Origin of the sequence: Sorangium sp. KYC3313 (assembly GCF_052075895.1) — a bacterium.
GTDB classification, from domain to species: domain Bacteria; phylum Myxococcota_A; class Polyangia; order Polyangiales; family Polyangiaceae; genus Sorangium; species Sorangium cellulosum_B.
On record NZ_CP197255.1, the window covers coordinates 6781369 to 6839039 of the forward strand.

Consider the following 57671-nt stretch of genomic DNA (forward strand, 5'->3'; position numbering starts at 1 on the left):
AGGTTCAGCTGAGCGAGCGGGCGCGCGCCGACCGTGGGCCCGCCCTGCTTCTTGAAGAGCAGCTGCTCGCGCGCGATGTCGGCCTCGATGAGGTCCTGGTTGTCGTAGGCGAACGCGAGCGCGTCGAGCACGCGCGCGGGCCCGAGGTTCGGGTACCGCTTGAGCAGCGTCTCCACCGACGCGCCGCCGCGGTGCCACGCCCAGAGCCGCCGGACCGGGACGCGCGACCCGAGGACGTGGGGGCTCCCGGCGAGCACCTGGCTATCGCATCGCACGTGGGGGTGGGGGACGCGGATTCGCGGGAGCACCGGCGCGGCCATCGCGCGGAGGAGCCTAGTACCGGTCGCGATCGGATGGAAGGGCGCCGCGAGCCGGCGGGCACGCTCGGCGCGGGCGCCGGGCTGCGCGGGCGCTGAGCTGCGTGGGCGCGCGGGCGACCGCGCGGGCGTGCGGGCGGTGCGCGCCCGCGCGGTCGTCCCCGCGTGGCGCCCGCGTCGCGGGATCTCCGGCATCGTTCTCGCATCGTTCCGCCCGCGCCCGCGCGTGCTATCCGGACTACCCTACGCCGCGGAGGCGCGCGAGCATCGTGCCCGTCGCCGTCACCGACCGGAGCTCACCCACCATGACCCAAGCCGAGAAGAACCCGCTTCGCGAAGGGATGCCCGAGGAGCGCACCGCCTCGCCGGCCGCGCTCGTCATCTTTGGCGCCTCGGGCGACCTGACGCGGCGCAAGCTGCTGCCCGCGGTCTACAACCTGACGCTCAGCCGGCTCCTCACCGGGGGCTTCGCCGTCGTCGGCGTGGCGCGGCGCCCGAAGCCGGACTTCGCGAAGGAGATGCGCGAGGCCGTCGGGAAGCACTCGCGGCGCCCGCTCGAGGAGGCCACCTGGAGCGAGCTCGAGAAGGGCATCAGCTACGTCCAGGGGTCGTTCGACGAGGAGGAGACGTACACCCGGCTCGCCGCGGAGCTCGAGCGCCTCGACGCCGAGCGCGGCACCCGCAAGAACCGGGTCTTCTACCTGGCCGTCGCCCCCGACCAGTTCGCGCCCATCGTGCGCGGCCTGCGCGCGGCGAACCTCGTCGCGCCGCCGTCGCACGAGAAGGACGCGCCGTTCCAGCACGTCGTCGTCGAGAAGCCGTTCGGCGAGGATCTGGAGAGCGCCCGCGCCCTCAACCGCGACCTGCTCGCCCACCTCGCGGAGTCGCAGATCTACCGGATCGACCACTACCTCGGGAAGGAGACCGTCCAGAACCTCCTCGTCCTGCGGTTCGGCAACACGATCTTCGAGCCGCTCTGGTCGCGCCAGCACGTCGATCACGTGCAGATCACCGTGGCCGAGGAGATCGGCGTCGAGGGCCGCGGCAAGTTCTACGAGAAGGTCGGCATCACGCGGGACATCGTGCAGAACCACGCGCTCCAGCTGCTCACGCTGGTCGCGATGGAGCCGCCGTCGTCGTGGGACGCGGACGCGGTGCGCGACGAGAAGGTGAAGGTGCTCCGCTCGCTCCGGCCGATCGCGGGCCCGGACGCGCTGTCGTCGACGGTGCGCGGGCAGTATGCGCCCGGCATGGTGCGCGGCGAGAAGGTGCCCGGCTACACGGAAGAGCCGGACGTCGCGAAGGACTCGACGACGGAGACCTACGTCGCGATGAAGCTCCACCTGGACAGCTGGCGCTGGGGCGGGGTGCCGTTCTACCTGCGCGCCGGCAAGCGGCTGGCGAAGCGGGTGGCCGAGGTGGTGCTGCACTTCAAGCCGCTCCCGCACGGCCTGTTCAAGGGCGCCCCCGGCGCCACCGAGGAGCCGAACGCGCTCGTGATGCGCCTCCAGCCCGACGAGGGCATCTCGCTCCGCTTCGCGGCGAAGATCCCGGGCGGCGGCATCGCGATCCGCGGCGTCACGATGGATTTCCGGTACGGCGCCGCGTTCGGCTCCAGCACGCCCGAGGCGTACGAGCGGCTCCTGCTCGACGCGTTGCGCGGCGACGCCACGCTGTTCACGCGCGCCGACGAGGTCGAGGCGCAGTGGGGCTTCGTCGATCCGATCTTCGAGGGGTGGCGGACGCAGAGCGCGCCGATCGCGCGCTACGCCGCGGGCAGCTGGGGCCCGCCGGAGGCCGACGCCCTCGTGGAGCCGTCGTCGGAGGACGTACGCGCGGTGTGCGGTGCGGGCGACGGGGGGAAGGCCCCGGAGCGGGCGTGGAGGCGGCCGTGAGCCGCGTCGCCGACGTCATCAAGCGGGTCGAGTCGGAGCTCGCCGAGTTCTGGTCGGCGCCCGACGAGTCGCGGGCGGAGCCGGCCCCGAAGACGCGCGCGTCGACCCTCAATTTCGTGGCGGTGGGGAGCCGCGCCGAGGTCGAGCGCCTGAAGGAGCAGGCCGAGGACCTCGCCGAGACGCACGCGGGCCGCACCCTGCTCATCACGCTCGACGACCGGCTCGACCCGCTGAGCGTCCAGGCCGACTGGTCGGCCACGTGCCGCCGCGCGGGCGAGGTGCCGATCTGCTACGATCGGGTGGAGATCACGTTCGGGGTGGCCGCGGCCGAGCGCGTCGCCTCGGTCGTGAGCGCGCTCACGATCTCGGACGTGGCCGTGATCGTCGAGCTCGCGCCTGGTGCGCCGAACGTGCTCGGCGACGCGCTCGCGCCGATCTGCGATCGGCTGGTGTTCGACTCGGCCGAGACGTGCATCGAGCGCATCGCGGAGGTCGCGCGCGAGACGAGGGCGCCGCTCGCGGACCGGGCGTTCGTGCGGACGTTCTCGTTCCGCGAGCTCGTGGCCCGGTTCTTCGACGACATGCCGGAGGCGTGCCGGGCGATCCGGCGGGTGGAGATCGCGCGCAGCGCGGGGGCGAAGCCGGATCCGGCGGCGCTGTTCCTCGGCTGGATGGGCTCGCGGCTCGGCTGGACGTTCGAGTCGCGGGGGCCCGCGCCGTCCAGCGGCGGCGTGGTCGGCCGCGCCCGCGGCGCGGACGGGGCGCCGATCGAGATCGCGCTGGTCGACGGGCCGCCGGCGGACGCGCAGGCGTGGCGGCGGCTCGACGGCGTGCGCCTGTGGACGTCGCTGCGCGGCGAGCCGCTGACGCTCGGCTGCGTGCGGCTCGACAAGGCGCCCGGCACGGTGCGGTGGACCCTGGAGGGGGCGCGGTCGGCAGAGCACCTGCACCCGCTCGGCTACCGGGACGAGACGTGGGTGCTGGCGAAGACGATCGACTCGCTGGAGGGCGATCGGCTGCTGCGCGAGGCGGTGCTCGCCGCGGCGAAGTGGAGCGCCCTTTGACGAGGGCCGAGAGGAGGACCGAGATGAACGGTGGTGAGGAGACCCTCGTCGCGGCGGACGCGGCGGAGCTGTCGCGGCTCGGGGCGGAGCTCATCGCGCGCGCCATCGCGGCGGCGGTCGACGCGCGCGGCGTCGCGCGCATCGCGCTGTCGGGCGGGAGCACGCCGTCGGAGGCGTACCAGCGGCTCGCGGCGCTGTCGCTCCCGTGGGCGCAGACCGAGTGGTTCTGGGTGGACGAGCGCGCGGTCGCGCCCGATCACCCCCGCTCGAACTACGGCGCCGCGCGCCGGGATCTGGCGGCGGCCCCCATCCCGGAGGAGCGCTTCTTCCGCATGGAGGGCGAGTCGCCGGACCTCGCCGGGGCGGCAGCGGGGTACGAGCGGCTCCTGCGGGCGCGGTTCGGGGTCGCGTCGGCCGTCTCCTTCGACGTGATGACGCTCGGGATCGGCGACGACGCGCACACGGCCTCGCTGTTCCCCGGGACGGGGGCGGCGGGCATCGAGGACCGCCTGGTCGCCGCGATCCCGGCGCAGCCGGACAAGGGGCTGGAGCCGCGGCTCACGCTGACGGCGCCGGTGATCCAGGAGGCGCGGCTGAAGCTGCTCCTGGCCCGCGGGGCGGGAAAGCGCGGGGTCGTGGCGCAGGCGAAGCGGCCCGGGCCGGCCGACGAGGTGCCGGCCCGGGTCGTGCGCGGCGGGCCCGGGCGGCTCGTCTGGCTGCTCGACGCCGCCGCGGCGCAGGCCGGGTGAACGTCACGTCACGACGGGGATCGCGCACTGCGCGCGCAGGAACTCGGCGAGCGCCTCGGTCTTCATGAAGCCGCGGTCGCTCCCGTCACGCAGCCGGACGGTGGCGCCCTTCGCCTCCACCTCCTTGTCCCCGATGACCAGCATATGGGGGATCTTCTCGACCTGCGCTTCGCGGATCTTCGCGCCGAGCTTCTCCGAGCTCCGGACGAAGCTCGCCCGGATGCCGTGGGCGCGCAGCGCCTGGGTGACCTGCTCGGCGTGGTCGTTGTGCTTGTCCGACACCGTGACGACGCGCGCCTGCTCCGGTGAGAGCCACGCCGGCAGGGCGCCCGCGTGGTGCTCCAGGAGCACGCCGATGAACCGCTCGATCGAGCCGAGGAGCGCCCGGTGGAGCATGATCGGCTGCTCGAGCTCTCCCTTGGCGTTCACGAACCCGAGCGTGAAGCGCTCGGGGTTGTTGAAGTCGTACTGGAGCGTCGAGCACTGCCACCTGCGGTCGAGCGCATCGACCAGCTTGATGTCGATCTTCGGCCCGTAGAAGGCCCCGCCGCCGGGGTCCACCTGGTACTCGAGGCCGAGGGCCTTCAGGGCCCCCGCGAGGGTGCTCTCGGCCTTGGCCCAGTCCTCCAGGCCGCCGACGTACTTCTCCGGCCGCGTCGAGAGGTTGATGTCGAACTGCTCGAACCCGAACGTGCGGAGCATCTTCAGGATGAAGCGAAGCACGCGGTGGATCTCCTGCTCGACCTGGTCCGCGCGGCAGAACAGGTGCGCGTCGTCCTGGGTGAACCCTCGCACGCGCATCAGGCCGTGCATGACGCCCGCGGCCTCGTACCGGTACACGGTCCCGAGCTCCGCGAGGCGCATCGGGAACTCGCGGTAGCTCCGCGTCCGGCTCTTGACCATGAGGATGTGAAACGGGCAATTCATCGGCTTGCAGCAGTAGTCTTGGCCGTCGACCGACATGGGGGAGAACATCCCCTCCCGGTAGAAGTCCCAGTGGCCCGAGGTCTTCCACAGGTCCGCCTTGGCGATGTGCGGCGAGTAGACGATGTCGTAGCCCTCCTCGAGGTGCATCTTGCGCCACTGGTCCTCGATGATGGTGCGCAGGAGCCCGCCCTTCGGGAGCCACATGACGAGGCCGGCCCCGATCTCCTCGACGTAGTGCGGCTCGAAGTGCACCTCGACGTCGGCGTCCTTCCGGGCGCTCACCGCGGCCCTGAAGGCGCTCTTCGACTCCTGCGCCGCCGCGCCGCGGAGCCGGACGTGCAGGCGCGGGCGCGCCTCGTCGTCACCCGCGGACGCCTTCGGCGCCTCGCCGAACTTCACCGTTCGCCGGAGGGTCCGCCCGGGGAACGCCGAGGCCGCGGCGCCGAGGGTGTGCTCCACGAGCGCGCGGTCGAGGGGCGCCTCCGCGTCCACGCCGACGTAGAGGTCGATCTCGTCCTTCTCGGAGTACGCGTGGGTGTCGTAGCGCTCGGAGACGAGGTAGAGCTCGAGATCCCGCCCGAGCGTCCTGTGGTCGCGCTTCTTCGCCTCCTCCAGGCGGCGCACGTACTTGTCGAGGTCGTCCTTGTTGGGGAAGGCCACGCCGCGCACGCGCTGGAGCGACTGCTTCGTGGCGTCGGCGCGCCAGTAGGCCGCCGAGGACGACGTGATCTTGAACCCCTTGATGAACCCCGCGTGGGGCAGGTGCGGGCCGCGGCAGATATCCACGAACTCGCCGCAGCGGTAGATCGATATGCTGTCCTCGGGGATCCAGGACAGGATCTCCTCCTTGTATTCGTTCTTCTGCCCGAAACTCTCGAAGTAGGTCAGCGCGTTCTTCTTGTGGACGGAATGAAGCTCGAACTTGATCTTCTGCTCGATGAGCTTCTTCACCTCGGCCTCGATCATCTCCAGGTCGGAAGGGGTGAAGGTCCGACCGGCAACGTCGAAGTCGTAATAGAACTCGTCACCATGGTTCTTCGGGCCCATCGTGACCTTGGCGCCCGGGAACAGCCGCAGCACGGCTGTCGCCATGAGGTGCTCGGCCGAGTGGTTGATCGTGTCCCTGCCCTCGGGCGTATCGGCCTTCAGCAACTCCAGCTTCGCGCCGTCCCGGAGGGGCGCGCGGAGGTCCTGGATCTCCCCGTCGACGCGCGCGACGACGACCGCCTCGGCGAGCCTCGGCGAGATGGCCCGGGCGGCGTCGAACGCCGTGTTGCCATCCTCGAGCGCGAGGACCTTCCCATCAGGTAGAACGACCGAAGTTGCCATGACGTGACCTTCTTTTCTCTTTCCCCCGACTGTACGAGCGTCAGGTGTGTCGGTCTTAAAGCACCATGGCACCAACGTGTCAACGCCGCGAGGCCGCGCGCGGCCGCTCGATTCAAGCCTGAGGCCAAGCCAGAGGCCGAGCGCGAGGAGCTCGGCCGCTCCTGCTCGGAGCCTGCCTGCCACGACACGGGGCCGCGCGATACGGCCGCTTGTCACCTCTCGCCACCTCGGGGCGAACTGGCGCTCATCCGCCATGGACCGCCGGCGCCGACTCGATAGGAGGCATCGCGTCGCGCGCGCGACTCCAGCTCTCCGTCGTGGGCACGAGGACGCGGGGCGTCAGGACCTCCGGGCCGCCGCGCGGGCCCGGGGCTGCTCCGCGGCGGCGAGCTCTCTGGCGACGGCGAGCGCGCCCCGCACGCCGACCAGGGGATCGGTGATCACGGCGACGGGCACCCCCTCGAGGAGCGGCGTGAGGCGCCCCTTCTTCACGAAGGACTTCATGAACAGCTCGCGCCGCTGGGGGACGAGGTTCCTCGCGATGTTCCCGAGGACGTAGACCCCGCCGAGCGCGAGCTCGCGCAGGGCGAGGTTGCCGGCCTCGGCGCCGTAGATCTCGACGAACAGGTCGACCGCGCGCGCGGCGGGCCGGAACGCGCGGGCGAGCCCGAGCTCGGCGATCGCCGCGTTGCGGTCGCCCTCGGCGAGGCGGCGCTCGATCGCGCGCGGCACGCGGGCGGCGCGGGCGAAGAAGTCGAAGACGGCGCCGAGCCCGTCGCCCGAGAGGACCCGCTCGTAGCTCACGTGGTCCGGGTGGCGCTCGGCGAGGAACTGCCACAGCTCGGCCTCGACCGCGGAGCGCGCGGCAAAGTCGGCGTGACCTCCCTCGGTCGGGAGCGTGACGTGGCGGGCGCCATTCCAGAGGAGCCGGGCCTCGCCGAGCCCCGTGCCGGCGGCGATGACGGCCACGTTGTTCCCCTTCGGCCGCGGCCTGAGCTCGGTGAGCGGCTCGATGGACGCGCGGGCGACGTGCAGGCAGCCCGTGGCGCCGACGACGAGGTCGTTCACCAGGAGCACGCGGGCGATCTTGAGCCGGCGCGACAGCTCGCGCTCCGCGAGGCGCCAGGGCAGGTTCGTGACGGTGGCGACCTGGTCCTTGATGGGGCCCGCGACGCCGAGCACGGCGACGGCGGGGTGGGGGGCGTCGCTGCGCACGAGGAACGGGAGGGCGATCTCCTCGAAGCTCGCGTGCTCGCGGCTGCGGAAGACGGCCTCGGAGAGGGGCCGGCCGCCGGAGGCGCCGTGGAGCGCGAGCCGGGTGTTGGTACCTCCGATGTCGCCGACGAGCAGCGACAGGGCCACCGATCTGTTGGTCCTTGCCACGCGGGCGCCCTGCCAGCGCCGTGCCTCGGCGGCAAGGCGATCCATCATCGAGCGAGCGCGGGGATCGAGGATTCCGGGCGGACTCGAGCGGGCGTGATCGCCTGGAGGCGACGATGCACGGCTCGCCGGCTGCCTGCCGAGGCCGTTTCACGTCCTGCGCCGCTTGACCGGCGGCCTGCCTCCGGCCGAGAGTGCCTGCGTGCAGCGGCAGTTCTCCGCGCTCCTGGTCGCGCTTGCCGGCCTCCTCGCTCCCGCTGGCGCTGTTTTCGCCGGGCCGGCGCCGGCCGCGCCATCGCAGGCCGCGTTCGCGCCCTTGCAGGCGGCGTCCGCGCCCTTGCAGGCGGCGTCCGCGCCATCGCCGGCCGCGTCCGCGCCCTTGCAGGCGGCGTCCGCGCCCTTGCAGGCGGCGTCCGCGCCCTTGCAGGCGGCGTCTGCGCCGTCGCCGGCCGCGTCTGCGCCGTCGCCGGCCGCGTCCGTGCCCCCGCTGGCCGCGTCCGCGCCGTCGCCGGCCGCGTCCGCGCCGGACTCGGTCCAGCCGCCGCTCGTACAGGTCTTGCCATCGCCCGCGGAGGCTCCTCCGGCGTCTGCGCAGGTCGTGCTGGCGCCCGCTCCGGTCCCGCGGCCTCCCGCGCCGCGGCCTGCGCCGGTCGCGCCGGCATCCGCGTTGGTCGGGCCGCCGGCCCCCGCCCCGGACCAGGGCGAGCCTGTGGCTCCCGACCCGCCGCCGCCGCCCCCCGTGGTCGAGCAGCCCGAGGCGCGCGTCGAGCTGCTCGGCAGGACGGTCTTCGCCGTCCGCGTGCACCGGGGCAGCCTCTCTCCTCCGGAGCGCGCCCGTGAGGCGGCGCGCGTGCTGGAGCGCGCCGCCCAGGAGAAGGCGGTCCCCGAGGTCCGCGTCGACGAGCACGACGGCGTGGCGGTCGTCTACGTCGGCGATCGCCCGCTCGTCTACCTCGGCTCCGAGGACGCGGCGGCGGCGGGCCACACCACGGTCGCGGCCCACGCCGCCGCGGTCGCCGGCACGGTGCGCGACGTCCTCGCCAAGGAGCACAGCCGGAGCCGCCTCGCGACGAGCGTCTTCTCGTTCTCGCTGCTCGTCTTCTCGGGGCTGATCGCGCTGCTCCTGCTCCGCAAGGTCGGCGAGCTCGTCGAGCGAGGGCGCGCCTGGGTCGCCGAGCACCCGGAGAGGCTCCCGGCGCTGCGCGTCCGCGGCATCGAGATGCTCCGGCCCGCCGCGTCGCAGGGAGCGCTCTCGGTCGCGCTCGGCGCCGCCGGCGTCCTCGTCCGGCTGGGCATCGCCTACATCTGGATCCTCTTCGCGCTCTCCCTGTTCGCCTCCACGCGCGGCACCAGCGAGAAGCTCACCGGCTTCGTGCTCGCGCCCATGTCGGATCTCATGGGGCGCATCGCGCGGAGCGTCCCGGTGCTCGTGCTCGCGATCCTCGCGACGCTCGCGGTCATCGTCGTCATCCGCTTCGTGGGGCTGTTCTTCGGGAGCGTGGGCCGGGGTGAGACATCGCTCGGGTGGCTCCCGTCCGATCTCGCGGTCGCCACGGGCGTCCTTGTCCGCTTCGGCATCCTCGTGGCCGCGCTGCTCCTCGCGGCCCCGCTCATCACCGGCACCGACGAGGGGGCGCTCACGCGGATCGGCTTCGTCGTGCTCGCGGCGGCCGGGCTCGCCAGCACGCCGCTCATCGCGTCGGCGGCCGTCGGCCTCTCGGTCATCTACGGCCGGCGCCTGCGCGTCGGCGACATCGCCGAGGTCGGCGGCCGCGCCGGGCGGGTCCGCGAGCTGACGCTGTTCGAGGCGCGCCTCGAGGACGAGGACGGCTGCGTCGTGCGCGTGCCGCACCTGCTCAGCCTGTTCCACCCGACGCGCATCCGCGGCCGCCCTCCGGTCGTGGCCGTCGAGATCAGCGTCGACCCCGCCGCCGATCTCGATCGGGTGCGCGAGCTGCTCGTGAAGACGGGCTCGGGCCTCGGCAGCCGCGCCCGCGCCGCGCTCGTCGCGATCGACGAGGGGGGCGCCCATTTCCGGGCCACGATGGCCTGCGACGGCGACGACGTGCGCAGCCGATGGCTCACCGCGGTCGCGCAGGCCCTCGTCGCCGCGGACATCCAGCTCGGGCGCGCGCCGGCGTCCTCCGGCGGCGCGCGGCGCGCCGCGCCCGCGCCGGTCGATCGGAGCGCCGCTTCGTGAACGCCGTCTGGCTCCTGATGGGGCTCCTCGTGCTGTCGTACCTCGGCAGCTCGCTCGTCAGCGGCCGCGTGCTCCGGGGAATCGGCCTCCCTTCCGGCGCCGAGTACGTCGTGCTCGGCTTCGTGCTCGGGCCCTCGGCGCTCGGGCTGCTCGAGCCCTCGTCGCTCGCCGCGTTCGAGCCCGTGGCGGGCGTCGCGCTCGGCTGGCTCGCGGTGGTCGTCGGCCTCGACTTCGGCTTCGTCGGCAGCCGCCGCGTGCGGCCGTCCCGGATGGCGCTCTGCGTGCTCATGAGCCTCCTGACCGGCGGCGCGGTGGCCGCCGCCGTCTGGTTCGCGGCGGCCCACGGCGCTCCCTCGCTCGATCGCGGCGACCGCGTGCTGCTCGCGGCGGGCGTGGGCGCCGTCTCCGCCGAGACGACGCGGCACGCGGTGCTGTGGGTCACGCAGCGCTACAGCGCGAGCGGCAGGCTCTCGGACCTCATCGCCGACATCGCCGACTGCGACGATCTCGGCCCGCTGCTCATGATGGGCGGCGCGTTCGCGCTCGTCCCGCAGGCGACGGTCCAGTGGCCGATCCCGTTCTGGGGGTGGACGGTCGTCACGGCGCTCATCGGCGTGGTGCTCGGGCTCATCGCGGTCGTGCTCCTCGGGAGCGATTTCCGCCTGATCCAGAGCTGGGGCGTGCTGCTCGGGGCCTCGCTGCTGACGATGGGCACGAGCGCCCGGGTCGGCCTGTCGCCGCTGTTCGCGGCGTTCGCGATGGGCGTGACGATCGCCGCCTTGTCGCGGCACCGCGACGAGATCGTCGCCATGGTCGCGCCGACCGAGCGGCCGGTCATCCTGCCGGCGCTCCTGCTCGCGGGCGCGCACGTGAACCCGAAGGCGGCGCCGTTCCTGCCCTGGATCGTGGCGATCGCGCTCGGGGCGAGGCTCGCGGGCAAGCTCGCGACCGGGCTCGTCTTCCGCGTCGTGTCGCCCGAGGCGCGCGAGACGTCGCCGTGGCTCGGCCTCGGGCTGCTCTCGTCCGGCGCGGTGGCGATGAGCGTCGGTCTCGCCTTCGCGCTGCGCTTTCCGGGCCCGGTCGGGCACACCGTCCTCTTCGCCGCGGCAGCCGCGGCCGTGTTCGGCGAGCTCGTCGGGCCGCAGTCGCTGCGCGCCACGCTTCGCAAGGCCGGCGAGCTCGCCGCGCCGGATCGGGCGTCGCTCTACTTCGGCCGCAGCCCGGCTCGCGCCGGGGGCGACGCGGCGCCGGGCGAGGGAGGAGACAGGGGCGGCCCGCCGTCGCCCGCGGCGAATCGGGGCGACGGATGAGGAAAGGCGAGGGGTCACCGTGAGCGCCGCAGCACTCCCTGACGTTGGGCCTGCCGGTCCGGTCGCACCGGTCGAGCCGGCCACGCCGGTCGAGTCGGCCACGCCGGTCGAGTCGGCCATGCCGGTCGGGTCGGCCACGCCGGTCGAGCCGGTCACGCCCTCCGGGCAGCACGGCGCGTCCTCCGCGCGCCACCACGGGTCGGCTCCCAAGGGGCCGCTGAACCACCTCACGCACGCGGTCGCGCTCGTGATCCTGTTCGGGGTGCTCTACGCCACGACGCGCGCGGTCCCTCACGCGCACGGGCCCGCGGCGACGATCGCCTCGATCGGCTTCCTCCTGCTCGCGGGCACGCTCGCGAGCGAGCTCGTCGAGCCGCTCCGCCTGCCGCACCTGTCGGGCTACATCCTCGCGGGCATCGTCGCCGGCCCGCACGTCCTCAAGCTCGTCGACCACCACGCCGTGGAGGAGATCTCGCGGGTCAACACGCTTGCGCTGGCGCTCATCGCGCTCGCGGGCGGCGCCGAGCTGCGGATCGAGATCGTCAAGAAGAGCCTGAAGAGCCTCCTGCTGCACAACCTCGTCCAGACGGCGCTCGTCTTCGTGGTGATGACGGGCGTCTTCTACGCGGCGCGCTCGCTGGTGCCGTTCGCGGCCGAGCTCTCGACCACGGCGGCGTTCGGCGTGGCCATCCTGTGGGGCGTCATCGCGGTCACCCGCAGCCCCTCGGCCGTGCTCGGGATCCTCTCCCAGACGCGCGCGACCGGCCCCGTCGCGATGCACACGCTCGCGTTCGTGATGACGTCGGACATCATCGTCATCGTCGTGACGGCGGTCGCGCTCTCCACGGTGCGGCCGCTCATCGAGCCGGGCGCGACGATGTCGATGCACGAGATGGAGGTGCTCGGCCGCGAGATCCTGGGGAGCATCTCGATCGGCACGACGCTCGGCCTCGCGCTCGCGGCCTACATGCGGCTGATCGGCCGCCAGCTCATCCTGGTGTTCGTGGCGCTCGGCTTCGGCGCGACGGAGGTGCTGCGGTACCTCCGCTTCGACGCGCTGCTCGTGTTCGTGGTGGCCGGCTTCGTCGTCGCGAACCTGTCGAAGCAGGGCGAGAAGCTGGTGCACGCGGTCGAGGACGCCGCGAGCGTGGTGTTCGTGCTGTTCTTCGCGACGGCCGGCGCGCACCTCGACCTGCCCCTCTTGCGGCAGATGTGGCCTGTCGCCCTGCTCTTCGGCGCGTCGCGCGCCCTGGCGACGTGGGTCGCGAACCGCATCGGCAACCGGCTGGCGGACGATCCGCCGCTCCTGCGGCGGTGGTCGTGGTGCGGGCTGGTCTCGCAGGCCGGGCTGACGCTGGGGATCAGCGTGGCCATCGAGCGCGCGTTCCCGTCGATCGGCGCCGGTTTCGGCGCGCTCGTCATCGGTTGTGTCGCGCTGAACGAGGTGTTCGGCCCGATCCTCTTCAAGTACGCGCTCGACCGCGCCGGCGAGACGGCGGTCGAGGCCTCGCGCGGGTCGCTGCCGAACCTCGGGCGCCACGGGTGAGCCGCGGCCCTGTCACGGGGTGAACCGGAGCGAGTAGCTCACCACGGTGGGGCCTCGCCTCGGCTTCAGGAAGTCGATCCGCTCGAAGACGCCGACCACGCACTTCGTGAACGCCTGGCCCTTGAGCGCCGTCCGCGGCTTGCGCACCTCGGCCTTGCCGCCGTCCTTCTCGATGCGGAGATCGATGCCGAAGTCGCCGCCCTTGGTCGGGTCCTCGGCGAGCGCGAAGCAGCGGCGGAACTCGTCGAAGTGGGGCGCGACCGAGCGCTTGATCGGCTCCTTCGTGAAGTCGTCGTGCGGGCCGCCGCCGATGTGCATGCCGATGTTGGCGACCTTGACCTTCGGGAGCGGCCCGGCGTCGGCCGGCGCCGCGGCGCTTGCCGCCGGATCGGCCGTGGCGCTGGCGGCGGGCGCGGCGCTGGCGGCGGGCGCGGCGCTGGCGGTGAGCGCGGCGCTGGCGGCGGGCGCGGCGCTGGCGGCAGAGGCCGTGGCATCGGCGGCGGGGGCAGCGCTCGCGGCCGAGGCGGGCGGATCGGGGGGAGCTGACGGCGCGGCGGTCGTGGAAGGGGCCTGTGTCACTTCGACCGGGGGCGCGGTGCGGGGCGAGCAGCTGGCCAGGGCGGCAGCGAAGGCGAGGGGAGCGGAGAGCGCGAGTAGGGAGGGAGCGGGGCGGCGCATGATGGCGCGCGAATCTACACGGCGGTGCGCGCAGATCCAGGAAGCGGGGACGGCGCGAGCGCGGCCGAGGCAACGCGAGGAACGACGAACCGATCGCTTCGCGTGGAGAGCCGCCGTGATGCGCGCGAGGGGCTCCGTTGCCGGAGGGAAGGGGTCCGTCGCGCGCGCGAAGGCATCCGGCGCCGGCCGGAAGGCTTCCGACGCGCTCCGAAAGCTTCCGACGCGCTCCGAAAGCTTCCGACGCGGGGCGGGATGCGGAATTTGCCGGGAAATTCGTCTCCCGGCGGGCGCCGGATGGCGCCGGCGGTGCGGCGGGCGCCGCCAAGTCCGCGAAATCTCGTGCTCCGGAACGCGCCGGAAGCTTCCAGAGCGTGCCGGAAGCTTTCGGCGCGCGTCGGAAGGTCTCCGGCGCGCGCCGGAAGCCGTGGTTTGTGTGCTGGATTGCGTTCGCGTCCCGCGCCTAGGGCGCCGTCGCGTCCCGGCGCTTCTGCACGGCGTCGTTGTGGTCGTCCAGGCTCTCGCTGAACCGGTGGCGGCCGCCGCCCGCGGCCACGAAATAGAGGTACTTCGTCGCCGCGGGCGCCAGCACGGCCGCGATCGACGGCGCACCGGGGTTGGAGATCGGCCCGGGCGGCAGCCCCGGGTGCGCGTAGGTGCTGTAGCGGTTCTTCGGATCCCGCACCACGGCGGGCGTGGCCTTGCCGCTCCACCCGGCGCACGACGGCGCCTCCTCGGGCCAGGCGACGCAGCCGTAGAGCGCCGTCGCGTCGGACTGCAGCCTGCGAGAGCGGAAGCTCGGATCGAGGAGCCGGTTCAGGAACACGCTCGCGATGAGCGGCCGCTCCTCCTCGACGACCGCCTCCTTCTCGATGATGGAGGCCAGCGTGAGCACCTCGCGGCGACCCCAGCCGAGCGTCGCCCGGAGCGCCGCGAGCCCGTCCTTGCTCTGCGCCGCGAGCGCGCTCCACCGCCGGTCCGACTCGGCGACGAGGCGCCGCGCCACGTCGCGCGCGTCGGAGTCCAGCGCGAGCTCGTACGTCGCCGGGAAGAGGTACCCCTCCGCGCTCTCCGCGCCCACGGCGCCGCCGCGCTCGATGCCGAGCGCGTCGAGGAACGCGCCGTCGGCCGTGGCCGCGAGGAACGTCTTCCGGCCGGCGATGCGCAGCTTCTCCAGCCGGGCGGCGATGTCGAAGCGGCTGAAGCCCTCGGGGATCGTGAGCTTCGCCGTGGGGCGCCCCTCCGCGCGCGCGAGCAGCTGCCGCAGCTCCCGCGGCGTCGCGCCCTCGAAGAGCAGGTGAGGGCCCGGCACGAACGCCTCGGTGCCGCCGGTCGCGCCGAGGTAGAGCGCCATGGCGCGCTCGCTCTCGACGAGCCCCTCGGCCGCGAGCAGCGCGGCCGCCTCGCCCGCGTCGAGCCCGTCCGGCCAGTTGAGCTCCACGACCCGGCCCCGGTCCGGCGCCCTCGCGCGCCCGAAGCCGAACACCAGCGCGAGGAGCGCGGCGCACCCCGCCGCGATCACGCCCGCGAGCCCGAGGAGCAGCGCGCGCCCGCGCCTGGCCCGGGGCTGGGCAGGGCGCCGCGACGCCGGCGAGCGCTGCCCCGCGCCGCGCGCGCGCCGCGCGGGGGTCGCCTTCCGGGTCGACGGCGGCTCGCGCGGCGGCGAGCCCTGCGCGCCGTCGCCACCCGTCCGGCGGTTGCCGTCGCCACCCGTCCGGCGGTTTCCCGGCCGGCTCGCCCTAGGTCGAACGCCCACCGCTCGGAGTCAAAACCCGAAAGCCCGACGCGTGTCAACGCCCCGCGTCGCCGCGGGGCAGGGGCCTGAGCGCGCCGTCCGCGCCGTCCGCGCCGGGCGCCGCGCGTCAGCGCGCGAGATCGAAGGCCTCCGCCTCGTTGCGGCGGACGGCGCTCTTGCCCTGGCGGGACTGCGCCGGGGCGGGCCGCGGCGGCGCCGCCGCCGGGGCCTGCGCGAAGCCGCCCGGCTCCGCGGCGGTGGCGGGCGGCGGCGTGGCGAACGCCGGCGGCGTGGCGAAGTCCGTGCCCGCGCGCTCCAGCGCGGCGAGCTGGCCCTCGAAATCGGACGCCACGTCCTTCGCGCGGTTCGCCGGGGCGACGGCCTTCGCCTTGTCGGCCGCCTTCTTGAGCGACGCCTGCTGCGCGTTCAGCTTGCTGCGCGCCTCGTCGAGCCGCCCCTGCTCGAACAGGAAGTTGGCCTGCTTCAGCGCCGCCGCCGTCTCGCTGCGCTGCACGCGCCCCGCGACGAGCGCGTCGAGCTCGCTCGCGTCCGCGTCGCGGTCCGCGATCGCGACGCCGAGCTTGCCCGCGCACCGCGCGTCGGTCCTGGCGACGAGATCCCGGTAGGTGAGGCCCACGTCGGCGAGGGGGGAGTCGCCGCGCGCGTCGCCGACGAGGCCGCCGAGGCGCACCTTGAGCAGGACCGTCTTCACCTCCCCCGCCGCGAACGCGCCGAGCGGCACGATGACCTGATCGCCGGCCCGCCGGAACGAGCGATCGAAGACCCGGTCGAGCTCCACGCCGGGCGCGAGGTCGATCGCGAGCTCCGCGCCGCTCGCGACCGACGCCGTGAGCTGCTCGGCCTCCGCCTCGAAGATGCGCGCGAGCGCGGCGTCGTTCTCGACGAAGTAGTGCCGGCCGTTCGAGTCGAGCGCGATCGCCGACAGGATCTTCTCGTTGTAGTCGACGTCGACCCCGATGGTCGTGATGGCGATGCCGCGATCGCGCGCCCGCTGCGCCATCGCGCGGAAGCCGGGGACGTCGCGGACCCCGTGGTTGGCGTCGCCGTCGCTGAGGACGAGCATCCGGCTCACGCCGCCGCTCGTCTGACCGAGCAGCGAGAGGCCCTCCTCGATGCCGCACGAGATGCACGTGTCGCCGCCGAGCGAGATGCCGCGGACGCTCGCGAGGATGCGGCCGCGCGTGTCCGGCCCGACGGTGGTGGGCGGCACGACCACGCTGGTCCGCGTGTCGAAGGTGACCACCGACACGACGTCGCCGTCGTTCAGGCGGCTCACGGCCGTCGTCGCCGCCTGCACGGCGTTGGTGAGGCGGGTGCCCTTCATCGAGCCGGAGCGATCGATGACGAGCGAGAGGTTCGCCTGCGCCTGCGACCTCGCGGGCGCCCCGTCGCCGCGGACCTCGAACATCAGGAACGTCTCCTGCGCCGAGCGAGGCAGGCGGGCGTGACCGACGCGCCCCTCCAGCATCAGCCTCGATCCGGTGGTGAAGCGGCTCGGATCGATCGCCGCGACGGCGCCGCCCGTCACCTCGGGGACCTGGCGGGGCGGCTCGGTGATCACCTCCGGGACCGCCGTGACGGAGCTCCCGCCCCCGGACGGGGCCAGGGAGTAGACGGAGAGGCTCGTGAACATCATGCCGAGGGCGGAGAACAGGGCGACGTGGGTCGGCTTCATGGCTCCTCCAGAGAACGGCCTGGGCCCCCCGAGCTTACGATGGACTCACGGCGCGGGGACCGCGGGCGTGGTCCCTTGTACGTCGCCGAGCTCGGAACGATCTGACGGCTCCACGGTCGGCCGGACACCGGCGGCGCGGAGGGCGCTCCACGGCGGGATGCTCCCGATCAGGACGAGCACGGCGTCGCAGAGGTGCGCCCGGTCCCCCGAAGGCGACGCGAGGGTCGCCACGAGCGCGCCGCCCGGATCTGCGGCGAGGGCGGAGACGTCGGTCTCGAACAGGAGCGAGAGGCGAGACGCCGCTGCAAGCCTTCGTAACTCCTCGATGTTTCGGGTCTTCCCGCGGCGGAACCCGGCGCCCCGGTAGACGACGGTGACGTCGGTGGCCGGCTGGCGCGACAGCGCGATCGCGGCTTCCATGGCGACGTCGCCGAGGCCGACGATCAGCACGCGGCTGCCGGCGAGGCTCCGGGCGTCGGCGAGGTGGTAGTACACCCGACCTTCCACCTCGGCGGGTAGGTCGAACGGAAGCCGGCGCGGCGAGCCGCGCTGGCCGATGGCGAGCAGCACGCGCCGCGCATGGCGCTCGGTGCGCGGTCCGCCCTCGCGCGGCTCGGTGACGACGACGAAGCCGGCCGTGGCCTGCGCCTCGGCGGGCGCGTCTTTGCCGGCCGCCGCGCCGACGGCGGGCGCGCCGGCAGAGGCCGCGCGGGCGACCGACACCATGCGCGTGTCCTGCAGGATCGGGAGCCGCTCCTTGCGCACGATGCGGAGCCAGTGGGAGAGCAGCTCCTCCTTGGTCGACTCCTTCAGCCACAGCTTCCCGGTCATCGGCAGGTCGAGCGGCTGATCGAAGACCAGCTTGCCGCGCGGGAAGCTCTGGATGCTCTGCGCCACGCTGCCCTGCTCGATCACCTCGAACGAGAGCCCGAGCTCCCTGGCGCGCAGCGCGGCGCTGATCCCGGCGGGCCCTGCGCCCACGATGAGCAGATCGAGCTCCTGACCGCTCGCGCCGCGCGGGCCGGCCTGCCGCAGGTCCTCCGCGATGCGCGTCGCGGCGTGCGCGCCCTGGTGGATGGCGTTCTTGATGAGCGGGAGCCCGGTGACGTCGCCGGCGAGGTGCAGGCCCGGCACGTCGAGGCTGCCGAGGTCGTCGCCGAGGCGCGGGCGATCGGCGATCGGGGCGCCGCCCTCGATGGTGAGCGACCCGTTGGGGCAGCGCTGCTCGCACAGGGTGAGGCCGCAGCACGCCTCGGGGCGGGCCACGACCGCGACGTACTTCTCGACGGCGAGCACGTCGTACGGGCACGCGTCGACGCACGCGTAGCAGCCGAGGCAGGTGGTCGTGTCGATCCGGGGCAGGCGCACGCGCGCCGCGGGGCGGAGCATCGCGTCCTCGCCCCCGGCGTCGCGCGCCGCTCGCCGCGCGCGGCGCGCGCGCAGCGCGTGGCCGCCGCGGGCGCCCGCGAACGCGAGGGCGGCGGCGGCGAGGCCCGCGCCCATCCAGAGCAGGGCGGGCGCGCCGGGCGCGGCGCCGGCCTTCACGACGGGCAAGGCCGCGGCGGCGTCCCGCGCCGCGTCCCAGGCGAGGGCGCGGTCCTCGGTGTGCTGGCCGCCGCAGACGCCGGCGGGGCTCGTGCCGCCGCCTGCGCGGCCGGCGTTGCGGCCGGCGGGGCGTGGGTCGCCGCCTGCGCGGCCGGTCGCTGCGTCCTCGGGGAGGGCAGGGCGGTGCTCGTCGAAGCAGGTGATCGGACGGGCGTCGCCGAGCGGCGCCTGCGCCGCGACGAGGCAGCGCGCGATGGGATCCCGCGGCGCGGCGAGGTCGTGGCACGGCGCGCAGCTCCCCGCCGTGACGATCGCGACGGTGGCCGGCTGGCCCGGGCGGAAGGCCGACCTCGGGAGCTCGACCTCGGCGCCCGGCGCGAAGCGCACAGGCGGCCTCGCTGGATCGAACACGACGCCCTGATCGCCGCGGTGGATGGGGTGGCAGGTGGCGCAGCTCAGCGCGCCGCTCGCGAGCAGCTGCCCGTGGCTCCTGCGGGTGGAGCCGTGGGCGCCGTGGCACCCCACGCAGGCCTGATCGATGCGGGCCCCTGCCGCGGCGCCGCGCGAGGGCGCGGCTTCCCGGGTTTCTCGCGCCGCGGTGGCCTCCTGCGGCGCGGAGGGCGCCTGTTCGGCGTGGCACGACGCGCACGCGAGCTGCGCGCGCGCGTGGGGCAGCGAGAGCGGCCCCGGCGCCGCGTGCCCCCCCGGCGGCGGGAAGAGCAGCGCCGCGACGCCCGTCGCGACGGCGCCCGCGAGCGTGGCCGGCAGCACGCCCCGGAAGCGGGTGACGTCGGAGGTCGCCTCGGCGCGGCGCGCGGCGCGCCCCCGCACGACCTCCCGCGGCTGGGCGGCGCGCTGGCGCGGATCGGAGAGATCGGCGCGGTAGAGCGTCCTCGTGGGATCGGGCGGGCGCGCCGCGTCGTCCGCGTCGCCGGATGGCGGCGCCGCCGGACGGCGGCCTCCGCCGGTCGGGCTAGAGGAGCGTGACATTCAATCGATAGAAGAAGGTCGCGTCGGGGACGAGGGGCGCGGCGCGGAGCCTCACATAGTACGTGCCCGCGGCGAGGTCGGTGAGCGAGGCGTAGGAGCAATAGCCGACCCCTCCATCGTCGTCGGACGCGAGCACGGTGGTCCCGTCCTCCCCGAGGATCTCGATGTAGCTGTCGATCTGCCCCCTCAGACAAGCCTCGGTATTGTTATCGCCGACGTTCACGTACAGCGTCGAGCGAGGCCCCGGCACGCTCACGGCGATCACGTCGACGTCGCCTGCCGGCGAGATCTCCGCGAGCCATGAGGCGGCGTACGCGTCGGCCTGCGCGGGGGTGCCGTTCGGCTCCGTCTCGTCGAGCTCGAAGCGGCAGCCGGGGCTGCACCCGTCGAGAGCGTCCGTATTGCCGTCGTCGCACTGCTCCCCGGCGCTGATCGTGCCATCCCCGCACACCTCGTGGACGAGCGTCACGTCGAGGCGGTACGGGAACGTCTCCGACACGGCGCCGAGCAAGGATGAGACGCGAACATAGTAATCGCCCGCGGCGAGCGACGGCGCGACGGCACGGGCGCAAAGGCCGTTTTCCCCGCGGTCGCGTCGCACGATCAAGTTGCCGCTTGCATCGAAGATCTCGATGACGCTGTCGAGCCGGCCGCTCAGGCAGTCGGAGCTCGTGACGGCCGCGGTCTCCGCGGTGAGGACCGTCGGCCCGCTCGGCACGGTGACGCGCACGACATCGACGTCCGGGTCATCATTGATCGGGGGACCGATCGCGGCGAAGAACGGAATCTCATAGGTGTTGGCGGAGGCGATGTTGTTGTTGGGCTCCACCTCGGTCGCCTCGAGCTGGCAGCTATCGTTGCAGCCGTCGTCCGGTTGGCCGAGGGCGTTGTCGCACTCCTCGGTCGGATCCTGGATGCTGTCCCCGCAGGCGGTCTGTCGGCTTCGCACGCCGAGCTCGAACGCCCCTGCCTCGTCCGCGTCGGCTCCCGTGACGATCACATAGAAAGCTTCGCCCTCGCGAACCGGCACGGTCAGCCGGTTGTCGATCCCCGCGCCGACGCTGAGCATGCCGCATTCGACCCGGGTCGCGGGATCGTCGCAGGTGTTGCGCAGCTCGGCGACGAGCGGCGCGTCCGTGTGCGGGGTCAGCACCACGTCGAGGAACCCGGTGGTCGTCGCGGTGAACGTGTAGGCGACGCCCGGGCTTCCCAGCGAGCAGCTGCTGTGGACGGCAGCGTGGCCGCTTGTGTCGCCGGTCGCGGCCCCGGGATCCGCGAGCGCCACAGGCGCGGCGCACATGTCCGCGCAGGCCTCGTCGCACTCCGGATCGTCGCAGTCGACGGCGCCGTCGCCGTCGTTGTCTCGCCCGTCCTGGCACACCTCGACGCCCGAGCAGCCCGAGGCGTCGGGGGTGCAGTCGGCGCTGCACCGGACCTCGCCGGCATCGAAGCCGAGGCTCTGGCAGGTCGTGCCCCCGAGGTCGGTTCCGTCGCACGCCTCGCCCTGCTCCGCGACGCCGTTCCCGCAGTCGCCCGGTGGGGCGCCCCCGCTGCCCCCGCCACCGTCGCCGCCTCCAGCCGTGCCGGCCCCGCTCGAGAGCCCCGGGGGCCTCGGCCGCCCGGCCTCGTCATCGCCGCCGCACGCCGCGACCACCCCTGCCGCGCACAAGAGCGCAGCTGCCATGGTGCTTCGGTTCATTCGGTATCCGGACATGAATAGGTGATCTCCCAGTCCTGCACCTGAACGCCGCCTCCCCCGCTGCTCGTCGGATTGAGCCTCATCCGGACCTCCAGGTACTCCGTTCGAGCGTCCGGCAACTCTTGCAGCACGTCGAAGAGATCGACCGCGCACGGCGGCGCCGAGGTCTCATCGCAGATCCGGGTGTCGGTCGGCGTGGCGTGGGCGGTCGCGGCGGTCCTGACCGTCGCCGAGGCGAGGTCGGCGGGGTCATCCGCCGCTCTCACGAAGAACTCGACGCTCGAGTCGCCCGGGGTCGTCGTCCTGTACCTGAGGTATCCCCACTGGGTCTTGGTCCCCGGTGGGCAGACGCCGTGGTACTGCTCCCACGCCGTGGTCATGGCCGTGACGCTCGTCGTCGTGCACGGCACGACGGCCCGGACCTTCCCGCCCGGGTTCTCGCGGACGGTGGAGCAGGTCGTCGGACAGAGCTTCACGTGCGTGTTCCCGGAATCGAAGTACCAGCCCCCCGCGCCGCAGCTGCCGACCCCGGCCCGGGGCGTGAGCGTCGTCTCCACGCCGGCGGCGTTCTCGTAGACGACGGACACCGACGCTGGATCCGAGACGCCCGCGATGGGGACGGTGACGTCACAGGGCAGCGCCTCTCCGCGGATCGAGACGAGCGCATTGAGGAGGGTACCTTTCAGCGTCAAGCCAGCGCTCAGGTTGAACGCCTGTCCTCCGCCTTGGTCCGCGATGAGGTTGATGATCTCCGCGTTCGAGTTGCCGAAGCCCACAGCGTGCACGCGAACGCCGTGGTTCACGAAGGCGTTTCGCGCCAGGTTTCCGATCGCGTTGGGGACGGTGTTGCAGTCCGACGGGATGCCGTCGGTGACGAGCACGACCGCGACTTCCTCCTCAGGATGGGCGTTCTTGTAGGTGATCGCCCAGGACGTCGCGCCGTCGAGCGCCACGGACATCGGCGTGTCGCCGTTGGGCAGAACGACGCTGTTGATCGCGTTGACGAGCGCGTTCTCTTGCTGATCCCACGGCGCGGGGTCCTCGGTCAGCCGCCGGGCGGCCGTGCCATCGAACGGGACGAGCGGGTTCGCGCAGCCGCCTCCGCCGGTGGGGCAGGAGGAGCCGTCGCAGGTGCCCGGATTGTTGTGCGGCCAGAACCGGAACGCGACGCCTAGCCCGGCCGACGCCGGATCCTGGAAGAAGGCCTTGAGCGCGTCCGTAGCTGGATACCATCGATCGTTGATGGTGTCGTCGGACGTCGCGATGGTTGACCGCCGCATCGAGGTGGATCGATCGAGCGCCACGAACAGGGTGACCGGCCTGACCAGCGATACGCTCGCCGTCGCGATGCAGGCGGGCGACTCACACATGGCCGATTGATAGATGCTCCCGTTGTTGCCGCACCGGCACTCGGGGATGTGCATCGCGCCAGGGGGATTGACGATGAGCTCCACGCCGTCGGCGACACCGACGCAGCCCGCCACGCTGATGCACTCACCCGGGGCGATCGGCTCCGTCGTCGCGCAAGCGAGGGTGCCACCCGTCGGGTTGCACGCGTTCAGGACCCGGTTCGGGGCGGAGGACGGCAGCTGGTTTGCAGTGGAATCATACCGGTGGATGGCGATTCCCGCCGGGGCCGGCGTGGTGCCGCGGTTGCAGACCGGGATCGTCCCGCCGCAGGGCACGCCGATCGTGAGGTCCGGCAGGGAGCACGTCGGGTCCGTCTCGTTCGGCTGGTACGACTTGCAGAGGCCTTTTTGCGGGCAGGTCTCGCCGCAGACGCTCTCCACGAGGTCGACGCAGCTCTGTGTCCACCCGCCGTCCGGCCCCGTACTGCAGCAGTTGGGGGCCACATCGCAGATCTTCCCCACGCACTCGTTGCACCCCGACATGAGCCGTTCGCCGGTGTAACACTTGTCGTGCGCGCAGCCGGGATCGGTGTCGCAGGTGGAGCCGCACAACGACCCGGCCAGGGCAACGCAGCTCGCGTCCCATTTCGGCACGGTCGCGCTGCACGTCTTGCCACCGCACTCCGTGGCAACATAGCCCGCGCAGGTCGCGCTCCAGACCCCGGTGCAGCGGCCACCCGACAGCACGGTTCCCGTAGGACACATGCCGCTGCTGGGCCCCATGTTGGGCGGGTTGCAGCGGCCTGGGGCGACGCAGTTGCTGTACGGTCCGATGATGGCAGTGCACTCCATCGTCGTGGCGCACGTGATATCGCAACAGCGCGGATGGTTCGCGCAGATGGTCGCGATGCAGGCGTCGCCGCAGGTCGTGGTCATGTTGGTCGCGGCGCCGGGAGCCGCCACGCAGGCGTCATGCCCGCAGTCGGCCGGTACGGTCGTATAGGTGCAGCAGTTCGGGTTCGCGTCGCAGACCTTCTTGGCGCACCCGCTGCAATTCTCCAGCAGCGACACGCCGGTCCCGCACGGATCGTGAACGCACGCGCCCCGTGCGGGGTCGTCGCAGTACTGGTCGAACTGGCAGTCCTCGCTGGTCGTGCACGGCTGGTGCGTGCCCTCCCGCGCGACGTCCTCGGGCAGCTCGTTGATGTCGCCGACCGCCCACGTGTACGTCGGGCCGGTCCCCCCGAGGCTGATGGGCCCCCCGTCCGGCGTCTCCTCGAACGACTGGCACGTCGGATCGCACGGGTTGGTCGCACACAGTCCGCCGTCGGAGGCATCGGAGTTGGCGAGCGGGCGCGGATACCCGCCCTCACCGCTCCCCCGCGGCGCCGAGCCGAACGGCGACCTCCGCATCGTCATCGTCCCGTCGCAGCTGCCGTAGCGCCCGTCCTCGCAGCGCCGGATCCCGTCGAGGCACGTCAGCACACCTTCGTGCTCGCCGACGGTGACGTGACACTCCACCTCTTCGCCGTCGACGCACGGGTCGCCCGTCCCCGGCCCAGCGTCGGGCCAGTCCGTCCCCGGCTGCGGCGGCTCACCGGCGTTGTTGCCTCCACGGCACGATCCGGCGATGAGGGCCGACGCGGTGAGCAGCGTCACGAGCAGCAGCGCTCTCGGCGCCCACGCGCTGGGGGAGCCTGATCGGGAGAGCGCTCCCATCCACTTGGTCGAAGGACCAGCCATCGGCTTCTCTACCTTCCACTAGGGTGCTGTCGGGAAAATTGTACCTGGGTGCAGAAGGCAAAGTCCAGGCCTCTCGGCTGCGTGTTGCGTGATGCGCGAAAAGCGGTCGCGGCGCACACGCGCGGCGCACAAAGAAATGCCATGCCTCGCAACCATTTCATAGCGAGTCCGGGCCATCTCGGTGCGCCGTCGCGCCTCGCGGCGGCGATGTGGGGCGGCGTGCGCGCGCTCCCGGGCCGGCGCCCGCTCATCGAGGCACGCTCGCCGCCGTCATCGCGTGGAGCACGAGCAGCGCCGCGGCGACGCCGAAGGTGATGATGTGCGCCGGCAGCCCGCCGCGGAGCGCGGCGAGGAGCGCGCGCTGGGCCGGGAGCGCGCGCAGCTCCACGGCGAGGCGGATGAGCTCCGCCAGGCCGGCGAGCCGCTCGGCCCCGCGCCCTTCGAGGACCGCGTCGATGCGGGCGCGCAGCGCGCGCTCCTCCTCGGGAAGTCCGCGCCCCGACGCGAGCAGCGCGAGCGGGCCGAGGGGGCTCTGCAGGTAGGGCACGAGGATCTTCTCGACGATCTTCTTGACCAGGTCGCTGCGCCCGCTCACCTCGCGGTAGAAGCGGTCGAGCAGCTCGCGCCGGGCGGCGCTGAAATCCTCGGGGAGCGCCGCGGTGCGCTCGATCCGGGCGAGGCGCCGCGGCGCGAGCCGGTACGCGATCGCCGTGAAGGCGCCGGCCGCCGCGGTGGCCCAGAACACGAGGTGAAGCGCCGCGCCCAGCGTCGGGCGCCCGGACCGGGGCCACGGCGCGTGCGCGAGCGCGAGGCCGGCCGTGACGAGGCCGATCGCGAGGTGCCCGGCCAGCTGCGGGCGGAGCCGGCTCTTCACGGGCGCGGCATCGCCGCCCTCCACGGCCGTGTCGCCGCGCCGCCTGGGCCGCATCCACGCCCATCGCCCCGCGCGCTTGGGGACCGCGTAGAGCAGCAGCAGCGCCATGCCGACCGCGGCGGCGACGCCCGCCGAGAAGGCGGCGCCCTCGCCCGGGCGCGCGCCGCCGCGCGCGTGCGCCGAGAGCCCCGCCGCGCCGAGCCCGGCCGCCGCGAGCGCGCTGCCCGCGACGAGCGCCGCGCCGCTCCGTGGCGCGGAGGCGCGCTCCTGCTCGCGCCGCGCCCCGCCGAGCAGGTCGCGCACGTCGGCGATCTCCTCCGCCGGGTTGACGCGGAAGATCGAGCCCGTGGGGCAGGCCTTCACGCACGCGGGGCCGTCGTGATCGCGGCAGAGATCGCACTTCACGGCGATGTCCGCGAAGCCCGCGCCTCCCGGGCGCGGCGCGGCCGCGGGGCGCGGCGCCATCGCGATGTTCTCCCACGGGCACGCCTTCGCGCAGGCGCCGCAGCCGGTGCAGAGCGCGTCCCGGATGAACACCTCTCCCCCGGTGTCCTTGCCGATGGCGCCGGTGGGGCACTCGATCATGCAGGCGGGGCTCTCGCAGTGCTGGCAGGAGTTCGGCAAGAGCAGGCTGCGCGGCGCCTCCTTCTGCGCGGCCTGCTCCGCGTCGTCCACCCGCGCGCGCACCTTGTCTCCGCGGCGCACCAGCCGTGAGACCCCGTGCACGTCGGCGCACGACCACGCGCAGTGTCCGCAGCGCGCGCACGTCTCGAGATCGATGACCAGGAGCGACCGCGCGGCCTGAAGCCGATAGAGGTCCCTGAAGAGGTGCGCCGTGTGATTGCGCGCATGGCCGGCGATGACCGCCTCCTGCCTTTCGTGGTGCTCGCCGGTGATGCGCCGGAGTCGGGGGATCAGATCAGGGTGCTTCCGCGCGAGCGCGGCGAACGTCTTCGACGGTACGGCCAGGAGCGCCGTGGCGCCGCTGGCCACGGCGCTCGCCGCCCGGCAGCGGCCGCCGTCGAGCTCGACGTCTCCAAAGAAATCACCTCGGGTGAGGTATGCGCGCACATGAATCCGATCTCCATCCTCGGTTTGAATTTGCACCATCCCCTCGGCGATGAGCCAGAGCTCGGCGGCCGGATCGCCTGTGCGATAAATGGTCTGACCGCGCTCGAAGCGCCGATGACTCACTGCGTCAAGTAGAATTTCGACGTCGTCGGAGTCCAGGTCACGCGTGAAGGCGAGGGTGCCGAGGAGGTCGCGTGTCGCGCTCCTCCGCAGCGCGCGCTCGAGCCTCTCGGCGATCTCGGCCTTGCCGGAGCGACCGGCGGCGCGCCGGAACAGGTGGACCGGGATCTCGGCGAGCACGCTGGGGGCGAGCGCGACTGCGGTGGTCCTGCGCGACATCCCCACGACCGCCTCCTCGCCGACGACGTCGCCCGTGGCGGCGGTGCGCACCTCGGTATCGCGATCGTCTCCGCGGCGCGTCGCGCGCAGGGCGACGCGCCCGGACGCGACCACGAAGAAGGCGTCGCCGGCGTCGCCCGCGCGATAGGCGACCTCGTCCGGCGAGAGGGAGCGGAGCCGCCCCGCCCCGGCGATCTCACGCCGGGCGCGCTCGTCGAGCCCTCGCAGCAAGGGGGCGTCGAACACCGCCGGCGGCCACGCCTCGGGGCGGTCAGACCCTGCGTCGCGCGCGCCGCCGTGGGTGTGGTCCGATGAGGGCATCAGCAGGTCTCCTGGTCGAAGGACGCAGACCGCCGCTCCTCCCGACCCGCCCTCGCCGCGCGAGCACGGCCCGAGCCGCCCTCCGGAGCGAGGTCGACAGGAGCGGGGCAAGGGACGCAAGGAGCGTAAGGAGCAGAACCGGCGCGAAGAACGCGGACGTGGACGCGGACGTGGACGCGGACGCGGAGCAGACGAGGCCGCCGTGTCATGGCGTCGGATACCGTCGCTCCACACCGTCGCGCATCCGCTGTCGTAAGGGACGACATGGTCTTACTTCACGTTCAAGAAGGTGCAGAAAAAGGACGAGCGTCCCGAAAATGCCTTGACACCCAGGCCGATTACAGTGAATATCCATCCTGCTAGACTCGGCATCTTCGGCGCCAGGGTTCGTTTGATGGTTCGGCATGAAATGACTAGCATCTGTTCTAGAGTGCACATGCAATGTCATTCGAAATCAACGAGGTAGAAGTATGAGTAGGCGCACGACGAGTTTGGCTGTTGCTTCCCTGGCTGCCGCGTCTTTCATCACGCTTGCTTCGGCTTCCGCGAGCGCGAAGGGGGCAGAGGACTGGGCGCTCGAGTTCATCGAGAACGCCGAAAGCAACGAGTGGGGCACTGAACCCGAGTGCTTCATGAACTGGGACGACCCTGACCAGTCGAAGGCGTGGACCGGCATGACCAAGGCCGCGTGCTTCTTCACGCTGTCGCTGCAGAAGGCGATGGGGTACTCCAGCCTGGACATGTATTCGATGTGGGGCAAGAACAGCCCGACGTCCGATTATTATTTCGATCTCGTCGACATGAGCCCGAAGGTCGGCGCGAACCCTTCCGGGTTCGAGACGTACTTCCGTCTTGTCGAACGTGCGGCCGACATCCAGAAGGGTGATGTCTTCACCATCGGCGCCACGGGCACCTTCGCCGGCCACACGATGATCGTCACCGGCGCGCCGGAGAAGATTACCCCGCAGATCAACCCCCGCTACTCGAGGACGGAGCAGTTCGCGGTGCCGATCGCGGACTCGACCAGCTCGTCGCACGGGTGCTCCGAGGGCAAGTACAAGGATAGCCGGTGGAGCGGGCCGTGCACCGGCGGCTACATGACGCCGGGCGCCGGGACGGGCTACGTGCGTGTGTACGCCGACTCGTTCTCGGGCGTCCTGCTCGGCTTCACGTGGAGCGTCACGTCGTCGCAGAGTAGCTACTACTCCCCCACCACGCGCCCCTACCGGATCGGCAGGCTGGCCAAGCTGCCCGATCCGCTCCCGACCGAGCCGCCCCCGCCCCCTCCCTGATCGACGGCGACACGCTTCATGACCACGGCGCGCTGAGCTCGTCAGCGCCTGACCAGCGAAGCCCTTACCCCGCAGGCCGGGGTAGGGGCTCGTCCCTTTTTGTCGGCCGGCGCGTCGAGGTCCCTGCCTCGTCCGTCGCGTCGTTGGCGTCCGTTGCGTCCGTTGCGTCCGTTGCTCCATCTCGGCGACCTCGGTTCAGGGGATCTCGACATCGGCCCGCGCGAGCTCGACGATCTCGAGGCGTTCGAGCATCGCGTCGGTGACCAGCGGGCCGCTCGGCCGCAGGCCGCGCCGCGCCTGCTCCCGCTCGTACGCGGCGAAGGCACGGATCAGGAACGGGGGAAACGCCCGGAAGAGCAGCCTCGCCTCGGCCCGGAGCGGGCCGCGCCGCTGGCCCGTGCGGAGATCGTAGGTGTACCGGATCGGCACGCCGGGCGGCACGGAGCGCGTATCGATGATCGCGTCCGGCCCTTTCACGACGCCACGGCTCGCGTCCAGCGCGCCGACAGGAAAATAGGTCTCTAGAAAGGCGTTCTGCCCCGACAGGTTCGAGCCGCAAGCGCCGGTGTCCAGGTCGTACTCGCCGTCCGTGAACCGATCGGCGTGGTGCAGCCCCTGGCCGGGCCCGGCCTGGCAGGTGCCGTCTGCGGCCACGACGCCGATGCATCGGACACAGCGCAGAAAGCCGTTCTGAAAGTTGATGAGCCCCCGCCCCCGGAACGAGGTGCCGCCGAGCCGCGGGGGTGGGGTCCAGAGGGGGATATCAGGCCCGTCGCGCACGTCCGCGCCGAACAGCCCGCCTCGAGCGCCCGCCGGCGCGAAGGGGCTGTTCGCGTCTGGATCGGTGGTCACCCGGTTGAACACCTTGTCTCTCAGATCCTCGTCGGCGCGGTCGATCCGGCCGACCTCGTAGACCACACGCCCCTCTCCATCCCTCACCACGAGGTGAACCCAGAACTCGCGCTCCTGGCTGAAGCCGGCCGGCACCTTGTGCCCGGCGCCGGTGTTCTCGATCTCGATCGGGATCTCGACGCGATCCCCGGCCGCGCCGGCGCGGCGCGCGGCGCCGAGCTCGAAGCGGAACGTGTGCCGGAGCAAGAGATCGCGGCGGCGGCGCGCGCCCGCCGGAATGCCGTGCACGTCGAGCGACGGCTCATCGATGAGCGCGTCGGGGAACTCGTCCGACAGCGGCACATCCACGCCGGAGAAGTAATGGGTCGCGACGTCCGCCGGAGCGGTGGAGTGATCCGCGATCCGGCCGCGCGGGCGCGCGCCCGGCCTCCGCGGGGCGAAGCGCGTGCCGGGCGGGCACTCGGGATCTCCCGGCGACGCCTGCGCTGCGCCCGCCGCCGGGGCCGCCTCGCAGACGCCCGGATAGGTGCTCATGTGGCAGTCCTGGCAGGTCGCCGCCGGGCGGCCCGCGCGCTCCTCGGACCTCGCCCAGTCCGACCACTCGGTGTAGGCGTTGCGCAGCCGCTTGAAGTGCTCGCCCCGCGCCGCGGCGAGGGCGTCGCTGCCGAAGAGGCGCACGTCGTGGCAAGCCCCGCAGAACTCGCTGGAGCGCAGGTACGCCCTCGCGCTCGCCGACGGGCGACCGTGCACCACGGGCTCGACCGCGCCCGCCGATCCCGCCGGCGGGAGCCCGGCGCGCGCGGCCGCGCCCTGACCCGAGGGGAGCAGCAGCTCCTCGGGACGGAGGTCGTAGCCGCTGTTCGCGATCCCGAACAGGCCGCGGCCGTCCTCGGGACGCGCAGGGAAGACTGCGCCCGTCACGAAGGACGTCCACGTGGGGTTGCCCTGGTACTGGTACCCGGCGCGCCCGCGCGGGCCGACCGGGCCGTGCACCTGATGGCAGAAGCCGCAGGAGATCCCCTCCAGGCCGCGCCGGGTGAGCAGGTCGCGCACGGGGAGGCGCGTGCGGGGATCGCCGCCGGCGCGGCCGTCCCACGCGGGCATGGCGGCGTCGAGGTTCTCCGCCGGGCTGTGGCAGTTCACGCACCAGTGCTCGCCGCCCGAGCCGGTGACGGCGACGCCGCTCCGCTCGTCGCGGCAGGCGCGCGCGGGATCGGCCTTGCGCAGGATGCCCGCGCCGTTCGGGCAGTCGGCGGTGCGCCCGACCTGCTCCTCGATGAGGCTCTCCAGCGCGTTGAAGAGCGGGCTCTTCACCGAGTGCGCCATCACCGAGCGGCGCCACTCCGCGGCCTGGCGGCCGTGGCACGCGGCGCAGTCCTCCGCCGCCGTCCGCGCCTGCGCGAGCGGCGCGACCGGCGCGACGGCGACCGCGCGTGGCGCCGCTGGACCGGGCTCACCCCGCGAGAGCGCGAGCGCGGCCGACGCGATCAGCGCGCCGGCGCCGAGCGGCGCGATCCGCCACAGCCGCGCCGCGGCGCCGGCGGGGCCGCGCGGCGGGCGGCGATCGCCCGCGTCGCCCGCGTCGCCCGCGTCGCCCGCGCCGCTCGCGTCGCCCGGGCGCGCGCGCGGCGCGGGGCCGGTCCTCGCCGAGGTGGCCGCGCCAGCGCGACGGGAGGTCCGGGCGGCGTGCACCGGAAGCGCCGGGGGGCGCTCGTCGAGGAACCCGCTCAGGGCATCGGCGATCTCCTCGGCGCGCGGCGGCCGCTCCGACGGGTCCGGATGGAGCAGCCGCAGCGCGTAGCCCTGCAGGCCCGCGGGGAGCGAGGCCGCGACGCCCTCGATGAACGGCGGCGGCTCCGCGCGAGCGGCCTCGCCGAGCGCGTGCCGCAGGCCAGCGCCCGCGAACGGGTGCTCTCCCGCGAGCAGGCGGTAGAGCACGAGCCCGAGCGCGTACCGGTTCGCGGCGCTGTCCCAGATGGCGCCGTCGGCCTGCGCGGGCGGCGTCCAGAGCGGCGGGATCTCCGAGGACACCCGCGCGCCCTCGGCGCGGGGCGCCGTGGCGGCGCCGCGGCTCGCCGACGCGCCGACGAGGGCGGCGACGAGCGCGCTCGCGGGCAGCGTCACGCGGCCCGCGTCGTCCACGAGGACCGCGTCGGGCGAGAGCGGACCCGGGAACAGGCTGGCGCGCTCGCACGCGGCGAGCGCGCGGGCGACCTGGATGGCGAGCCCGAGCGCCTCCTGGAAGGGGACGGGCCCGCGCCGCGCGCGCATCCAGTCCGAGAGGGGCGCGCCCGCGAGCCGCCGCGCGAGCCAGACGCGCGCGCCGTCCGGGCCCGCCGCGGCGGCGCGCTCGCCCTCGGCCGGCGAGGCGACGCCGCCGTCGATGAAGCCGCCGACGCCGGCGCTCCCGAGCGACAGGAGGCGCGCCGCGACGGCCTGGGGCTCGGGCCCTGCCGGCGCGTCCTGGTCCGCCGCGCCGAGCCGCCACAGCTCTTCTCCTGCGCCCGCGCCGCAGCGCCACCGCGCGGCGCCGCCCACGGCCGGGAGGGGCGCGCCTTCCGTGTAGCCTGCCTGCTCCGGCGACGCTCGCCTCACCGCGCCCCCTCCGCGGCGGCCGGCGTCGCGGTGCTGGCGGGCGGCTCCGGCGCGCCGTTCGTCGAGCGCAGCGCGCAGGTCCCGAGGCCCGCGAGCGCCGACAGCGTCGCGATGATCGCGATCGCGAGCCGGGTCGGGACGTCGCGCGGCCGGTCGATCTGCTCGACGAGCGCGATCGTGTCGGCGCGAGGCGCGTCCGCTCCGCCGGCGACGCGCGCGGCGCCCGGCGCGCTCGCGCGGTCGCGGTCTCCGGCGCGGAGCGGCGCGCTCACCGCGGTCTGGAACGGCTCCAGCCGATCCACGATGTCCTGAGCGAGGTACGGCCGATCCTCGGGCGCCTTCTCGAGCAGCTGGAAGAGCAGCTGCTCGACGCCGCGGGGCAGCCCGCTCCGCACGTCGTCGCCGAGCGGCGGCGGCTCTGCCGTGCATTGCAGGTTGAGCAGCTCCCGCGGCGACGCCGACTGGAACGGCGGGCTGCCGGCGAGCGCCTCGTACAGGATGAGCCCCAGGCAGTAGAGATCCGAGCGGTGATCGATGGATCGCGCGTCGATCTGCTCCGGGCTCATGTACTGCAGGGTGCCGACGCTCTGCGTGTTGGTCTGGTTCATCGCCTCCACGACCTTGGCGATGCCGAAGTCCATCACCTTCACGCCGCCATCCCGCTGCACCATGATGTTCTCGGGCTTGAGATCGCGGTGGATCACGGGCGGCTGCTGCCCGTGGGCCGCCGCGAGGGCGCTCGCCACGCTGGCCGTGATCCGCACCGCTTCCGGCCAGGGGAGGCGGCCCGCGGCGCCAAGGACGGAGCGCAGCGTCTGGCCGTCCAGGTACTCGAGCACCATCACGAGCTCGCCGGAGGCCTCGATGCTGGCGAGGCTCCGGACGATGTTCGGGTGCTCGAGGTGCGCGAGGATCTGCATCTCGTTCAGGAAGAGCCGGCGTCCCTGCTCGCTCCGGGCGAGCTCGGGGCGGAGCACCTTCAGCGCGACGCGCCGGCGCGACAGGCGCTCCTCGCCCTCGTAGACCTTGCCCATCCCGCCCTCGCCGACGAGGCGTCGAACGAGGTACTCGCCGATCTGATCCATGCGCGCCGTCTCCTCTCCCTCTCCCTGGCCGGAGCGTCTCTTCTACGTGCGAGCAGGGCCGATGGCTTACACCCGAGCCCGCGCCCGGATCGCGGCCGGGCCCCTCCAGCGCGCGCGACGTCCCCCCGCTCGGGCGGCTCGTCGCACGAGGAGAGGATCGCGGTTCCCTGCCGCGCGGGGTATCGAAATCCTGCGCCTCGGTGGAGGGCGCGGTGGTAGAAGCGCCCCCATGCTCCCACGCCGGGTGTCGTTCGCTCGAGCGGCGGTGATGGCGCTCGCGGTCTCGGCCTGCTCGAGGACCCCGGCGGAGCCGGAGCCGCCGCCGGCCGTCTCCAGCGCGCCATCGGCCGCGCGGCTCGAGTGGGACGTTCCGGGGAGCTGGGCTGCGCTCGACGTGCCGCGCGCCGGCCCGCGCAAGGCCCTCTACAAGGTGCCGAGGGCGGCGAACGACAAGGAGGACGCCGAGGTGCAGGTCCTCTCGTTCGGTCCGGGGAGCAAGGGAGACGTCGACGCGCGCTTCGACGAGTGGTTCGCCCAGTTCGACGGCGACGTCGGGGCGAAGGCCAGGCGCGCGTCGTTCGAGGTGCGCGGCATGCCGGTCGAGCTGGTCGAGGTGGCCGGCACCTACAAGATCGCGCTCGGGCCGCAGTCCGGCGCCCGCAAGCGATCGCCCGTGGAGATGGTGAAGGACAACTACCGGCTCGTCGGCGCGGCGGTGAGGACGCCGGATCGCGGAAACTGGTTCTTCAGGATCGTCGGGCCCGACGAGACCGTGCAGTCGGCGCGGTCGGCGTTCCGGAGCATGATCGAGTCCGCGCGGTGAGCGAGCGAGAGGCCGAGCGGCTGCGAGCGCGGCGCTCGCAGCGCGCGCCGAGCACATGATACGTTGCGCGCCATGGACGACCGAAAGCGAGAGGCGCGCACGCCGGCCGAGATCTTCCGTGTCGAGGCGGAGGCCGAGGCAGAGCAGAGCCGGCTCTGCGAGGAGAGCAAGCACCAGCTCGCCAACCGCTGCCCGGAGTGCGGCAGCCTCGGTAGCATGGAACTGGTCGACGGGCTCATGCGCTGTATCGATTGCGACGAGGTGGTGGCCGCAACCCGCCAGCTCTCCGGCTTCGGCCGCCGCTGAATCCCTGTCGCGCTGCCGCGCGACCTCCCGCGGAAATCCCGATGAAATCCAGATGGTTCCCAGCTGAAACGGAAATATGCGCATGAGCGACGCATGAGCGACACATGAGCGACACCTGAGCCTCTGCCGGAGCGAACTCACCGGGCGCGGCGCTTTCCAGGTGATTTTCGGTCGGATCCGTGACTATTCTGCGAACATTGGCGTTCTCGCGCCCGGTTCAGTTTTCGCCCCAGACGCGGTGCACGGAAGTCCACGCAGGCCAGCCGGCCGGGGCGTGAACAGCAGGACTGAAGTCTTGAAGGAGTTGGAGATGAAGCGGATCGCAGCGGAGAGCTCGGACCACCCGTCGCGGGAGACAAGCCAGGGATCCCGGGCGAGGACGGCACGAGGCGCGAGCGGGGGCCTGCTCATCCTGATGATCGAAGACAGCGCGATCACCAGCTTCGCTACGACGCCAGAGGGCGAGTCGACCAACGGTCCGCGCCGGTCCCGTCCGAAGCACTGACCCGGAGCGCCGCGAGGCGCCTTGCGGACGTGCGCTCCCACCGGAGCGCCGGCACATCGCGACGCGGTGCTGCCACACATCAGGGATTCCATGACGCGATCTCGGAGCCTCGGGATGGCTGCGTCCCGGACCCCGCGTCCAGCGTGCGGCGACGATCGCTCGTGGGTCCGGCGCGAGCCGCCGGGGTCGATGGCGGTCGGGTTGCCGTTTTTTCGCCCCCTCCGCTGAATCGTGGCACCTCGTCGGTGTGGACACCCGGGGAACGACACGGAAAACCATGGTCCTGGCGCTCGTCGCCGCCGTTCTCGGCGGGGCGGGGCTCGGTTGCAGCGATCCGAGCGAGGCGATCGCGCGGATCTCCCGCGAAGACCTTCCCGCGCTGAGCCGCGCGGCGGAGGGGAGGCCGGGCGGCGGGGCCGAGGGGCAGGCGAGCGCGGCCGCGGCGGGCGAGGCGCGATCCGCGGCGGGGCCGCTCCGGGCCGCCGCGAGCGGCGCTGCCGCGGAGGAGGGCCGCAGCGACGCAGACCGCCTCGGCGCGGCGGACGCGTCGCCCGCCCGCGGCCCGGCGCGGGAGCGTCGCCGCAGGTCGGGGTCGGCTCAGGAGGCGCGCACCGCCGCGGGCGCGGCGCAGGGCGGCGTGGGAGAGGGCGCCGCCCGGGCGCCCGAGCTCCAGGTGACGCGGCTCGTCGTCTCGAAGGGCATCGCCGGCCGCGAGCCGATCGAGCCGGCGACCTCGTTCGCGAGCGCGGAGATCGACCGCCTCTACGCCTTCGTCGAGCTCTCGAACAAGGACCAGGCCACCTCGGAGATCAGCGTCGCCTTCACGCCGCCCGATGGCGGCCCGCCGCTGCGCATCCCCCTCGCGGTCGGCGCGCAGCGGCGCTTCCGTACGTGGGCTGCCACGCGGAAGGCGCGCGCGGCGGGGCTCTGGTCGGTGACGGTCAGCGACGCGGCGGGCAAGGAGCTCGCGCGCGCCTCGTTCACGATCACGAAGTAGGAGGCGCTCGTGACTCGCATGTTGTGCTCGCGCTCCTCCGCTCTCCAGGGCGCTCGCCGCGCCGCCCTCATCGCCCTCGCGCTCGCCGCGGGAGGCTGCGTCTCCCGGGCCGCGCCGGCGCCCGAGCCTGTCGGGACGCCGCGCCCGCCTGCGACCGCCACCGCCCTCGGCGCGCGGGTAGGGTGGTTCGGCTTCTGGGTCCCCGACGGTCCCGCGGCCCGGGCGCTGTCGCTGCAAGTCCAGGAGAGCGACGAGGTCGAGCCTCCGGACGCCGAGCCGCCCGCGCGCGCTCCGGCGCCCGGCGCGAGGCCGGCGGAGGCCGACGAGGAGCTCCGCTACGTGGTCCTGCCTGGCGTCGAGCTCCCGCCCGCCGTGGAGCAGAAGGTCGCGGAGATCGCGTCCGCCTACTTCCGGCGAACCGGAAAGGAGCTCGTGGTCACGAGCGGCACGCGGGATCCCGCGCGGCAGGCCGAGGCGATGCACGAGCTCTTCCGGCACGGCGCCGATGTCCTCGGCCTCTACAAGGACAAGACGGCGGCGCGCGAGATCAAGAGCGCCTACGAGGAGGGGCGCTCGGCCGAGCACCCGCCGGAGGCCATGATCGCGGCCCTCGAGCGGGTGATCCGCGCCCAGATCGATCGCGGCGTGTTCATCTCGGCGCACCTCCGGGAGGGCGCCGTCGACATCCGGAACCGGGACATGACACCCGCGGAGAAGCGCGCCTTCCTCGAGGGCGTCGACGAGGTCGGGGGCGTGTTCGCGCTCGAGGAGTCGCGGCCGCCCCACTACCACCTGCAGATCGATTGAGCCCAGGAGGGCCCAGCGGTCCGCGCAAGGCGGCCGCCAGGCTGGAGGCTGCGCGTCACTCGTCGTTGAAGCGGACGATCTGCCCCGACCCGGAGTTCGTCCAGTAGACGCCCGTCGCGTCCGCGGCGATGCCCGTCGGGCCCTCTTGATTCGCCGCGATCTCCTGCGGACCGCCGGCGCCGTCCTTGCGGAGCCGGTAGACGCTCTTCGCCTCCTTGGCGGTGATGTAAAGGTAGTCCCCATACGTCGCGATCCCGGCGGGAGGGCTCGGCAGATCTTCGTCGAGGAGGAGCACTGCGGCGTCTCCACCCGCTCCGCTCCGCGGATACCGCATGACGTTGTTGCCGTGGAGCCAGTAGAGGTTGGCCTCATCCAGCACGAGCAGCCCCGGCGGTTCGAGCTCCGAGAAGAGCTCCTTCTTGGGGGCGTCACCGCTGATGTCGATGACCGAGAGCGTCTTGTTCTTGGGATCGGTCCAGTAGACGAGGGGGCCGTCGATCACGACGTACGCCGGCTCGCCGCCCTCCGTCAGGTTCGTTCGACTGCCGCCCTGCTTGGACACCGAGGTGATGCGGTTGGCGTTCGGCCGAGCGCTGTAGGCGTTGTCGGCGCTCAGCGCGATCGCGCTTGCGGCGCCGCAGCTACCCCACAGGATCTCCCCGCCAGCGGCGGGGATCGGCGCTGCTTTCGGTAGCTTCAGCAGCTTGTCTCGGGTGTCCCCCTCGTCGGGGTCGCATTCGCCTTTGAAGGCGGCGTCGGTGCTCGACCAGTAGACGTGAGTCGCGTCCAGCGCGATCGCGTCGGGCACCTCGTTGGAAGGCTCGAGCAGATCGATGACCGCCCAGTCGTCCTTGATCTGCCTCCGGAGCGCGCCGCCCGTGAAGCTCCCCTGACTCCCGTCACTCCCCTTGTTGATCCAGTAGATCGCCTCCTCGTCGAGTGCGATGGCGCGAGGGTCCGCCTGGTTTTCGGCGATCGTCATCAGCTGGATCACCTGGCGATCCTCGAGCCCCGCGATCTCGGCGCAGCCGTTGAGGCCCGGCGCGAGCGCGGCGAGCGCCAGCGTCACGGCAGAGCACTTCGAGCTTCGCATCACCAATGGCCTCCGAGCACCAAGCGCCCCCCGTCCGAAGCGACGCTGGGCGCGACCCACACGCGCTCGACCGTGGCAGCCTGCTCCGGCGAACGCGGGGACATCAGCACCATCGCGACGCCGGCCCCGAGGCACACCAGCCCGGCGCCGACCGCGATGTTCGAGACCATCGCGGTCGTCCGGGCGCTCTCGTTCGCCTCGACGTCCGCGTGGCTGCAGCGGAAGCTGCCGCTGCACCCCTCCTCGACGTCCCCCGCTTTCTGCATCGTCAGCACCCCGAACACCGCCCCCACGCCGATCCCGGCGATCCCGACGCCGCCAGCGACGAAGCCGAGCGCGCGCATCGGGTTGCCGGTCGCCTCGGGCTTCGCGGCCGCCGGGCGGGCAGACGGCGGGCGCGGCGGGGCAGGGGGAGCCGCCTTCGCCTCCTGAACGGCGACGTCCGCGAGCGGCGGGATGGTCACCCGCGTCGTGCTGGGCCCGGCGTCGAGCGTCACCCGCTGCGACCAGGGCTGCTTGCCCGGCGCCTTGGCCTCGATCGCCGCCGTGCCCGGATCCACGGGGATGCCCGAGCCCGTGGCCGCGGTGGCGCTCAGCTCCTTGCCGTTCAGCGTGATCGTCATCGCAGGAGCCGCCTGCGTCGCCTGCGCCGCGTCCAGGACGAGGCGCGTCAGCCTGGCCTCCAGCTCGGACGCGCGCTTGGCCGCGAACTGGGCGCGATCCTGCTGCCCGGCGCTCGCGGCGAGCGAGGACGCCTCCGTGAACTCGGCCCATGCGCTGGCCGTCTTGCCCTCTTTCTCGTGGCAGACCGCCAGGTTCAGCAGCGTCCCGACCGTGGGATCCACGCGCTGGCTCTCCGCGAGCTTCGGGCAGGCCTCCTGGAGCTTGCCCTCGTCCATGAGCTTCTTGCCGTCCTGGAACAGCCCCTCGGCCAGCGCCTTGTCCGCCGCGGTCGGCTGCGCCAGGAGCGGTGAGGTCAGGCTGGTCCCACAGAGCAGCGCGAGCCATGCGCCCGCGTGTCGCGCTCGTAACGATCTCAATGGCGGCTCCTCAGCATCTCGTCCTCGCTGGTCGACCTCGGCGGTCTCGGCGGGCGGCCCGGCTTGAGCGGCGCGCCGGAGGCGGTCGCCTTCGGGCGCGCGTCGGCTGCAGCGCTGCCCGTGGGAGCCGCGCTCGGCGCAGAAACCGGCGCCGCCGGGCTCGACGCCTCGGTCGTTGCGCTGGCGGTCGCGGCCGGAGCGCCCGGCGCTGCAGCGGGGGGCTCGGGCCCGAGCGCGTCGACCGCGGCGCGCTCGGGCTGGCGTGGCACGGCGGCGCTCGGCGCCTGCGGCGCCACGCGCACGCTCGCGACCAGCCACACGCCCGCCCCGGCCGCGCTGGTCAGCAACGCGGCCACGCCGGCGGCGACGAGCAGCCTGCGCCGCGAGCGGCGCCGGTTGCTCGTGTGCGACCATGACGCGCCGGACAGCCTGTCGCTGTCCTCGGCCGCCCTCGAGTTGAGCAACGTCTGTCCGGCCGGCGACGCCGCGCCGATCGCGCTCTGGATGCGCGAGGTCGAGAGCTTCGCGAAGCTCGACCCGAGCGGCTCGAGGGCCTGCGCGAGCTTGCCGACGTTGGCGTACCGCTCGCTCACGTCGCGCTCCAGGCAGCGCGAGACGATCCGCTCCAGCGTGGCCGGCGCGTCGCTGCGCTTGTCGCGGAGCCGCGGCACCGGCTGGTGCAGGATGTTCGCCATCACCGCGGCGACCGTCTCGCCCTGGAATGGCGGCTCGCCCGTCACCAGCGTGTAGAGCAGCACACCGAACGACCAGACGTCGGCGCGCCCGTCGACGGTCCTCGGCGCCATCATCTGCTCGGGCGACATGTACCCGGGCGAGCCCATCACCTGCTTCGTCGACGTGAGCCCCGGCTCCGCGGGCGAGTCGAGGCCTTGCCCCTTCGAGATGCCGAAATCGAGGACCTTGATGTGCCGTGTGCCGTCCGCGTGTTCGGCGAGGAACAGATTCGAAGGCTTGATGTCCCGGTGGACGACGCCGGCCGCGTGCGCCTCGGCCACGGCCTCGAGCGCCTGCAGCACGTAATCGACAGCGTCCTGGATCGACAGCGGACCGTGGGTATCGATGACCTGCTGGAGATCGAGCCCGGTCAAGAACTCCATCACCATGAAGGGCACGCCGGTCTCGGTCGTGCCGACGTCGAACACGCGCGCGACGTGCTCGCCCGACAGGCGCGCCGCCGTCCGCGCCTCCCGCAGGAAGCGCGTGACGGCCTCCTGGTTCGCGAGGGCGTCCTGGCGCAGGATCTTGATGGCGACCTTCTGGTCGAGATCCTCGTTGCGCGCCGCCAGCACGACGCCCATTCCGCCGATGGCCACGACCCGCTCGACGCGGTACTTGGCTGCGATGAGCTCTCCCGGCTGGGCCAGCGGTGCGAGGAGCTGCGCGGTGCGGTCGGGGGTCACGGCTGGCGTTCAAGCCTACATGAACGGACTCGGTTTTCCGAGCGCCGCGCGAGGCCCAGCGCCCTTTGTCGCGCGCCCGCTGGTTTTGGAGCGCCGCGCGCCGCCCGCTCGGGCCATGGGCGCTCTCCGGACGCCACCGCACGCCACGGCGCCGCCATTCTCCTGCGGTTCGCCCGTCAACCAAGCGGCCCATCAACCACGCGGCCCGTCAACCACGCGGCCCGTCAACCACGCGGCCCATCAACCACGTGGGAAGAGACCGTGCCTGCCCGCCGCGCGGAGCTCGTCCAGCCCGGCCTCCATGCGCCCGACGATCCGCGCGAATGCGCGCTCGACCTCGTCCGGGTCGCTCGCGGCCTCTCTCGGGAGCCCGAGGTGCAGCGGGCGGAGCACCCTCGTGTGGATCTTCACCGGCAGGGGCACATGGGGGATCGGGATGCCGGCGATGAGCCCCCACGGCAAGGCGAGGCCGAGCGGCGCGACGTTCGAGCGCGCGAGCTCGGGCAGGCGGAGCCACCTGGCCAGCCTGCTCCCATCCGTGGCGATGTAGAGGGACTGGTGCGCCCCCACGCTCACGATCGGCACGATCGGCACGCCCTCGCGGATGGCGAGCCGGACGAAGCCGCGGCGCCGGCCGAAGCGGATCGTGTACTGCGCCGAGGTGGGCTTGCACGCGTCGAGATCGCCGCCGGGGAAGACCAGGACCGCCGCGCCGCGGGCGAGCGCTCGCCGCCCGTTCTCCGGGCTCGCGGCGATGGCGCCGCAGGCGTTGAGCCAGGCGCCGGCCTTCGGGACGTTGAACGGGAGATCGTGCATCAGCCCGTAGGAGAGCCGCGAGGGCCCATAAAGGCGCCAGAACGCCGTCATGTGGCAGTACATATCGGGCATTCCCGTCATCGCGTTGTGGTTGCTCACGGCGAGGAAGGGGCCGTCGGGCAGCTGCTCTTCGAGCTCGGTCTCGCAGCGGAAGTAGTCGTCGTAGAGGAAGCCGAGCAGCGGGAGCACCCGGGCGATGAACGCCGGGTCGCGCGCGTCGAGATCGTCCGGGCGGGCGCGCCCGCGGCCCTTGAGCGCGAACGCCGCGATCGCGTCCTTCACGAGGTCGAGGCTGGGGCGAGGCTCTCTCGGTAAGGTCAGCACCGTTCACGGTGCCCTAGCGTGCGGCCGAACCGAGGGGAAGCGCTTCGTTCAGGGCGCCTGTCGCGAGGCCTCGGCGCGGGATCGCGTCCGTCCTCCGCGCCGCCTGCGGTCGCGCCGAACGCCCGCTGCGCGCCGCGCCTCGAGCCGCGCCCGTGTGGGCCGGATCGAGCCGCGCCCGTGTGGGCCGGATCGAGCCGCGCCCGTGTGGGCCGGATCGTCGCCGCCGGCTCGCTCACTCGACGTCACGGCAGCACCGGAAGCCGGTCTCGTAGTAGCGGAACCCGTCCCCGTGCGCCGGGTTCGTGGAGCCGCACCGCGGCTTCGCGCCGCCGAAGCAGCCGGACCAGTAACAGCCCTTGAGGACGTGAGGATACTCGTTGACGTGGTATCGGGTGCGCACCACCCACTCCTCGACGTTCCCCGCCATGTCGTGGACGCCGAACGCGCTCGCGCACCCGGGTCGCGCGCCGCTCGGCTCGGCCTGGTACAGCGCCTGGACCTCGGCCAGCGCCTCGCTGGAAGGCCAGGAGCCGAGCGCGCCCTCGTCGGGCGCTCTCCACGTCTTGTTGTCGTTGCAGCGCTCCGCTTCGTGGGTGTTCCCGTACGGATAGACGAACGCCTCGGGGCCCTGGCACGCCGTGTCCCACTCGTCCTCGGTGCAGAGGCGCTTTCCGCGCTCCTCGCACCAGGCGCGCGCCGAGACGGCGCTCTCCATGACGAGCGGCAGGGCGCCTTCCACGTTCGGCGCCTCGAAGCGATCGATGCAGTATCCCTCGACCTCCGCCATGTCGGGCGGGCAGGGCGCCGGGGGCGTCGTGTCGAGGGGGAAGTCCTGCTCGTCGGTTCCGCCGCTGCCTCCCCCGAAGCCGCCGTCTCCCGCGCCCCCGCCGTCTCCCGCGCCGCTGCCTCCGCCCGATGTCACGGAGACCAACGAGGACGACGAGGACGACGAGGACGCCGCCGTCGCGCCCCCGCCGCCCAGGGCGTCGTCCATGCCGGCGCCGAGACCGCCGTCGCAGGCAGCGCTGAAGATCGCCACGAGCCCCAGCAGCGAGGTGAGCCGAGCGGCGAGGGGGAGAGCTCCAGAGCGCATCGCGGGCTCCTCGTCGAACAACGTGTCAGCGCGGCCGTCGCGCGTCGAGCGTGCGCCGCGCTTCCCGTGCTCCGCGCCGTGGTTCATCGCGTCAGATCGTCCTCGACATGCGTCCTCCGCCATCCTCCCTCATCGATCCTCGCGGCGCTCGGACGGAGTCCACCCGCAAAGGGCGGCAACGCGCGACAGGGGTGCTCGGAAGCGAAAGCGCCGGGAAAAAGCATATCAACCGTCGAGCCACGACGGGGCACCTTGAACGCCAGGATGGGAAAATTCCATGGCCTGTTCGCTTCGTTGGTGAGATGCCAGCGCTCTTCTCCCGGGATTCGGGTCCTCGGTTCCGGGTCGCGGGACCCGGCGCGGCCGAGCGATCCGCTAGAAGCGGAGTTTACATCGGAGGATCGCGCTCGGCGTGACACGGGCGGCGGTCAGCCGGCTCGCGCGCGCGTCGACGCGGACCTGGACCGCCACCGAGCCCGCGAGCGTGCGGCTCACCAGGTCGCGCGCGAGCAGCCCCACGGCGCCGGTCAGGTGCGACATCGCGGCAGAGCCAGCCAGGAGCGAGCATGGGATGGATCCAGATAGATCCATCGCGATCGCGGCGTCCGCGCCGTTGCGCTCGACGGTGCCCGTTCCTTTGAGCGTCAGCGCGCCGGCGGCGACCTCCACGCCGCTCAGCGCGACGCGCTGGCGGTCCGCAGAGAGGCGCGCGTCCGCCTTGACGGTCGTGGTGTTGCCGAAGAGGAGCCCGTCGAGCTCCTTGGGGTGGGGCAGGGTGAAGCCCTTCACCGTGAGCGCGATCGGCCCTTCGAGCGGCGCCTTGGACAGGGCGGTCCTGTCCGCCCCATCCGCGAGCCGCAGCTCGAGCGTTCCGGCGACGACCATCGTCGAGGCGCCGACGTCGACGCCGAGGAGCGCGCCCACGGCGGAGAGCGGCGTCGGCGCGAGCTCGATCGTGGCGCTCGGCGAGGGGCGCGGCCGGAGCTCGGCCCTGAGCGGCGCGGAGACGAGGTCCTCGCCGCCGAGGCCCAGGGAGATCGACGCTGCGCCGATGGACCAGGCGATGTCGGTGCGCGCGATCTCCTTGCCGGCGACGAGCACGCGAGCCTGCTTCAGGACGCCGATCTCCGGCCGCGGCGCGCCGGGCGGCGCGGCGGCGCCCTCGACCGGGGCGGCCGCGCGCCGCTCGAGGGCGCCGTCGGCCAGCGCGAGCACCTCCGGTCCACCTCCGTGATCCCGGAGACCCAGGCGGACGCGGCCCGTGGTGAGCGGCAGCGCCGCCGCGCGCGGGCCGTACTGCGCGACCCACGCCGGCAGATCCTCCAGGGCGTCGATCCCCACGAGGGTGAGCTCGACGCCTTCCGTCGCGATCCGCGCGGGCGAGAGCCCGCGCAGCTCGATGGTGGTGCGCGAGACCGTGCCCGAGAGCCCGCGCACCCCGAGGAGAGAGAAGCGGCCGTCGCGCAGGCGGATCGAGCGGAGATCGACGTCGATCTTCCCGGGATCGAGCGCGACGCCGCGCGCGCGGGCCTCGGCGATGATGCGCCGGCGGAGCGCGGGGGGACCGAGCACGACGAGCGCGGCGACGGCGGCCGCGACGACGGCGACGACCACGAGCGCCGCGATCAGGGCGCGGCGGCGCCGCTTGCCGCGCGCGCCTCGCGGCGCGCCGTCGTTCTCGCCGGGGGCGAGCGGCGCGCCGTTCTCGCCGGGGGCGCGCGGCGCGGCGAGCGGCACCTCCGCGTCGGTGTCGGGGGAAGAGGCAGAAGCGGGGCGAGGGGAGGGCGCCACGAAGTGAGATCTCTGTAGCGTCGTTCGAGCGCCGTCGCGAGCGCTTCGCGCAGCTCAGCGCGCTTGCAGCCGAGCCCTCGCCTGCGCTACGGGTCACAGAGCCGCCTGTCGCCCGGTCCCCGGAGCCCGGTATGAAGATCACCATCATCGCGAGCGGGAGCGGAGGCAACGCCACGCTGTTCGCTTCCCGCGGCACGCGGGTCCTCGTGGACGCGGGCGTCGGGCCGCGGGTGCTCGAGCAGTGCCTCTCGGCGGCGGCCGCGGGCGGCGCGGACGGCAGGCTGCTGCCCGACGCGATCGTCATCACGCACGCGCACGCCGACCACGTCGGCGTGGCCGCCAGGTACAACAAGAAGCACAAGATCCCGATCTACGCCTCGGAGGCGACCGCGCGCGCGGCGGAGCTCGGCGATCCAGAGCGCGTCCGGGGCTTCTCGTCGCGCGAGCCGTTCGCGGTTGGCGCGCTCACCTTCTCGCCGAGGCCGCTGCCGCACGACGCGGCGCAGGTCGCGCTCGTCGTCGACGACGGCGCGCGGCGGGCCGCGCTCGTGACGGATCTCGGCGAGGTCCCTCCGGGGCTCCTGGAGCACGTCGCCGGCTGCGACGTGCTGATGCTCGAGTCGAACTACGACGCGGGGCTGCTCGAGGCCGGCCCGTACCCGCAGCACCTCAAGCGCAGGATCCGCTCGGCGCGGGGCCACCTGTCGAACGCGCAGGCGTGCGAGCTGCTCGCGGCGCTGCCCGGCAGCACACACACGGTCGCGCTGATGCACCTCTCCGAGGTCAACAACCGCCCGGAGCTCGCGCTCGACGCCGCCCGTGACGCGCTCGTCGGCCGGCGCACGCGCCTCGTCGCCGCGCCGCCTCGGGGGCCGCTCGTCCTCGACGCGGCGGCGCCGCCGGCCCCTCCGCCCGGCGCGGCGCGCTCGTCGCTCGGGCCGCCGGCTCCCCCGCGCCAGCTCGGTCTGTTCACGGGGATATAAACGACGCTCCGGCCGAGGAGCCGCCGCTCGGGCGCGCGTCAGATCCCCTCGAGCCGCACCTTCTGGCCCGCGACGACGCCGTGGCGCCGCGCCCAGCCGGCGTTCAGCTCGAGGACGTACGTCGACGGACATCCGACGTCGAAGGTCGAGTCGTTGAGCGTCGGGGTATTCTCCTCGATACCGACGATCGTACCGTCGCTGTCGATGAACAGCATGTCGAGCGGGATGCACGTGTTGTGCATCCAGAACGAGTGATTGTTCCGCTGCTGGAAGACGAAGATCATCCCGCGGTTCTCCGCCATGCTCGTCCTGTACATGAGGCCGCGGGCGCGCTCTTGCTCTCTCCTGGCGATCTCGACGGTGACATCGGGGGCCTTGGCCTCGAGGAAGGTCACCTTGCCGGTCGCGAGCTGGAACGGGCCGGTCGGGTCCTCGGGGCACGCCGGATCCGGGCCGGTGAGCCTTGGAGACGGCCGCTCCGGCGCCGACGGCGTCGGCTGGATGCAGCGGCCGGCGTCCCGCCCCACGGTCGAGGCGGGCGGCGTCCCGGTCGAGGCGGGCGGCGTAACGTCGCCCACGTCGCTGCTGGGCGTGAGCGGGAGCGGCTCGTCGACGCGGCGCTCGCACGCGCCCAGGGCGATCCCGAGCAGCAGCGCGCCCAGGGCGGGAACGAGCGAGGCGAGCGCGGCGGGAATGGCCAGCGAGGCGGACGTGGTGGACGTGAACGGACGGGTCGCGAGGGCGCAGCGCGAGCTCATGCCGCTTCCTACCACGGCGACGCTCGTCCTTGACCGCTGGACCGCGACGCGGGAAATCGTCGCACGATGAACGCTCGAACCCTCGCCATTCAGTCCATCGCCACCCTCGCCACGCTCTCGGCCCTCGCGGGATGTTCGAAGACCCCCGAGCCCACGGCCGAAGAAGCGCCGAAGTCGAAGACCACGCCTGCGTCGACGGGGCTGGCCGGAGGCAAGGCGGACACGGCGGAGAAGGCGCGCCCTCAGCCGCAGAAGCGCAAGGTCACCGCGAAGCCGGTCGCCGAGGTCAAGCCCAGCGAGGACGACCCGGTCAAGGGCAAGTGGACGCTCGACGACGCCACCAAGGGGCTCCCGCCGGGCAAGACGTTGACCGCGTCGATCGAGACCGATCTCGGCACGCTGTCCTGCAAGCTGCTGGACGACAAGGCCCCGATCACCGTCGCGAATTTCGTCGGCCTGGCGCGGGGGATCAGGCCCTGGAAGACGCCGGAGGGGAAATGGGAGAAGAAGCCCGCTTACGACGGGACCATCTTCCACCGCATCATCAAGGGATTCATGATCCAGGGCGGCGACGCGAAGAAGAACGGCACCGGCGAGGCCGGTTACGTCATCCCCGACGAGGTGTGGGAGGACGGCAGCCACGATCGCGCGGGGCTCCTGTGCATGGCGAACCGCGGCAAGAACACGAACTCCGCGCAGTTCTTCATCACCGACGCGGCGGCGTTCCACCTCGACAACGGCTACACCATCTTCGGTGAGTGCGGGCCCGAGGAGCTCGTCCACAAGCTGGCCGGCGTCGAGGTCAAGGGCGAACGCCCGGTCACCCCGCCGGTCATCAAGAAGGTGACGATCACCCGGCAGTGATCGGTTCGAGGCACCCCGCGCCGAGCCCGGGCTCCCGCCGCCCCGCGGCGAGGAGCCGAGCTCGGAGCGGGCGCGCTCACGGGCAGTCGTTCTCTTCGCCGGGCGTCGGCGTGGACGTCACCGTGAAGCTGACGTCGAGCCACTCGCTCGTCTCGTCGTGCCCGCTGATGCCGTTGCCTTCGGTCGAGAGCTCGCCGAACTCGAGATCGCTACAGCGGACCATGCTCGCCCCGCTGCCGGCGGCCGCGGCCGGCCGCTGGCTGCCGCGCGCGGTGTCATCGGCATAACCGGTCTTGCCTGTCTTGTACACCATCGCCGAGTTCCCCAGCTCCTGGCCCCAGATGACGTAATCGACGTCCTGGAGCGGGCTGCCCTCCGTGCCGTCCCACTTGAAGAGAACCACCATCTCTCCGCCGTCGGTGAGCAGCGCGCCGGATTGCGCCCCGAGGGCGCCGTTCGTGGGCGCGATCATGGGCGGCACGTCCTCCCCCCCGCAGGGGATGGGCGTCTCGTCCAGGGCGAAGTCGGCGCACCGCTGGTACTCGATCTCGAAGCCGTCATCGCTCGCCAGCACGAGGCGTCCGCCCGCAGGAATCATGGTCCCGGGGGGGAACTGGACGAGGAAGTCCGTCCCTGCGCTGCCGGTCGGCGCGAAGGCGGTACCCGTGGTGATGGCATAATAAACGCTGTTGTCCGAAAGGTAGTAGTCGGTGAGGTCGAGCTCGGCCTCGGTCGGGTTCCAGAGCTCGATGAACTCGCCCGCTCCAGGTTTGACGGCGATCTCCGAGATCAGCAGGTGGCCGGCGGGCTCACCGGGGACCACGCCGCCGCCGCTGCCGCCGTCTCCACCGCCAGCGCCGCCAGCGCCGCCAGCGCCGCCTTCACCGCCGCCGCCTTCACCGCCGCCGCCTTCGCCGGAGCTGCTCGAGGTGGTGCTGGAGGAGCTCGCTCCACCTCCCCCCGTCCCGTCATCGCCGCCGCACGCCATGAGGGGGGCGAGCGCCAGAGGGGGAGCTGCGAGGAGTGCGATGGTGAGCAGGTTGCGCGTGTGCATTGTTGAGAGATACATCAGAGCGCCGGCCAACAGGCAAGTGGGATTGCAGCCTGGGGGAAACGATCCACCGCTCGTCGTGGCGTCAGGACACTGCCATCGCTGCCAAATGCATGGCGGGCGCGCGAGGAATCGATAGCATGGCGACATGCGACGCCGCTTCTCGCTCCTCCTGACACTCCTCTGCGTACCGCTCCCTGGGCTCGGTCTCGCTGTCGGTTGCGGCCAGACAGTGATCGTGGACGATCCGTCCGCAGGCGGCGGGGGCCGCGGCGAAGCCGGCGCTCCGCCGTCTGCGGACGGCGGGGGCGGCTCGGACCCGGGGAGGGATCCGCTCGAAGAGTACGAAGACCCCGGCTGCCCCGACACCGGGCCGCCGGTCACCGATTTCGCGTGCGATCCGTACGATCAGTCGAGCGGCTTTTGCGCCCCGGGAGATGGGTGCTTCATCTACGTGCAGTATCCGGACGAGCCGTGCGGGCAGGAGATCTACGGCGCGTACTGCGCGCCGGCCGGTCCAGGCCGTCAGGGCGATCCGTGCAGCGGCGGCAGCCAGTGCGGCGCCGGGTTCGCCTGCGTGGTGACCGGCTCGGGCACCCAGTGCGTCGAGCTCTGCGCGCTCAGCGGCGACCACAGCTGTGATCCGGGGTTCGTGTGCGAGCCGATCGACGTCGCGGGGATGGGCGGATGTCTGTGACGACGTACGCCCTGGGTCGGCGCGCGCGCCGGAAGGCGGCGCTGGCGGCGGCCCTGTTCGGGGCGGTTCTTGGCGGCGGGTCGCTCTCAGGAGGGTGCGGGGCGCGGACGGGGCTGAACATCCCGCCGCCCGCGCCGGAGTGCGAGGTGGACGCCGACTGTCCCGGCATCGAGGATCTCTGCGAGCCTGTGTTCTGCCGGCTCTTCGAGGCGGGGCAGCCCGACGGCGGCGCGGCGCCCTCGTCCGAGGGCGCGGCCCCGCGGCGCGGCGGGGAGTGCGTCGCGCTGGAGCCGGTGGATTGTGACGACAGCGATCCCTGCACCAAGGACACGTGCGAGAGCGCGACCGGAGCGTGCGTCTACGGGCCGTCGACGCTCGACAGCGACGGCGACGGCTTCCGCGCGGCGCTGCCCGGCACGATCCCTGGCGAGCCGCTCGCGTGCGGCGACGACTGCGACGACGCGAGCGCCGCGGCCTTCCCTGGGGGGATCGAGATCTGCGACGGCGTCGACAACGACTGCGACGGCACGGTCGACAACGGGGCGCGCTTCGTGCCGCTCGACACCGACGCGACCCGCATCTCGGGCGACATCGCGCCGGCCGGCGCTGGCGGGCTCGCCTGGAGCGGGACGTCGTACGCGTCGCTCTATACCGGGACCGCGCAGGGCTTCAACGTGTACCGGTCGATGATCAGCGTCGACGGGCAGCCGCTCGCGCCGGGCGAGGAGATCATCACGCCGAAGAACGGCGACGCCTCCGGCGGGCCGATCGTGTGGGTCGGCGATCGGTACGGCGCCGCCTGGCAGGACCGGCGCGACGGCGACTACGAGGTGTACTTCTCCCTGCTCGACGAGAAGGGCCAGAAGGTGGAGGGCGGCGATCGGCGGATCTCGAAGGCGCCCGGCTTCTCCGTCAACGTGACGCTCACCTGGAACGACGCGGAGTTCATCCCCGTCTGGCAGGACGAGCGCAACGGCCTCTTCGATCTGTTCGCGCAGCGCATCGACATCGACGGCAACCTGATCGGCGACAACGTCCAGCTCACGGAGGCGTCGAACGGCTTCGGCAACGAGGCGCCCTCCGCGGCGGCCGGCCTGGGCGGCATCGGGGTCGCGTGGTCCACGGGCGACGCGGCCACGCACTTCATCCAGTTCCGGACGTTCACCGCCGAGCTCGATCCGCGCTCGGAGGTCGTCACGCTGACGACCGGCGAGACCGACGCGGTCTACCCGACGGTGGTCTGGAACCGCGATCGCTACGTCATCGCGTGGTTCGACAAGTCGGCGAGCCTCAAGGCCATCTACGCGGCGGCGGTCTCGGAGGACGGCGAGCTCCTCACGCCGCCCACGCCCATCTCGGACCCTGGGCCCTTCCGCTCCAGGTACCCGTTCCTGCGCCCGCTCGGCGATCGGCTGCTCGCGATCTACTCGGACGACCGCGATCAGAACGACGGCTACGAGCTCTACGCGGTCACGGTCAACGCGGATCTCGCGCCGATCAGCGCGGAGCAGCGGCTCACCTTCGCGCCCCGCGACAGCATCGGCCCGGTCGCGACGTTCGGGCCGGAGGGCGACGTGGGCATCCTCTTCCGCGACGATCGCGAGGGCGGCGAGCACCACGTCTTCTTCACGCGCCTCGGGTGCATCGCGGGCGACTGACGGCGGCCTCGCGGGGCCTGGCGCGGCGCGGGTACCCCTCCAGCGGGGTGCAGATTCGTGGGATACGGGCTCAGCCGCTAGGCAGGCGAGTGAGGCGTACGAAAGTACGCCGCAGCGAGCCGAACGACGCGGATGAGCCCGTAGCGCACGAAGATGCGCCCCGCTGGGCCGCGCTCAGCCCCGGGTCGGCTGGCGGCGGAGCCGGAACGGGCCGGCGCGGTGGACCTTGCCCGGGAGCGGGCGGCCGATGACCTGCTCGGCGACGTTCCCCGCCTCGATCACCTTGTCGAGATCGACGCCGGTCCGGACGCCCATCCCGTGGAGCATGAACACGAGGTCCTCCGTCGCCATGTTGCCCGCCGCGCCCGGCGCGTAGGGACAGCCGCCGACGCCCGCCACCGACGCGTCGAAGTCGCGCACCCCGAGCTCCAGGCCGACCAGGATGTTCGCGAGCGCCGTGCCGCGCGTGTCGTGCAGGTGCAGCGCGAACCGCTCGGGCGGCATCGCGTCGAGGAAGCGGCGGACGATGTCGTGCGTCTGCCGCGGGGTGCCGACGCCGATCGTGTCGCCGAGGGACACCTGGTAGCAGCCGAGGTCGATGAGCCGCTCCGCGATGCGCACGACCCGGGCAGGGTCGACGTCGCCCTCGTACGGGCAGCCCCACACGGTCGAGACGTAGGCGCGCACGGCGAGGCCCGCCTCGCGCGCCGGAGGGACGATCTCCGAGAACACCGAGAGCGTGTCGTCGATCGACTTGTTGATGTTGGCGCGGTTGTGCGCCTCGCTCGCGCTCAGGAAGACGGCGATCTCGCGCAGGCCCACCGCGAGCGCGCGCTCGAGGCCGCGCGCGTTCGGGCACAGGGCGCTGAAGGTCACGCCCTGCTCCGCCGGGAGCGTCCGCGCGAGCTCCTCGGCGTCGGCGAGCTGCGGCACCCACTTCGGCGACACGAAGCTCGTGATCTCGATCCTGCGGAGACCGGCGCTGACGAGCGCCGCGATGAGCCGCCGCTTGCCCTCGATCGGGATCATCGCCGCCTCGTTCTGGAGCCCGTCCCGCGGGCTCACCTCGTAGATCGAGACCTCGTCGGCGACGCGGGCGAAGAGCGGCGCCGAGGCGGCGGCGCGATCCGCGCTCTCGTGATCGGCGGTCCCCTCGGTCATCGGAGGCCCCTCGGCGCCGGAGCGGGGCAGCGTCAACCGCTCACCATCCGTAGCTGCCGGTTCGGCGCGGCCGGCGTGAAGGGGATCGGGTAGCTCCCGGAGAAGCACGCGTGGCAGTAGCTCTCCGCCGACGGCCGCGCGCCCGCGGCGTCCCCGGCGCGCGCCTCGAGAGACCGCACGCTCTCGACCAGGCCCTCCAGCGAGAGGTACCCGACGCTGTCGGCCGTCAGGTAGCTGGTGATCTCGTCCACCGAGTGGCTCGAGGCGATGAGCTCCGACCGCGTCGGCGTGTCGATCCCGTAGTAGCAGGGCCATCGCGTGGGCGGGCTCGAGATGCGGACGTGCACCTCGCGCGCGCCGGCGTCGCGGATCATCTTGACGATCTTCCGGCTCGTCGTCCCGCGGACGATCGAGTCGTCGATGACGACGACCCGCTTGCCCTCGATCACCGCCCGGTTCGGGTTGAGCTTGAGCCGGACGCCGAAGTGCCGGATCGACTGCTGCGGCTCGATGAACGTGCGGCCGACGTAGTGGCTGCGGATGAGCCCCATCTCGAAGGGGGCGCGCGCGCGGTCGGCGAAGCCGATCGCCGCCGGCACGCCCGAGTCGGGCACGGGGATCACGACGAGATCGTCGCCGGGCTCGATCGGCTGCTCGGCGGCGAGGCGCCGGCCGAACGCCTTGCGGACCTCGTAGACGCTCACGCCCTGGATGGTCGAGTCGGGCCGGGCGAAGTAGACGTGCTCGAAGATGCAGAGCTTTCGCTGCTCCTGCGCGAAGGGGAACTCGGAGCGCACGCCGTCGGCGCTGACGATCAGCATCTCGCCCGGCGCGAGGTCGCGCACCTTGCGCGCGCCGATGAGGTCGAACGCCGTCGACTCGCTCGCGACCACGTGGGTGACGCCGCTCCCGCTCTCCATCTCGCCCAGGCAGAGCGGCCGGATCGCGCGCGGATCGCGCACGGCGATGAGCTCGCGCTCGGTCAGGAAGAGCAGAGAGTACGCGCCCTCCACCTGCGTGAGCGCCTCCGCGATGCGGTCGCGCAGCGCTTCCTTCTTGCTCATCGCGATGAGGTGGACGATCGACTCGGTGTCGCTCGCGGTCTGGTAGATCGAGCCGCGCGCCTCGAGCCGATCGCGCAGGGCCTCATGGTTCGTGAGGTTGCCGTTGTGCGCGACCGCCAGCGAGCCGCGCGCGTAGTCGACCCCGAGCGGCTGCGCGTTCTTCAGGTGCGAGCCGCCCGCGGTGGAGTAGCGGACGTGGCCGATGGCGCGATCGCCGGGCAGCGTCGCGAGATCGGTCGGAGAGAAGCCGGACTGCACCCGCCCCATGGAGCGGTGACCGAAGAGGCGCTCCCCGTCGCTGCTGACGATCCCCGCGGATTCCTGCCCTCGATGCTGGAGCGCGTGCAACCCGAGGTAGGCCATGTTGGCCGCCTCGGGGTGGCCAAAGATTCCGAACACACCGCACATGCCGCCTATCTAGTACGAAAACGGTGCATGACCCACCGTCATGGCGATCTGTTGTCAATGATGAGGCGGCCGAGCGCCGGCGCAGGCTGGAAGGGGACGCTGGTGCGAGATCGGAGCGCGGGCAGGCCCGAGGCCGCTCCTGCCGAAAAGTAAGACGGCTAACAACCGGTCGGCGGGCACGGCGAGGGGGCTTCGCCGGATTCCGTCGTGCCCCGCGGCTGGACCGGCGCCTCGCGCGTCGTCCAGGCGGCTGCCGTCATTTCGGGATGTTCCAGAGCTTCTCGATGATCTTGGTTTCCATGGCGTCGCCGTGGCACGTGCCGCACTCCATGTCCTCCTTGTTCGCTCGAGAGAGCTTGTGTTCGTACTCCTCCTCCATGAACGCCTGCAGGGCCTTCTTGTCCTTGCGGTTCAGGACGTGCTCGTTCCCGGCGTGGCAGCTGTCGCAGAAGAGGGTTCCGCCGCTCTCGCTGCGGAGCGGCACCACGAAGTTGCGCCACATCTCGCGGGCGATCTTCATGTCCCGCGTCTCTTTCTTGAAGTCGCCCTCGACGTGGCAGCCCTCGCAGGTGTCGTAGCCGAGCGCCTTCTGGAGCAGCGGCATCACCTTCTTCTTCTGCCCCGCCGGGAGCTTCTCGAGCGCGGGGATCTTCTTGAGGTTGATCCCGATCTTCTTCAGATCCGCCTCGAACTTGGTCGCCTGGATCGGCGTCGACTTGGCGGGAGCCTTTTGCTCCTCCTCGTGCGCCTCCGCGGTCGCCTCCGGCTTCGCGGGCTTCGCGCCCTCGGCGTCGGCGGTCGCCTTGCCCTCGTCCGGGCTCGACTCGCCGTCGAAGTCGTTCTTGTCGGCCGCCGTCTCGGGCGGCGGCGTGCTGGAGCCACAGGCTCCTGCGAAGGCGCCCATCCAGAGCGCGAGGGCGAGCGCTGCGTGCTTCATTCTGGCTGCCATGGTCCTCCAAGGAACGTTGAGTTCGACCCGAACGCCGCCCCCCGTGCGGCAGGCCGCGCCGCGCTGGCGCGCGCCCACGGTCGCCGGGCGATCTGGCCGGCACTCTACTCGAATTTGCCTGAGACGGAGAGGAACGTGAGCTTGTTGTTCGTCTCGCGGAGCCGCTGGACGAGCATCCGGACGACGTTCCAGAGGACCTCGTACGCGAGCTCCTTGTGCAGGAAGAGCAGGTCCTCGAACGCGTCCTTCGACACGGTGAGCAACCGGCAGCGCTCGTGGACGCGCGCGTCGGCGGAGCGGGGGGCCTCGTCGAGCAGCGCCATCTCGCCGAACACGGCGCCCGGGCCGAGCACCGCAAGCGCCTCCTCGCCGATCCCGGCGATCTCCCGGCTGATCCGGACCTTGCCTTCGAGCAGGATGTAGAGCTTGTCGCCCGGATCCCCGTGCTGAAAGATCTTGGTGCCGAGGGCGTGCGTCTCTTCGCTCGCGACGCGCGAGATGAGCTCCAGCGCGGCCGGGGTGAGGCCCTTGAAGAGGGGGACCTTCGAGAGCTGCTCGATCCGTTCGGGGACGATCACAAGCCGCCGACGAGGATAACCGAGGCGAAGGGCGCGGAGCGAATTTAAAGGGAGCTCGCGGCGAGCAGCTAGCGCGTGAACGTCACCGTGATGGGCGGCGTCGTGGCGGCGATCGCGGCGCCCGAGCGATCTTTGCCGGGGTTGTAGCGACGGCCGAGCGCACACATGCGCGCGGAGCGACCGAAGCCGTGTCCAGGATCACTGACGACCTTGACCGAGAGCGGGCTGCCGTCGGGGCGCACGGTGACCATGAGGACGACCTTCGCCTGGTCGATCTGGTCGACGTCGGCCTCCGGAGGGAAAGGACAGTTCCAGTTGCTGCTGCCGATCAGCCCGGGCGGCGCGGAGCGATCCGGCCCTGCGGGGGGCGGGGGCGGGGCGGGGGCGCCCGTGCCCTTGCCGCCGACGACGCCTCCGACCTTCGCGTTCGGGTTGAATGTCGGGGTCTTCGCCGTGCCCGCGCCGGCCACCTGGCCGTAGCCGACGCCCTGCCCCTCGCCGCTCGCGATCCCCTGATCGGTCATGTCGAGGACCTCCTCCGGATCCGGCTCCTTCGTCAGGACCTTCGTGGCCTCGGCGGCGGCTGGCGGCGGCTCGTACGGGTCGTCCTTGGGCGGCGGGGTGTTCGCCTGGGGAGGCGGCGCGACCTTGGGGACGGGCTCGGGCTCGGGCGCCGGCGGCGGCGGCTCGGGCTCCGGCGGCTTGGGCGCCTCGACCTTCGGCGGCGGGATGTCGATCTCGTAGATCGCCCAGAGGTAGTCGTGGATGCCGGTGCGCATCTCCTCGACCACGTGCCGCATGTCGCGCAGCGACCCCGAGACGATGGCCCGGGCCGAGGCCGCGCCGTGGCTCGTGAGCGCCAGCGTGACCCCGAGGAAGGCGCCCACGCGCGACGCGCGGTCGCCGAGGGCGAGCACCGCGGCGAGCGGGTCCGCGCCGCCCCGGCGATCGCCGGCGCCTGCCCGCGCCGGCGAGGCGAGGGGGGTCGAGGGATCGAGGGCGCCCCCGGGCTCAGCGTCGCCGCGCTTGCCTCGGCGGCGCCCGTCGTGGACCGCCCCCGCGGCGCGATCGCTCGTGACCTGGCTCATAAGCTCTCGCTCGGCGCGCTCACGGCGCGGGGCTCGGGGTTGCGGGCGCGGGGGCTGCCGGGGGAGGCGCGGCGGGGGACCCCGCCGCCGTACCCGGGGCCGCGCCGGCCTCGGGCGCGATCGGCGTCACGCCGAACGCGATCTTGGAGACGCCGGCCTGCTTCAGCAGATCGAGCGCGCGGATCACCCGGCCGTGCGGGACCGTCGTGTCGGCGCGGATCACGGCGCGGAGCTCCGGGTTCTTCGCCTGGGCCTCGCGCGCGATCGGCAGGATGGCGTCCTCGCTCGCGAGCTTCTTGCCGTCGGCGAGCGTGTCGCCGTTCGCGTGCAGCTCGAGCCCGAAGATGAGCTGCACCTCCTGCCCCTGCGCCGCCTTCGGCAGGTCGAGGGGGAGCGACTGCGAGACGATGATCTTCGCCGTCACCATGAAGATGATGAGGAGGACGAGGGTGATGTCGACGAGCGGCGTGACGTTGATGCCGCTGATCATCTCGTCATCGTCGTTGCGGCTCGTGGCGGCCATCAGCGCTCCTCCTCGCCGCCCGCGCCGCCCTTCTTGGGCTCCTCCTGCCGCGACGCCCTCGCGGCCTTGCCGCGCGGCTGCTCGACGGCGGCGGCGGGCGCGGCCCCGGCGAACGCCGGATCGATCTTGAGGTGCGCGAGCAGGACGCGCGTCAGCGCCTCGGTGTTGGCGAGCGTCGACTTGATCATGCGCTGGAAGAAGTTGTTCGCGGCGACGGCCGGGATGGCGACCGCGAGGCCGACCGCGGTCGCGACGAGCGCCTCGGCGATGCTCGACATGACCGCCTGCGGCGCCATCGCCTGCGACGTGGCCTGCGCCACCGGCGTCTTCGCCGCCTGGCCGAGCGCGTCGAAGGCGCCGACCACGCCGATGACGGTGCCGAACAGCCCGATGAACGGCGCGTTGTTGCCGAGCGTGCCCAGGTAGGCGAGGCGCCGCTCGAGCTTCATGCGCTGGAGCGCCGCGGCGCCCGCCATGGCCTCCTCGGCCGCCTCGGGCCCCTGGTGCGCCACCGCGAGGCCGGCCGCGACGACCGCCGCCTCGGCCGAGGGCGAGGCGTCCATCCGCCGACGCGCCGCCTCGATCGAGTCGTCGAGGGACGTCTTGAGGTCCCGCGCGAGGAGGGTGAGATCGTCGCGGAGCGACCAGAAGAACCAGGCGCGCTCCAGGATGATGGCGACCGAGACGACGCTGAGCGCGATCATCAGCCACATGACCCAGGCGGCCCCGAATCCGACCATGATGCGCTGCAGCCACTCGACGAGGTTCATCTTGTTCCTTGGTGCCTTTCCGATGGGGGGTGGGGGGAGCCGCGCTTCGAAGAGCCTCTACGGGTCGACGGTGGGCTGCCCTTCCTCGACTTCGTCCTCCTCCGGAGGAGGGGCGCTGCCCGCCCCCGGCCTGCCGATGGAGGGCCGGGGGGCGGAGGCGTCGACGAGTCGGAAGACTCGCCCAAGGACGGTCGTCGCGTAGCCGCCCTTCGGTAGCACAAACGAGACGACGATTCCGTGCCGTACATCCGGATCGTCCGCTGTTCCCGGCGAGGCGGCGCTCACCGCCGCCTCCCCGGCGGCCGCCCCCCCGGCGGCCGCCTCCGGGGTGGATACCTCGAGGCCGTCCACCTCCAGGCGCAGCGGACGCCGCGTACCTTCTCCGGCGTGGGCGAACGCGTCGAGCCTGCGGGGGTCGCCGATCGCCGCGGTGAGCACCTCGCGCTCCAGCGCGCCCGGGGCGCCCTCGGGCCAGCGCATCTTCCGGCCGAACATCGGGCCGGTCGCCGAGATCGCGAGCGCGGCGGCGCGCGCCTCGGCGTCCGCGAGCTCCGGGCCCTCGAGCGGCACGAGGAACAGCCCGCCGCTGTCGCGCTTCTTGGCGAGATCGCCGGGGAGCACGGCGCTCCAGGTGCCGTCCGCCTCGCGGCGCGCGAGCACCTCGTTGAACCAGAGCGACTGGAGCGCCGAGAAGAGCAGCCGCTGCTCGCGCTTGTCGCGGGGCCCGCGCTCCCGGCCCGCGATCCACGCGAGCGCGCGCTCGGGGTTGTCGCCGTTCCTCCCGAACCGCTGGGGCCCGAACGCGTTCGGCACGCCGGCGCGGCCGATCTCGGCGAGGCGGCGCTCGGCGAGCGGGAGCGCCGCGGGAGCGATGCCCCGGAGCGCGATCCGGAACCGGTTGCCGAGGAGGTGCCCCGGCTTGAGCTTGTTGTCGTGCCGGGCGACCGCGAGGACCTCGATCCCGGGCAGCTCGGCCTTCTCGAGCAGGGGCGCCGGATCCTGCGCGAGGGGGAGCTGGAACGATGCGGTCTGCGTCGTGATCGCGTGCCGGTCCTTCATGCCGGCGAAGCCGGCGCCGCCCGGGTCGGCCCCGAGCGCGAGCGCGATGGCCCGGACCGCGTCGAGCGTGGTGCGCCCCGTCTTGCGGAAGGTCACGAACACGTGCTCGCCGCGGCCGCTCGGCGCGTAGGCGGGGAGCTCCTCGACGATGAAGTCGGCGGGGGAGCTCCGGAGCAGGGCCGTGGGAAGATCGCCTGGCGAGCCCGCGGCGGTGGCGCCGGCGGCGGGCGGGGCGGTGGCTGTCATGGGAGCGCCAGCGTGACCGAAATCGCCCGCTCGTCCAGCGCCAGCAGCGCGCGTCCGGGCCCGCCTCTGCCAGCTGCAGCGAATTGCCCGCCGCGCCGGGGATCGGCTATGGCCAGAGGCTCACCCCGGGCCCGGGCCCCTCCGCGATGCGACCCCCTTTCCCGTCTCACCCCCTCGCGCGCCGGCCCGCCCTGTCGTTCGCGCGCTCGCCGGCCTTCGC

The 57671-nt window shown here is 72.9% G+C and carries 44 protein-coding genes (2 of these 44 only partly in view); 16 read left to right on the forward strand and 28 right to left on the reverse strand.

The window, feature by feature from the left end:
- Positions 1–320 carry the 5' portion of a DUF433 domain-containing protein gene (locus ACSRUE_RS26370; protein ID WP_012236988.1) on the reverse strand. 25 nt of this gene lie to the left of the window's left edge, so only the first 320 of its 345 coding nucleotides appear in the window; its start codon is at positions 318–320; the stop codon falls past the left edge of the window.
- Between the two features lie 302 nt (positions 321–622).
- On the opposite strand from ACSRUE_RS26370, the gene zwf reads away from it, so the two are divergent.
- The 3 genes from zwf to pgl are packed head-to-tail and all read left to right on the forward strand — an operon-like array spanning position 623 to position 4025.
- Positions 623–2212, forward strand: a complete 1590-nt coding sequence (zwf, locus tag ACSRUE_RS26375) for a glucose-6-phosphate dehydrogenase (RefSeq protein WP_441285997.1) — start codon at positions 623–625, stop codon at positions 2210–2212.
- The gene (locus ACSRUE_RS26380) at positions 2209–3276 is read left to right on the forward strand and encodes a glucose-6-phosphate dehydrogenase assembly protein OpcA (RefSeq protein ID WP_441285998.1); all 1068 of its coding nucleotides are present in this window, start codon (positions 2209–2211) and stop codon (positions 3274–3276) included. Before zwf ends, ACSRUE_RS26380 begins: the two co-directional genes overlap by 4 nt.
- Before the next feature lie 23 nt (positions 3277–3299).
- Positions 3300–4025 carry a 6-phosphogluconolactonase gene (gene pgl / locus ACSRUE_RS26385; protein ID WP_437766952.1) on the forward strand — a complete coding sequence of 242 codons (726 nt, stop codon included), beginning with the start codon at positions 3300–3302 and terminating at the stop codon, positions 4023–4025.
- A 3-nt stretch (positions 4026–4028) separates the two neighbouring features.
- Here the strand turns inward: pgl and thrS are convergent, their stop codons facing one another.
- Complete coding sequence (gene thrS, locus ACSRUE_RS26390; protein WP_441285999.1) at positions 4029–6281, reverse strand: threonine--tRNA ligase; 2253 nt, start codon at positions 6279–6281, stop codon at positions 4029–4031.
- A 339-nt stretch (positions 6282–6620) separates the two neighbouring features.
- The gene (locus tag ACSRUE_RS26395) at positions 6621–7664 is read right to left on the reverse strand and encodes a glucokinase (RefSeq protein WP_441286000.1); all 1044 of its coding nucleotides are present in this window, start codon (positions 7662–7664) and stop codon (positions 6621–6623) included.
- A 706-nt stretch (positions 7665–8370) separates the two neighbouring features.
- On the opposite strand from ACSRUE_RS26395, the gene ACSRUE_RS26400 reads away from it, so the two are divergent.
- From ACSRUE_RS26400 to ACSRUE_RS26410, 3 genes are read left to right on the forward strand one after another with little or no spacing between them, the layout of a single operon-like run.
- Positions 8371–9861, forward strand: a complete 1491-nt coding sequence (locus ACSRUE_RS26400) for a mechanosensitive ion channel domain-containing protein (RefSeq protein ID WP_441286001.1) — start codon at positions 8371–8373, stop codon at positions 9859–9861.
- Positions 9858–11171: a cation:proton antiporter gene (locus ACSRUE_RS26405; RefSeq protein ID WP_441286002.1), complete on the forward strand. Its 1314-nt coding sequence runs from the start codon at positions 9858–9860 to the stop codon at positions 11169–11171. Before ACSRUE_RS26400 ends, ACSRUE_RS26405 begins: the two co-directional genes overlap by 4 nt.
- Positions 11172–11190: 19 nt before the next feature.
- Positions 11191–12717, forward strand: coding sequence for a cation:proton antiporter domain-containing protein (locus tag ACSRUE_RS26410; protein ID WP_441286003.1), 1527 nt, complete (start codon positions 11191–11193; stop codon positions 12715–12717).
- A 12-nt stretch (positions 12718–12729) separates the two neighbouring features.
- On the opposite strand, the gene ACSRUE_RS26415 is transcribed toward ACSRUE_RS26410, so the two are convergent.
- The 7 genes from ACSRUE_RS26415 to ACSRUE_RS26445 form a co-directional block, all read right to left on the reverse strand.
- Positions 12730–13395, reverse strand: coding sequence for a hypothetical protein (locus ACSRUE_RS26415; RefSeq protein WP_441286004.1), 666 nt, complete (start codon positions 13393–13395; stop codon positions 12730–12732).
- A 460-nt stretch (positions 13396–13855) separates the two neighbouring features.
- On the reverse strand, positions 13856–15148 hold the full coding sequence (gene mltG / locus ACSRUE_RS26420; protein ID WP_441286005.1) for an endolytic transglycosylase MltG: 1293 nt from the start codon (positions 15146–15148) through the stop codon (positions 13856–13858).
- A gap of 106 nt (positions 15149–15254) precedes the next feature.
- Positions 15255–16823 (reverse strand): vWA domain-containing protein, encoded by a 1569-nt coding sequence (locus ACSRUE_RS26425; RefSeq protein WP_441286006.1) that lies wholly within the window; start codon positions 16821–16823, stop codon positions 15255–15257.
- Between the two features lie 45 nt (positions 16824–16868).
- A complete protein-coding gene (locus ACSRUE_RS26430; protein WP_441286007.1) occupies positions 16869–19358 on the reverse strand; it encodes an NAD(P)-binding domain-containing protein in 2490 nt (829 codons plus the stop codon).
- A complete protein-coding gene (locus tag ACSRUE_RS26435; RefSeq protein ID WP_441286008.1) occupies positions 19342–21042 on the reverse strand; it encodes a DUF4215 domain-containing protein in 1701 nt (566 codons plus the stop codon). Before ACSRUE_RS26435 ends, ACSRUE_RS26430 begins: the two co-directional genes overlap by 17 nt.
- Positions 21043–21053: 11 nt before the next feature.
- Positions 21054–24149 carry a vWA domain-containing protein gene (locus ACSRUE_RS26440; RefSeq protein ID WP_441286009.1) on the reverse strand — a complete coding sequence of 1032 codons (3096 nt, stop codon included), beginning with the start codon at positions 24147–24149 and terminating at the stop codon, positions 21054–21056.
- 247 nt (positions 24150–24396) lie between these two features.
- Positions 24397–26754 (reverse strand): cyclic nucleotide-binding domain-containing protein, encoded by a 2358-nt coding sequence (locus ACSRUE_RS26445; protein ID WP_441286010.1) that lies wholly within the window; start codon positions 26752–26754, stop codon positions 24397–24399.
- A gap of 491 nt (positions 26755–27245) precedes the next feature.
- On the opposite strand from ACSRUE_RS26445, the gene ACSRUE_RS26450 reads away from it, so the two are divergent.
- Positions 27246–28046, forward strand: coding sequence for a hypothetical protein (locus tag ACSRUE_RS26450; RefSeq protein ID WP_441286011.1), 801 nt, complete (start codon positions 27246–27248; stop codon positions 28044–28046).
- A gap of 195 nt (positions 28047–28241) precedes the next feature.
- Here ACSRUE_RS26450 and ACSRUE_RS26455 read toward each other — a convergent pair whose 3' ends face one another.
- Positions 28242–31493 carry a serine/threonine protein kinase gene (locus ACSRUE_RS26455; RefSeq protein WP_441286012.1) on the reverse strand — a complete coding sequence of 1084 codons (3252 nt, stop codon included), beginning with the start codon at positions 31491–31493 and terminating at the stop codon, positions 28242–28244.
- Complete coding sequence (locus ACSRUE_RS26460) at positions 31490–32578, reverse strand: serine/threonine-protein kinase (protein WP_441286013.1); 1089 nt, start codon at positions 32576–32578, stop codon at positions 31490–31492. Before ACSRUE_RS26460 ends, ACSRUE_RS26455 begins: the two co-directional genes overlap by 4 nt.
- A gap of 229 nt (positions 32579–32807) precedes the next feature.
- On the opposite strand from ACSRUE_RS26460, the gene ACSRUE_RS26465 reads away from it, so the two are divergent.
- The 4 genes from ACSRUE_RS26465 to ACSRUE_RS26480 all read left to right on the forward strand — a co-directional run bounded on the left by ACSRUE_RS26465 (position 32808) and on the right by ACSRUE_RS26480 (position 36016).
- Positions 32808–33401 carry a hypothetical protein gene (locus ACSRUE_RS26465; RefSeq protein WP_441286014.1) on the forward strand — a complete coding sequence of 198 codons (594 nt, stop codon included), beginning with the start codon at positions 32808–32810 and terminating at the stop codon, positions 33399–33401.
- Between the two features lie 72 nt (positions 33402–33473).
- Positions 33474–33707, forward strand: coding sequence for a hypothetical protein (locus ACSRUE_RS26470; protein ID WP_437555038.1), 234 nt, complete (start codon positions 33474–33476; stop codon positions 33705–33707).
- A gap of 782 nt (positions 33708–34489) precedes the next feature.
- Complete coding sequence (locus ACSRUE_RS26475; RefSeq protein ID WP_437766969.1) at positions 34490–35209, forward strand: DUF2914 domain-containing protein; 720 nt, start codon at positions 34490–34492, stop codon at positions 35207–35209.
- Between the two features lie 18 nt (positions 35210–35227).
- Complete coding sequence (locus tag ACSRUE_RS26480) at positions 35228–36016, forward strand: hypothetical protein (RefSeq protein ID WP_441293133.1); 789 nt, start codon at positions 35228–35230, stop codon at positions 36014–36016.
- Between the two features lie 55 nt (positions 36017–36071).
- Here ACSRUE_RS26480 and ACSRUE_RS26485 read toward each other — a convergent pair whose 3' ends face one another.
- From ACSRUE_RS26485 to ACSRUE_RS26510, 6 genes are all read right to left on the reverse strand, one after another.
- Positions 36072–37109, reverse strand: a complete 1038-nt coding sequence (locus ACSRUE_RS26485) for a hypothetical protein (protein ID WP_441286015.1) — start codon at positions 37107–37109, stop codon at positions 36072–36074.
- Positions 37109–38149 (reverse strand): hypothetical protein, encoded by a 1041-nt coding sequence (locus ACSRUE_RS26490; RefSeq protein ID WP_437766971.1) that lies wholly within the window; start codon positions 38147–38149, stop codon positions 37109–37111. Before ACSRUE_RS26490 ends, ACSRUE_RS26485 begins: the two co-directional genes overlap by 1 nt.
- Positions 38146–39570, reverse strand: coding sequence for a serine/threonine-protein kinase (locus tag ACSRUE_RS26495; RefSeq protein ID WP_441286016.1), 1425 nt, complete (start codon positions 39568–39570; stop codon positions 38146–38148). Before ACSRUE_RS26495 ends, ACSRUE_RS26490 begins: the two co-directional genes overlap by 4 nt.
- Before the next feature lie 240 nt (positions 39571–39810).
- Entirely contained in the window at positions 39811–40668 is an 858-nt protein-coding gene (locus ACSRUE_RS26500; RefSeq protein WP_441286017.1) for a 1-acyl-sn-glycerol-3-phosphate acyltransferase, read from the reverse strand.
- Positions 40669–40942: 274 nt separating this feature from the next.
- Entirely contained in the window at positions 40943–41803 is an 861-nt protein-coding gene (locus ACSRUE_RS26505; protein WP_441286018.1) for a formylglycine-generating enzyme family protein, read from the reverse strand.
- A 375-nt stretch (positions 41804–42178) separates the two neighbouring features.
- The gene (locus ACSRUE_RS26510) at positions 42179–43594 is read right to left on the reverse strand and encodes a hypothetical protein (protein WP_441286019.1); all 1416 of its coding nucleotides are present in this window, start codon (positions 43592–43594) and stop codon (positions 42179–42181) included.
- Positions 43595–43725: 131 nt separating this feature from the next.
- Between ACSRUE_RS26510 and ACSRUE_RS26515 the strand changes: the two genes are divergently transcribed.
- Positions 43726–44577, forward strand: a complete 852-nt coding sequence (locus ACSRUE_RS26515; protein WP_441286020.1) for an MBL fold metallo-hydrolase — start codon at positions 43726–43728, stop codon at positions 44575–44577.
- A 38-nt stretch (positions 44578–44615) separates the two neighbouring features.
- On the opposite strand, the gene ACSRUE_RS26520 is transcribed toward ACSRUE_RS26515, so the two are convergent.
- Positions 44616–45335, reverse strand: coding sequence for a DUF192 domain-containing protein (locus ACSRUE_RS26520; protein WP_437944484.1), 720 nt, complete (start codon positions 45333–45335; stop codon positions 44616–44618).
- Positions 45336–45401: 66 nt separating this feature from the next.
- On the opposite strand from ACSRUE_RS26520, the gene ACSRUE_RS26525 reads away from it, so the two are divergent.
- On the forward strand, positions 45402–46199 hold the full coding sequence (locus ACSRUE_RS26525; protein ID WP_441286021.1) for a peptidylprolyl isomerase: 798 nt from the start codon (positions 45402–45404) through the stop codon (positions 46197–46199).
- 76 nt (positions 46200–46275) lie between these two features.
- Here ACSRUE_RS26525 and ACSRUE_RS26530 read toward each other — a convergent pair whose 3' ends face one another.
- Complete coding sequence (locus ACSRUE_RS26530) at positions 46276–47253, reverse strand: lamin tail domain-containing protein (protein ID WP_441286022.1); 978 nt, start codon at positions 47251–47253, stop codon at positions 46276–46278.
- 145 nt (positions 47254–47398) lie between these two features.
- On the opposite strand from ACSRUE_RS26530, the gene ACSRUE_RS26535 reads away from it, so the two are divergent.
- Both ACSRUE_RS26535 and ACSRUE_RS26540 read left to right on the forward strand, forming a co-directional pair.
- Positions 47399–47947 (forward strand): hypothetical protein, encoded by a 549-nt coding sequence (locus ACSRUE_RS26535; RefSeq protein ID WP_441286023.1) that lies wholly within the window; start codon positions 47399–47401, stop codon positions 47945–47947.
- The gene (locus ACSRUE_RS26540; protein ID WP_441286024.1) at positions 47938–49605 is read left to right on the forward strand and encodes a putative metal-binding motif-containing protein; all 1668 of its coding nucleotides are present in this window, start codon (positions 47938–47940) and stop codon (positions 49603–49605) included. The genes ACSRUE_RS26535 and ACSRUE_RS26540 overlap by 10 nt, the downstream gene beginning before the upstream one ends.
- 174 nt (positions 49606–49779) lie before the next feature.
- On the opposite strand, the gene ACSRUE_RS26545 is transcribed toward ACSRUE_RS26540, so the two are convergent.
- From ACSRUE_RS26545 to truD, 8 genes are all read right to left on the reverse strand, one after another.
- Positions 49780–50766, reverse strand: a complete 987-nt coding sequence (locus ACSRUE_RS26545; RefSeq protein ID WP_441286025.1) for a hydroxymethylglutaryl-CoA lyase — start codon at positions 50764–50766, stop codon at positions 49780–49782.
- Positions 50767–50798: 32 nt separating this feature from the next.
- Positions 50799–52238, reverse strand: coding sequence for an amidophosphoribosyltransferase (gene purF, locus ACSRUE_RS26550; protein ID WP_441286026.1), 1440 nt, complete (start codon positions 52236–52238; stop codon positions 50799–50801).
- Positions 52239–52494: 256 nt separating this feature from the next.
- Complete coding sequence (locus ACSRUE_RS26555; protein WP_441286027.1) at positions 52495–53187, reverse strand: hypothetical protein; 693 nt, start codon at positions 53185–53187, stop codon at positions 52495–52497.
- A gap of 104 nt (positions 53188–53291) precedes the next feature.
- Positions 53292–53765 carry a cyclic nucleotide-binding domain-containing protein gene (locus ACSRUE_RS26560; RefSeq protein ID WP_012236950.1) on the reverse strand — a complete coding sequence of 158 codons (474 nt, stop codon included), beginning with the start codon at positions 53763–53765 and terminating at the stop codon, positions 53292–53294.
- Positions 53766–53833: 68 nt separating this feature from the next.
- A complete protein-coding gene (locus ACSRUE_RS26565; protein WP_441286028.1) occupies positions 53834–54853 on the reverse strand; it encodes an energy transducer TonB in 1020 nt (339 codons plus the stop codon).
- Positions 54854–54872: 19 nt separating this feature from the next.
- Positions 54873–55376 (reverse strand): ExbD/TolR family protein, encoded by a 504-nt coding sequence (locus tag ACSRUE_RS26570; RefSeq protein ID WP_441286029.1) that lies wholly within the window; start codon positions 55374–55376, stop codon positions 54873–54875.
- Entirely contained in the window at positions 55376–56146 is a 771-nt protein-coding gene (locus tag ACSRUE_RS26575; RefSeq protein ID WP_441286030.1) for a MotA/TolQ/ExbB proton channel family protein, read from the reverse strand. The genes ACSRUE_RS26570 and ACSRUE_RS26575 overlap by 1 nt, the downstream gene beginning before the upstream one ends.
- 57 nt (positions 56147–56203) lie before the next feature.
- Positions 56204–57451, reverse strand: a complete 1248-nt coding sequence (gene truD / locus ACSRUE_RS26580) for a tRNA pseudouridine(13) synthase TruD (protein WP_437766987.1) — start codon at positions 57449–57451, stop codon at positions 56204–56206.
- Between the two features lie 146 nt (positions 57452–57597).
- On the opposite strand from truD, the gene ACSRUE_RS26585 reads away from it, so the two are divergent.
- Positions 57598–57671, forward strand: the 5' end (the start) of a protein-coding gene (locus ACSRUE_RS26585; RefSeq protein ID WP_441286031.1) for a formylglycine-generating enzyme family protein. 718 nt of this gene lie beyond the right edge of the window; 74 of the gene's 792 nt are visible here — the first part of the coding sequence; the start codon lies at positions 57598–57600; the stop codon falls past the right edge of the window.

What these genes read in the sequence shown, in the direction of transcription:
- zwf (WP_441285997.1), top strand. Translation starts at nt 623, where the DNA reads ATGACCCAAGCCGAGAAGAACCCGCTTCGCGAAGGGATGCCCGAGGAG.
- pgl (WP_437766952.1), top strand. Translation starts at nt 3,300, where the DNA reads ATGAACGGTGGTGAGGAGACCCTCGTCGCGGCGGACGCGGCGGAGCTG.
- thrS (WP_441285999.1), bottom strand. Translation starts at nt 6,281, where the DNA reads ATGGCAACTTCGGTCGTTCTACCTGATGGGAAGGTCCTCGCGCTCGAG.
- ACSRUE_RS26415 (WP_441286004.1), bottom strand. Translation starts at nt 13,395, where the DNA reads ATGCGCCGCCCCGCTCCCTCCCTACTCGCGCTCTCCGCTCCCCTCGCC.
- ACSRUE_RS26425 (WP_441286006.1), bottom strand. Translation starts at nt 16,823, where the DNA reads ATGAAGCCGACCCACGTCGCCCTGTTCTCCGCCCTCGGCATGATGTTC.
- ACSRUE_RS26430 (WP_441286007.1), bottom strand. Translation starts at nt 19,358, where the DNA reads ATGTCACGCTCCTCTAGCCCGACCGGCGGAGGCCGCCGTCCGGCGGCG.
- ACSRUE_RS26435 (WP_441286008.1), bottom strand. Translation starts at nt 21,042, where the DNA reads ATGGCAGCTGCGCTCTTGTGCGCGGCAGGGGTGGTCGCGGCGTGCGGC.
- ACSRUE_RS26440 (WP_441286009.1), bottom strand. Translation starts at nt 24,149, where the DNA reads ATGGCTGGTCCTTCGACCAAGTGGATGGGAGCGCTCTCCCGATCAGGC.
- ACSRUE_RS26445 (WP_441286010.1), bottom strand. Translation starts at nt 26,754, where the DNA reads ATGCCCTCATCGGACCACACCCACGGCGGCGCGCGCGACGCAGGGTCT.
- ACSRUE_RS26460 (WP_441286013.1), bottom strand. Translation starts at nt 32,578, where the DNA reads ATGGATCAGATCGGCGAGTACCTCGTTCGACGCCTCGTCGGCGAGGGC.
- ACSRUE_RS26465 (WP_441286014.1), top strand. Translation starts at nt 32,808, where the DNA reads ATGCTCCCACGCCGGGTGTCGTTCGCTCGAGCGGCGGTGATGGCGCTC.
- ACSRUE_RS26470 (WP_437555038.1), top strand. Translation starts at nt 33,474, where the DNA reads ATGGACGACCGAAAGCGAGAGGCGCGCACGCCGGCCGAGATCTTCCGT.
- ACSRUE_RS26475 (WP_437766969.1), top strand. Translation starts at nt 34,490, where the DNA reads ATGGTCCTGGCGCTCGTCGCCGCCGTTCTCGGCGGGGCGGGGCTCGGT.
- ACSRUE_RS26480 (WP_441293133.1), top strand. Translation starts at nt 35,228, where the DNA reads ATGTTGTGCTCGCGCTCCTCCGCTCTCCAGGGCGCTCGCCGCGCCGCC.
- ACSRUE_RS26485 (WP_441286015.1), bottom strand. Translation starts at nt 37,109, where the DNA reads ATGCGAAGCTCGAAGTGCTCTGCCGTGACGCTGGCGCTCGCCGCGCTC.
- ACSRUE_RS26505 (WP_441286018.1), bottom strand. Translation starts at nt 41,803, where the DNA reads ATGCGCTCTGGAGCTCTCCCCCTCGCCGCTCGGCTCACCTCGCTGCTG.
- ACSRUE_RS26515 (WP_441286020.1), top strand. Translation starts at nt 43,726, where the DNA reads ATGAAGATCACCATCATCGCGAGCGGGAGCGGAGGCAACGCCACGCTG.
- ACSRUE_RS26520 (WP_437944484.1), bottom strand. Translation starts at nt 45,335, where the DNA reads ATGAGCTCGCGCTGCGCCCTCGCGACCCGTCCGTTCACGTCCACCACG.
- ACSRUE_RS26525 (WP_441286021.1), top strand. Translation starts at nt 45,402, where the DNA reads ATGAACGCTCGAACCCTCGCCATTCAGTCCATCGCCACCCTCGCCACG.
- ACSRUE_RS26530 (WP_441286022.1), bottom strand. Translation starts at nt 47,253, where the DNA reads ATGCACACGCGCAACCTGCTCACCATCGCACTCCTCGCAGCTCCCCCT.
- ACSRUE_RS26535 (WP_441286023.1), top strand. Translation starts at nt 47,399, where the DNA reads ATGCGACGCCGCTTCTCGCTCCTCCTGACACTCCTCTGCGTACCGCTC.
- ACSRUE_RS26540 (WP_441286024.1), top strand. Translation starts at nt 47,938, where the DNA reads ATGTCTGTGACGACGTACGCCCTGGGTCGGCGCGCGCGCCGGAAGGCG.
- ACSRUE_RS26545 (WP_441286025.1), bottom strand. Translation starts at nt 50,766, where the DNA reads ATGACCGAGGGGACCGCCGATCACGAGAGCGCGGATCGCGCCGCCGCC.
- purF (WP_441286026.1), bottom strand. Translation starts at nt 52,238, where the DNA reads ATGTGCGGTGTGTTCGGAATCTTTGGCCACCCCGAGGCGGCCAACATG.
- ACSRUE_RS26555 (WP_441286027.1), bottom strand. Translation starts at nt 53,187, where the DNA reads ATGGCAGCCAGAATGAAGCACGCAGCGCTCGCCCTCGCGCTCTGGATG.
- ACSRUE_RS26565 (WP_441286028.1), bottom strand. Translation starts at nt 54,853, where the DNA reads ATGAGCCAGGTCACGAGCGATCGCGCCGCGGGGGCGGTCCACGACGGG.
- ACSRUE_RS26570 (WP_441286029.1), bottom strand. Translation starts at nt 55,376, where the DNA reads ATGGCCGCCACGAGCCGCAACGACGATGACGAGATGATCAGCGGCATC.
- ACSRUE_RS26575 (WP_441286030.1), bottom strand. Translation starts at nt 56,146, where the DNA reads ATGAACCTCGTCGAGTGGCTGCAGCGCATCATGGTCGGATTCGGGGCC.
- truD (WP_437766987.1), bottom strand. Translation starts at nt 57,451, where the DNA reads ATGACAGCCACCGCCCCGCCCGCCGCCGGCGCCACCGCCGCGGGCTCG.